At 68.5% G+C, this 57,076-nt stretch carries 45 protein-coding genes, 3 tRNA genes and 3 pseudogenes; 16 read left to right on the top strand and 35 right to left on the bottom strand.

Annotated features, from left to right (window positions below; all coding sequences use genetic code 11):
• The first annotated feature begins 217 nt into the window (after nucleotides 1–217).
• From ACJQWL_RS00255 to ACJQWL_RS00235, 5 genes are all read left to right on the top strand, one after another.
• A complete protein-coding gene (locus tag ACJQWL_RS00255) occupies nucleotides 218–778 on the top strand; it encodes a glycine cleavage system transcriptional repressor (protein WP_330968662.1) in 561 nt (186 codons plus the stop codon).
• An 11-nt stretch (nucleotides 779–789) separates the two neighbouring features.
• Nucleotides 790–1,263 (top strand): peroxiredoxin, encoded by a 474-nt coding sequence (locus ACJQWL_RS00250; protein ID WP_330968663.1) that lies wholly within the window; start codon nucleotides 790–792, stop codon nucleotides 1,261–1,263.
• Nucleotides 1,264–1,375: 112 nt separating this feature from the next.
• Complete coding sequence (locus tag ACJQWL_RS00245) at nucleotides 1,376–2,776, top strand: PhoH family protein (protein ID WP_330968664.1); 1,401 nt, start codon at nucleotides 1,376–1,378, stop codon at nucleotides 2,774–2,776.
• Between the two features lie 136 nt (nucleotides 2,777–2,912).
• Nucleotides 2,913–3,725, top strand: a complete 813-nt coding sequence (gene thiD, locus ACJQWL_RS00240) for a bifunctional hydroxymethylpyrimidine kinase/phosphomethylpyrimidine kinase (RefSeq protein ID WP_330968665.1) — start codon at nucleotides 2,913–2,915, stop codon at nucleotides 3,723–3,725.
• Complete coding sequence (locus ACJQWL_RS00235; protein ID WP_330968666.1) at nucleotides 3,722–4,603, top strand: alpha/beta hydrolase family protein; 882 nt, start codon at nucleotides 3,722–3,724, stop codon at nucleotides 4,601–4,603. Before thiD ends, ACJQWL_RS00235 begins: the two co-directional genes overlap by 4 nt.
• A 111-nt stretch (nucleotides 4,604–4,714) precedes the next feature.
• On the opposite strand, the gene ACJQWL_RS00230 is transcribed toward ACJQWL_RS00235, so the two are convergent.
• The 12 genes from ACJQWL_RS00230 to ACJQWL_RS00175 form a co-directional block, all read right to left on the bottom strand.
• A tRNA-Arg gene (locus ACJQWL_RS00230) sits at nucleotides 4,715–4,791 on the bottom strand.
• Nucleotides 4,792–4,921: 130 nt separating this feature from the next.
• Nucleotides 4,922–5,014: transfer RNA gene (locus ACJQWL_RS00225), tRNA-Ser, on the bottom strand.
• A gap of 66 nt (nucleotides 5,015–5,080) precedes the next feature.
• Nucleotides 5,081–5,296: a carbon storage regulator CsrA gene (csrA, locus tag ACJQWL_RS00220; protein ID WP_330968667.1), complete on the bottom strand. Its 216-nt coding sequence runs from the start codon at nucleotides 5,294–5,296 to the stop codon at nucleotides 5,081–5,083.
• Between the two features lie 139 nt (nucleotides 5,297–5,435).
• The gene (gene alaS / locus ACJQWL_RS00215) at nucleotides 5,436–8,069 is read right to left on the bottom strand and encodes an alanine--tRNA ligase (RefSeq protein WP_330968668.1); all 2,634 of its coding nucleotides are present in this window, start codon (nucleotides 8,067–8,069) and stop codon (nucleotides 5,436–5,438) included.
• A gap of 185 nt (nucleotides 8,070–8,254) precedes the next feature.
• Nucleotides 8,255–8,767 (bottom strand): regulatory protein RecX, encoded by a 513-nt coding sequence (locus ACJQWL_RS00210; protein ID WP_411300655.1) that lies wholly within the window; start codon nucleotides 8,765–8,767, stop codon nucleotides 8,255–8,257.
• 179 nt (nucleotides 8,768–8,946) lie between these two features.
• A complete protein-coding gene (gene recA / locus ACJQWL_RS00205; RefSeq protein ID WP_330968669.1) occupies nucleotides 8,947–9,984 on the bottom strand; it encodes a recombinase RecA in 1,038 nt (345 codons plus the stop codon).
• A gap of 180 nt (nucleotides 9,985–10,164) precedes the next feature.
• A complete protein-coding gene (gene lexA / locus ACJQWL_RS00200; RefSeq protein WP_330968670.1) occupies nucleotides 10,165–10,806 on the bottom strand; it encodes a transcriptional repressor LexA in 642 nt (213 codons plus the stop codon).
• 66 nt (nucleotides 10,807–10,872) lie between these two features.
• Nucleotides 10,873–11,373 (bottom strand): CinA family protein, encoded by a 501-nt coding sequence (locus tag ACJQWL_RS00195; RefSeq protein ID WP_411300654.1) that lies wholly within the window; start codon nucleotides 11,371–11,373, stop codon nucleotides 10,873–10,875.
• Between the two features lie 143 nt (nucleotides 11,374–11,516).
• Nucleotides 11,517–14,102 carry a TonB-dependent receptor gene (locus tag ACJQWL_RS00190; RefSeq protein ID WP_330968672.1) on the bottom strand — a complete coding sequence of 862 codons (2,586 nt, stop codon included), beginning with the start codon at nucleotides 14,100–14,102 and terminating at the stop codon, nucleotides 11,517–11,519.
• A 245-nt stretch (nucleotides 14,103–14,347) separates the two neighbouring features.
• Nucleotides 14,348–15,577 (bottom strand): organoarsenical effux MFS transporter ArsJ, encoded by a 1,230-nt coding sequence (gene arsJ, locus ACJQWL_RS00185; RefSeq protein ID WP_330968673.1) that lies wholly within the window; start codon nucleotides 15,575–15,577, stop codon nucleotides 14,348–14,350.
• 19 nt (nucleotides 15,578–15,596) lie between these two features.
• Entirely contained in the window at nucleotides 15,597–16,616 is a 1,020-nt protein-coding gene (locus tag ACJQWL_RS00180) for an ArsJ-associated glyceraldehyde-3-phosphate dehydrogenase (protein WP_330968674.1), read from the bottom strand.
• A 26-nt stretch (nucleotides 16,617–16,642) separates the two neighbouring features.
• Nucleotides 16,643–16,999, bottom strand: a complete 357-nt coding sequence (locus ACJQWL_RS00175; protein ID WP_330968675.1) for an ArsR/SmtB family transcription factor — start codon at nucleotides 16,997–16,999, stop codon at nucleotides 16,643–16,645.
• Between the two features lie 146 nt (nucleotides 17,000–17,145).
• Between ACJQWL_RS00175 and mutS the strand changes: the two genes are divergently transcribed.
• Together mutS and katG are read left to right on the top strand one after the other, a co-directional pair.
• Nucleotides 17,146–19,758, top strand: a complete 2,613-nt coding sequence (gene mutS, locus ACJQWL_RS00170; RefSeq protein WP_330968676.1) for a DNA mismatch repair protein MutS — start codon at nucleotides 17,146–17,148, stop codon at nucleotides 19,756–19,758.
• A gap of 319 nt (nucleotides 19,759–20,077) precedes the next feature.
• Nucleotides 20,078–22,258 carry a catalase/peroxidase HPI gene (katG, locus tag ACJQWL_RS00165; protein WP_330968677.1) on the top strand — a complete coding sequence of 727 codons (2,181 nt, stop codon included), beginning with the start codon at nucleotides 20,078–20,080 and terminating at the stop codon, nucleotides 22,256–22,258.
• A gap of 282 nt (nucleotides 22,259–22,540) precedes the next feature.
• Here katG and ACJQWL_RS00160 read toward each other — a convergent pair whose 3' ends face one another.
• The 7 genes from ACJQWL_RS00160 to ACJQWL_RS00130 form a co-directional block, all read right to left on the bottom strand.
• On the bottom strand, nucleotides 22,541–22,945 hold the full coding sequence (locus tag ACJQWL_RS00160; RefSeq protein WP_330968678.1) for an RNA-binding S4 domain-containing protein: 405 nt from the start codon (nucleotides 22,943–22,945) through the stop codon (nucleotides 22,541–22,543).
• A gap of 180 nt (nucleotides 22,946–23,125) precedes the next feature.
• A complete protein-coding gene (rplS, locus tag ACJQWL_RS00155; RefSeq protein WP_330968679.1) occupies nucleotides 23,126–23,527 on the bottom strand; it encodes a 50S ribosomal protein L19 in 402 nt (133 codons plus the stop codon).
• Nucleotides 23,528–23,743: 216 nt separating this feature from the next.
• Complete coding sequence (trmD, locus tag ACJQWL_RS00150; RefSeq protein WP_330968680.1) at nucleotides 23,744–24,532, bottom strand: tRNA (guanosine(37)-N1)-methyltransferase TrmD; 789 nt, start codon at nucleotides 24,530–24,532, stop codon at nucleotides 23,744–23,746.
• A gap of 8 nt (nucleotides 24,533–24,540) precedes the next feature.
• Nucleotides 24,541–25,056 carry a ribosome maturation factor RimM gene (gene rimM, locus ACJQWL_RS00145; protein WP_330968681.1) on the bottom strand — a complete coding sequence of 172 codons (516 nt, stop codon included), beginning with the start codon at nucleotides 25,054–25,056 and terminating at the stop codon, nucleotides 24,541–24,543.
• A 40-nt stretch (nucleotides 25,057–25,096) separates the two neighbouring features.
• Complete coding sequence (gene rpsP, locus ACJQWL_RS00140) at nucleotides 25,097–25,363, bottom strand: 30S ribosomal protein S16 (protein ID WP_330968682.1); 267 nt, start codon at nucleotides 25,361–25,363, stop codon at nucleotides 25,097–25,099.
• A 251-nt stretch (nucleotides 25,364–25,614) separates the two neighbouring features.
• Nucleotides 25,615–26,979: a signal recognition particle protein gene (ffh, locus tag ACJQWL_RS00135; protein WP_330968683.1), complete on the bottom strand. Its 1,365-nt coding sequence runs from the start codon at nucleotides 26,977–26,979 to the stop codon at nucleotides 25,615–25,617.
• A 425-nt stretch (nucleotides 26,980–27,404) separates the two neighbouring features.
• Complete coding sequence (locus tag ACJQWL_RS00130) at nucleotides 27,405–28,793, bottom strand: DUF4331 domain-containing protein (RefSeq protein ID WP_330968684.1); 1,389 nt, start codon at nucleotides 28,791–28,793, stop codon at nucleotides 27,405–27,407.
• Between the two features lie 159 nt (nucleotides 28,794–28,952).
• Between ACJQWL_RS00130 and ACJQWL_RS00125 the strand changes: the two genes are divergently transcribed.
• Nucleotides 28,953–29,741: a cytochrome C assembly family protein gene (locus tag ACJQWL_RS00125; RefSeq protein WP_330968685.1), complete on the top strand. Its 789-nt coding sequence runs from the start codon at nucleotides 28,953–28,955 to the stop codon at nucleotides 29,739–29,741.
• 30 nt (nucleotides 29,742–29,771) lie between these two features.
• Here ACJQWL_RS00125 and ACJQWL_RS00120 read toward each other — a convergent pair whose 3' ends face one another.
• The 3 genes from ACJQWL_RS00120 to ACJQWL_RS00110 all read right to left on the bottom strand — a co-directional run bounded on the left by ACJQWL_RS00120 (nucleotide 29,772) and on the right by ACJQWL_RS00110 (nucleotide 33,890).
• The gene (locus tag ACJQWL_RS00120) at nucleotides 29,772–31,970 is read right to left on the bottom strand and encodes a putative bifunctional diguanylate cyclase/phosphodiesterase (protein WP_411300653.1); all 2,199 of its coding nucleotides are present in this window, start codon (nucleotides 31,968–31,970) and stop codon (nucleotides 29,772–29,774) included.
• Nucleotides 31,971–32,266: 296 nt separating this feature from the next.
• On the bottom strand, nucleotides 32,267–33,676 hold the full coding sequence (gene radA, locus ACJQWL_RS00115) for a DNA repair protein RadA (RefSeq protein WP_330968687.1): 1,410 nt from the start codon (nucleotides 33,674–33,676) through the stop codon (nucleotides 32,267–32,269).
• A 138-nt stretch (nucleotides 33,677–33,814) separates the two neighbouring features.
• Nucleotides 33,815–33,890 (bottom strand) — tRNA-Thr (locus tag ACJQWL_RS00110).
• A 312-nt stretch (nucleotides 33,891–34,202) separates the two neighbouring features.
• On the opposite strand from ACJQWL_RS00110, the gene ACJQWL_RS00105 reads away from it, so the two are divergent.
• Nucleotides 34,203–35,957, top strand: coding sequence for a tetratricopeptide repeat protein (locus tag ACJQWL_RS00105; RefSeq protein WP_411300652.1), 1,755 nt, complete (start codon nucleotides 34,203–34,205; stop codon nucleotides 35,955–35,957).
• 117 nt (nucleotides 35,958–36,074) lie between these two features.
• On the opposite strand, the pseudogene ispH (ACJQWL_RS00100) reads toward ACJQWL_RS00105, so the two are convergent.
• From ispH (ACJQWL_RS00100) to murJ, 6 genes and pseudogenes are all read right to left on the bottom strand, one after another.
• A pseudogene (gene ispH / locus ACJQWL_RS00100) lies at nucleotides 36,075–36,329 on the bottom strand (4-hydroxy-3-methylbut-2-enyl diphosphate reductase); the annotation flags it as partial.
• A gap of 553 nt (nucleotides 36,330–36,882) precedes the next feature.
• The gene (ispH, locus tag ACJQWL_RS00095; protein ID WP_411300651.1) at nucleotides 36,883–37,833 is read right to left on the bottom strand and encodes a 4-hydroxy-3-methylbut-2-enyl diphosphate reductase; all 951 of its coding nucleotides are present in this window, start codon (nucleotides 37,831–37,833) and stop codon (nucleotides 36,883–36,885) included.
• A gap of 10 nt (nucleotides 37,834–37,843) precedes the next feature.
• Nucleotides 37,844–38,350 carry a signal peptidase II gene (gene lspA / locus ACJQWL_RS00090; protein ID WP_330968691.1) on the bottom strand — a complete coding sequence of 169 codons (507 nt, stop codon included), beginning with the start codon at nucleotides 38,348–38,350 and terminating at the stop codon, nucleotides 37,844–37,846.
• Between the two features lie 166 nt (nucleotides 38,351–38,516).
• Nucleotides 38,517–41,327: an isoleucine--tRNA ligase gene (gene ileS, locus ACJQWL_RS00085; RefSeq protein ID WP_330968705.1), complete on the bottom strand. Its 2,811-nt coding sequence runs from the start codon at nucleotides 41,325–41,327 to the stop codon at nucleotides 38,517–38,519.
• A 65-nt stretch (nucleotides 41,328–41,392) separates the two neighbouring features.
• On the bottom strand, nucleotides 41,393–42,340 hold the full coding sequence (locus ACJQWL_RS00080) for a bifunctional riboflavin kinase/FAD synthetase (protein ID WP_330968692.1): 948 nt from the start codon (nucleotides 42,338–42,340) through the stop codon (nucleotides 41,393–41,395).
• Nucleotides 42,341–42,419: 79 nt separating this feature from the next.
• Nucleotides 42,420–43,961 carry a murein biosynthesis integral membrane protein MurJ gene (gene murJ / locus ACJQWL_RS00075; RefSeq protein WP_330968693.1) on the bottom strand — a complete coding sequence of 514 codons (1,542 nt, stop codon included), beginning with the start codon at nucleotides 43,959–43,961 and terminating at the stop codon, nucleotides 42,420–42,422.
• Nucleotides 43,962–44,146: 185 nt separating this feature from the next.
• Between murJ and rpsT the strand changes: the two genes are divergently transcribed.
• Nucleotides 44,147–44,416 (top strand): 30S ribosomal protein S20, encoded by a 270-nt coding sequence (gene rpsT, locus ACJQWL_RS00070; protein WP_330968694.1) that lies wholly within the window; start codon nucleotides 44,147–44,149, stop codon nucleotides 44,414–44,416.
• Between the two features lie 128 nt (nucleotides 44,417–44,544).
• Here the strand turns inward: rpsT and cgtA are convergent, their stop codons facing one another.
• The 3 genes from cgtA to rplU all read right to left on the bottom strand — a co-directional run bounded on the left by cgtA (nucleotide 44,545) and on the right by rplU (nucleotide 46,382).
• Nucleotides 44,545–45,603, bottom strand: a complete 1,059-nt coding sequence (gene cgtA / locus ACJQWL_RS00065) for an Obg family GTPase CgtA (protein WP_330968695.1) — start codon at nucleotides 45,601–45,603, stop codon at nucleotides 44,545–44,547.
• Between the two features lie 188 nt (nucleotides 45,604–45,791).
• Nucleotides 45,792–46,049, bottom strand: coding sequence for a 50S ribosomal protein L27 (rpmA, locus tag ACJQWL_RS00060; protein ID WP_330968696.1), 258 nt, complete (start codon nucleotides 46,047–46,049; stop codon nucleotides 45,792–45,794).
• A 12-nt stretch (nucleotides 46,050–46,061) separates the two neighbouring features.
• Nucleotides 46,062–46,382, bottom strand: a complete 321-nt coding sequence (gene rplU, locus ACJQWL_RS00055; protein ID WP_330968697.1) for a 50S ribosomal protein L21 — start codon at nucleotides 46,380–46,382, stop codon at nucleotides 46,062–46,064.
• A gap of 326 nt (nucleotides 46,383–46,708) precedes the next feature.
• On the opposite strand from rplU, the pseudogene uvrA reads away from it, so the two are divergent.
• Both uvrA and ACJQWL_RS00045 read left to right on the top strand, forming a co-directional pair.
• A pseudogene (uvrA, locus tag ACJQWL_RS00050) lies at nucleotides 46,709–49,658 on the top strand (excinuclease ABC subunit UvrA).
• 169 nt (nucleotides 49,659–49,827) lie between these two features.
• Nucleotides 49,828–50,202, top strand: a complete 375-nt coding sequence (locus ACJQWL_RS00045) for an acyl-CoA thioesterase (RefSeq protein ID WP_330968706.1) — start codon at nucleotides 49,828–49,830, stop codon at nucleotides 50,200–50,202.
• 87 nt (nucleotides 50,203–50,289) lie between these two features.
• On the opposite strand, the gene ACJQWL_RS00040 is transcribed toward ACJQWL_RS00045, so the two are convergent.
• On the bottom strand, nucleotides 50,290–50,769 hold the full coding sequence (locus ACJQWL_RS00040) for a copper chaperone PCu(A)C (RefSeq protein ID WP_411300650.1): 480 nt from the start codon (nucleotides 50,767–50,769) through the stop codon (nucleotides 50,290–50,292).
• Between the two features lie 44 nt (nucleotides 50,770–50,813).
• On the opposite strand from ACJQWL_RS00040, the gene ACJQWL_RS00035 reads away from it, so the two are divergent.
• Together ACJQWL_RS00035 and ACJQWL_RS00030 are read left to right on the top strand one after the other, a co-directional pair.
• Nucleotides 50,814–52,382 (top strand): DUF4139 domain-containing protein, encoded by a 1,569-nt coding sequence (locus ACJQWL_RS00035; protein WP_330968700.1) that lies wholly within the window; start codon nucleotides 50,814–50,816, stop codon nucleotides 52,380–52,382.
• 14 nt (nucleotides 52,383–52,396) lie between these two features.
• The gene (locus ACJQWL_RS00030; protein WP_411300711.1) at nucleotides 52,397–53,149 is read left to right on the top strand and encodes an enoyl-CoA hydratase/isomerase family protein; all 753 of its coding nucleotides are present in this window, start codon (nucleotides 52,397–52,399) and stop codon (nucleotides 53,147–53,149) included.
• A gap of 128 nt (nucleotides 53,150–53,277) precedes the next feature.
• Here ACJQWL_RS00030 and ACJQWL_RS00025 read toward each other — a convergent pair whose 3' ends face one another.
• From ACJQWL_RS00025 to ACJQWL_RS00015, 3 genes and pseudogenes are all read right to left on the bottom strand, one after another.
• The gene (locus tag ACJQWL_RS00025) at nucleotides 53,278–54,144 is read right to left on the bottom strand and encodes a sulfurtransferase (RefSeq protein ID WP_330968701.1); all 867 of its coding nucleotides are present in this window, start codon (nucleotides 54,142–54,144) and stop codon (nucleotides 53,278–53,280) included.
• Nucleotides 54,141–54,986, bottom strand: a pseudogene (locus ACJQWL_RS00020) (NUDIX hydrolase). Before ACJQWL_RS00020 ends, ACJQWL_RS00025 begins: the two are co-directional and overlap by 4 nt.
• A gap of 137 nt (nucleotides 54,987–55,123) precedes the next feature.
• Complete coding sequence (locus tag ACJQWL_RS00015) at nucleotides 55,124–55,810, bottom strand: FKBP-type peptidyl-prolyl cis-trans isomerase (RefSeq protein WP_330968702.1); 687 nt, start codon at nucleotides 55,808–55,810, stop codon at nucleotides 55,124–55,126.
• Nucleotides 55,811–56,040: 230 nt separating this feature from the next.
• Between ACJQWL_RS00015 and ACJQWL_RS00010 the strand changes: the two genes are divergently transcribed.
• On the top strand, nucleotides 56,041–56,823 hold the full coding sequence (locus ACJQWL_RS00010) for an enoyl-CoA hydratase/isomerase family protein (protein ID WP_330968703.1): 783 nt from the start codon (nucleotides 56,041–56,043) through the stop codon (nucleotides 56,821–56,823).
• Nucleotides 56,824–56,837: 14 nt separating this feature from the next.
• Nucleotides 56,838–57,076, top strand: a 239-nt coding sequence (locus ACJQWL_RS00005; RefSeq protein WP_411300649.1) for a hypothetical protein, incomplete at its 3' end; no start/stop codon positions are given.

Here is a 57,076-nt window from a genome sequence, read left to right as displayed (position 1 = left end):
TCTGCGTGGAGCGTGGGAGGGGGGCGGGGGCGGAAACCGGCCCCGCGGGGACAGCGACGCGGACGTCGCGCAGGGCCAGGGTGCGGGGCCCGATGTTACTTGCGGCGTGAAAGCGGCGGCAAGTATGCTGGCCATGCACGGCAACCCCTTCACGGGGCCGTTCATTCCCGGAGCCGGTCCCGGCTTCGGTTGTTCCGCACCCACCGCAGGCGCCGCCTTGACCGATTCCGCTTCCCGGCCGTCGCCGAACGAAAACCACCTGCTGATCAATGCGTACACGACGCATCCGGAATCCCCGCTGCTGTCGGTGACCCGGCGCATCAGCGACAGCGGCTGCAACCTGGCCGACGCGCGCCTGTCCACGGTGGGCCGCGACGTGTCAGTAACGGCGCTGGCAGTGGGCTCGTGGGACGCGGTCGCCAAGCTCGAGGCCATGCTGACCCGGCTGGAGCGCGAGGAAGGCCTGAAGCTGATCTGGTACCGCACCGGCGCCAAGCAGGTGCAGTCCAACCTGCTCCCCTACATCGTCGAAGTGGTGGCCAGCGACAAGCCCGGCATCCTTTTCCAGCTGGCGGATTTCTTCGACCGCCAGGGCATCACCATCGAAAGCCTCCACTGCTCCCGATACCGCGCGATGCAGACGGGCGCGGACATGTTCTCCGCGCAGGTCACCATCGGAGTGCCGGCGAACATGCACATCGCCGCGCTTCGCGACGACTTCCTGGAGTTCTGCGACCACCTGAACCTCGATGCCATCATGGACCCGATGAAGTTCTGAGGACGCACTGCATGCCCGATACCGGCGACACCGTACCTGCCGATCTCGCGCTGGAGCTCTCCAGCGGCAACACCGCCACGCTGGGCGACTATGCCGGCCAGTGGCTGGTGCTCTACTTCTACCCCAAGGACAGCACGCCGGGTTGCACCACCGAGGGCAACGATTTCAATGCGTTGCTGCCGAAGTTCCGCAAGCTCGGCGCGGCAGTGCTTGGCGTTTCACGCGACTCGGTGAAGTCCCACCAGAACTTCCGTGAGAAGCAGGCCTTCGAGTTCGACCTGGTCAGCGACAGGAGCGAAGCGGTCTGCAACGCCTTCGGCGTGATCAAGGAAAAGAACATGTACGGCCGCAAGGTCATGGGCATCGAGCGCAGCACCTTCCTGATCAGCCCGGACGGTGTCATCACCCGGACATGGCGGCCGGTGAAGGTCCCCGGCCATGCCCAGGCCGTGCTGGACGAACTCAAGGCCGCCGCCACCCAGTGATACGCCCCTCGCACGCATGCGTCGCCACCCCGGCCTCCGGGACAGTGGCGACGCTTTGCCGTGCGCAACCGTTACTCCCCGCCGCCATACCCATTCCCGACCGGAGCTCTCGATGACCAAAGGCAAGCGCCTCTACGTGCTGGACACCAACGTCCTCATGCACGACCCGACCGCGCTGTTCAAGTTCGAGGAACATGATGTCTACCTGCCGATGCAGGTGATCGAAGAGCTGGACAACGGCAAGAAGGGCACGTCAGAGGCCAGTCGAAATGCACGCCAGGTCAGCCGCTTCCTCAACGAGCTGATCGAGGACCAGGGCACCGGCAGCATCCGCGATGGCATCACCCTTAGCCGGCCGCAGGGCCTGCAGCTGCGGGGCGTACAGAGCATCGGCAAGCTGCGGTTCCAGACCGGTGACTTCGACGCCGGGCGGCACTTCGGGGCGGCGGTACCCGACAACCACATCCTGGGCGCGGTGCTGGCATTGAAGGAGTCCGAGCCTGGCGCCCCGGTGGTGCTGGTGTCCAAGGACATCAACCTGAGGATCAAGGCGTCGATCGCCGGCATCGAGTCGGAGGACTACGAGAACGACCGGGCGCTGGACGATTTCAGCCTGCTCTACACCGGGGCCACGGCCCTGCCGGAGGACTTCTGGCAGCGACACGGCAAGGACCTCAAGTCGTGGACCGACAAGGGCCGCACCTTCTACGAGATCGGCCGTGGCGATGGCGAGGACGACTGGTACCCGAACCAGTTCCTGTACCTGCCGGGCGACGACGAGTCGCAATTGAAGGTCGCGCGGGTGGGTGACGACAAGGTCACCCTGCAGATCGTCGACGACTACCACCACAGCCAGCATGCGGTTTGGGGCATCAACGCCCGCAACCGCGAACAGAACTTCGCGCTCAATGCGCTGATGGATCCGGAGATCGACTTCGTCACCCTGCTGGGCACTGCGGGTACCGGCAAGACGCTGCTCGCCCTGGCCGCGGGCCTGGCCCAGACCATGGACCAGCAGCGCTACCGCGAAATCATCATGACCCGTGCCACGGTCAGCGTCGGCGAGGACATCGGCTTCCTGCCCGGCACCGAGGAGGAAAAGATGACGCCGTGGATGGGTGCGCTCACCGACAACCTGGAGGTGTTGACGCACAACCAGGAAGGCGGGAGCTGGGGGCGCGCGGCCACCAACGACCTGCTTGCCTCGCGCATCAAGATCCGCTCGATGAACTTCATGCGCGGGCGCACGTTCCTGAGCCGCTACCTGATCCTGGACGAAGCCCAGAACCTGTCGCCCAAGCAGATGAAGACATTGGTGACCCGCGCCGGGCCGGGCACCAAGATCATCTGCCTGGGCAACGTGGAGCAGATCGACACGCCCTACCTCACCGAGACCACGTCGGGACTGACCTACGCGGTGGACCGCTTCAAGCACTGGCCGCACAGCGCCCACGTCACCCTGCGCCGGGGCGAGCGCTCGCGCCTGGCCGATTACGCGTCCGAGGTGCTCTGACCTTCGGGCCGACAGGAGCGGCTTCAGCCGCAATCGGACGGACGGTAATCGTCTTGGTGCCGATTGCGACTGGAGCCACTCCGAGAGGCGTTGCACGCGCAGGGCGGGCAGTGTGGAAACGCGGGACAATGCCGCCATGACACCGCCCGATACCCGAACCCGCTGCGCCCTCACGATCGCCGGCTCGGACTCCGGCGGTGGCGCCGGCATCCAGGCCGACCTGAAGACTTTCGCCGCCCACGGCGTACACGGCCTGTCTGCGGTCGCCGCGCTGACAGCGCAGCACACGCGCGGCGTCACCGCTGTCCATGTCCCGCCCGTGGAGATGCTGCGCGCGCAGATCGAAGCGTGCTTCGAGGACTTCCGCATCGGCACGGTCAAGCTGGGCATGCTGGCCAACGCCGAAACGATCCATGCCGTGGCCGATGCACTGGACCGGCACCGCCCGGACCACGTCGTGCTGGATCCGGTGATGGTCGCTACCTCCGGTGCGCGCCTGCTGGAGCCCGACGCACTGGATGCCCTGCGCAGCCGGTTGCTGCCCATCGCGACAGTCCTCACCCCCAACATCCCCGAGGCCGAACTGCTCCTGGGCCACGGCATCGCGGACGGGGCCGCCGCCCGACGCGCGTTGCACGAGCTCCGCGACAACGGTGCACGCTCGGTGCTGCTGAAGGGCGGACACCTCGACGAAGGCGCGTCGGTCATCGATCGACTGCTCGACGAGACGGGCGAGGCCGACTTCATGCATGAGCGCCTGGCGCTGGACGGCCATGGCACCGGCTGCACACTGGCATCGGCAATCGCAGCCAACCTGTGCAGGGGAATCGGCTTGCGCGAGGCCTGCCAGGAGGCGACCGGCTTTGTCGCCCGCGCGCTCGCACTGGGCTACCGCCCCGGGCGTTCGCAGGTGGTCGTGCTGGATCACTTCGGAGCGGCGCGACCGTGAGCATCGACACCGAACAGATCGCCCTGGAAACCGGTAGCGGGCACCGCTTTTCACTACTGGCCACCCTGCCCCGCGCGCCGACTGCCGCGGTCCTGTGGCTGCCTGCACTGGGTGTCGCCGCGCGCCACTACCAGCCTTTTGCCGGTGCATTGGCGCGGCACGGGGTCGCGACGTTCCTGCACGAGTGGCGGGGCCACGGCACCAGCTCGATTCGTGCGGGCAAGGGTTGCGACTGGGGGTACCGGGAACTGCTGGCCGAAGACCTTCCCGCGAGCGAAGCCGCGCTCAGGCGGCGACTACCCGGCCTGCAACGCATCGTGGGCGGCCACAGCCTGGGTGGGCAACTGGCGTGCTGCCACCTGGGCCTCTCGCCCGACGCCGCCGACCGGCTCTGGCTCGTAGCCAGCGGGGCACCGTACTGGCGGGCATTCCCCGCGCCGATCCGGCATGGCCTGCCCCTCGCCTATCGCCTGTTGCCCTGGCTGGCCCGGCGTTTCGGCGCCCTGCCTGGACGCCGCATCGGGTTTGGCGGGCAGGAGGCTCCGGGGGTCATGGCCGACTGGGCGGCCACTGCGCTCAGTGGAACGTACGTGGCACCTGGTATCGACGCCGACCTGGAACAGGCCATGGCGGACGCCGCACCGAGCGTGCGCGCCGTGGTGCTGGAGGACGACTGGCTCGCGCCGCGATCATCGCTGGACTTCCTGCTCGCGAAGCTGCCCAAGGCACTGGTGCAGGCACGTTCGATGGACGCCGGGCACGTCGAGGCGCGGGCCGATCACTTCGCCTGGATGCGTTCGCCCGAGGCGGTGGCGAAGTGGCTGTGCGCCGAAACCGGCGAGGACGCCGCTACTCCCTCTACGACGCCGGGCCGCTGAGACGCAGCACAGCGGGAAAGATGGACCTCCCCGGCGCAGCGGCGTGCCGCAGCTCGCAACGCGGGCAAGAAAAAAGCCGGCGATATGCTCGCCGGCTTTCTTCTTTGCAAATGGCGCGCCCGGAAGGATTCGAACCTCCGACCCCCAAGTTCGTAGCCTGGTGCTCTATCCAGCTGAGCTACGGGCGCGTAGTCGGAGAATTATGGCGACGGGACGTGATGCCGTCAAACATTTTCCTCCAAGTTCCGACTCGTCCACCGTGCCTTGCAACGTGTTCCGAAAGGCCGGTTTCATGCCGCTGCAGCGCGGCGCTGTAACTGGCGGAGAGTGAGGGATTCGAACCCTCGATAGAGCTATAAACCCTATACTCCCTTAGCAGGGGAGCCCCTTCAGCCACTCGGGCAACTCTCCGCGGCACATCCAACTTCGTGCGGGCGGGAAGCATACCGGCTCACCCCACGCGCGGCAAACCTTTCCTCAGCCCGCGGCATCCTTGCTGTCTTCGGCCTGAGCGTCGCCGCCCTGCGCGTCGCCGCGCTGGATGCGCTGGTAGATTTCTTCACGGTGCACGGCCACGTCCTTGGGCGCGGTGATGCCGATACGGACCTGGTTGCCCTTGACGCCGAGCACGGTGACGGTCACCGAGTCGCCGATCATCAGGGTCTCACCGACGCGTCGCGTCAGGATAAGCATGGGTAGTTCTCCTCGGTCGGCCGCTCGTGGGCCGACGATTGCGCCCCGGCACGAAGGCGCTTCCAGTGATTGAGCAAACGGCTATTATTGTACGCCAGTGAACGGGCCACAAGCGGCGCGCCCCATGGAATGCAGCGTGTCAGGTCAGGCGATGTTCAACCCACGAAGCCACGCCCGCGAGGGCCTCGCGAAGGGCCGGGCCGTCCTCGCCGCCTCCCTGCGCCATGTCCGGGCGTCCGCCGCCCCTGCCGTTGATCTGGGCCGCAACGTGCCCCAGTAGGTCCCCGGCCTTGACCTTGCCGGAGGCCGCGCCACTGACCCCAGCCACCAGCGCGGCCTTCCCGCCCTCCACCCCGGCCAGGATGATCACCGTGTCGCCCAGCTGCTGCTTGAGGCGGTCCACCGCATCGCGCAGTGCCTTGGCGTCGAACCCTTCCAGTCGGCTCGCCAGCACCTTGATCCCCGCCACCTCCTTCGCCGCGGCCCCGAGGTCGGCGGTCGCGCCACTGGCGGCCCTGGCCTTCAGTGACTCCAGCTCGCGCTCCAGCTTCTTCTGGCGCTCCAGCACGGTACGCAGTTTGTCTACGACCTCGGCCGAAGGTGCGCCCAGGAGCTGGGCGGCTTCGCCCAGCTGTCGCTCCTGCTGGGCGATGTAGGCCAGCGCGCCCTGCCCGGTCAGCGCCTCGATCCGGCGGACCCCTGCCGAGACACCGCTTTCGGACACGATCTTGAAAACGCCGATGTCGCCCGTCCGGGTGACGTGTGTGCCGCCGCAGAGTTCTGTCGACGTGCCGCCCATGCGCAGCACCCGCACCTGGTCGCCGTACTTCTCGCCAAACAGGGCCAGGGCGCCGAAATCCAGCGCTTCCTGCATGCCCATGTTGTGGATTTCCGCGGCGTGGTTGCCGCGGATCTCGGCGTTGACGCGGTGTTCGATCTCGGCGAGCTCCGCGGCCGTGACGGGCTGGAAATGGGAGAAGTCGAAACGCAGCCGCTCGGGCGCCACCAACGAGCCCTTCTGCACCACGTGCTCACCCAGTACTTCACGCAGGGCGGAATGCAGCAGGTGGGTGCCCGAGTGGTTGAGTACCGTGCAGGCCCGGCGCGCCTCGTCGACGTCACCCAGCACCCGGTCGCCACGACGCAGCGTACCCGCCGATACCGTCCCCAGGTGGCCGTGGAACTGGCCGGCGACCTTGACCGTGTCGCTGACCTGGAAGCGCATGCCGGCCTGGTCGAGTTCGCCGGAATCGCCTACCTGGCCGCCACTCTCGGCATAGAACGGGGTGCGGTCGAGGATCACCAAGCCCACGTCGCCCGCCTCCAGCAGCTCGACCGGGCGGCCATCGCGCAGCAGTGCAACGACTTCAAGCCCACCCTCGCTGAGGCGTTCGTAGCCCAGGAACTGCGTGGGCGGCAGGTGTGCCGCCAGCTCGGCCGGGAGGGTGGCGGTGTTTCCGAACTTGCCGGCTGCACGCGCGGCTTCACGCTGCCGCGCCATCGCCGCGTCGAAGCCGGCCATGTCGACCGTCAGCCCCCGCTCCCGCGCGATGTCTGCCGTCAGGTCGACCGGGAATCCGTAGGTGTCGTAGAGCCGGAACGCCTCGTCGCCGGGGATGGTCCCCTGGATCCGCGCCGCGACCTCGTCGAAGATCCGCATGCCCGAGTCGAGCGTCTCGGCGAAACGTTCTTCTTCGGCCCGGAGGGCGCGTTCCACGAACTCCTGCTTGGCAGCCAGCTCCGGATACGCCTGGCCCATCACCTCTACCAGCACCGGCACCAGCCGGTGGAAGAACGGCTCCTTTTGGCCCAGCATCCAGCCGTGCCGGAGGGCGCGTCGGATGATCCGCCGCAGGACGTAGCCACGACCCTCGTTGGAGGGCAGCACGCCGTCCACGATCAGGAATGCGCAGGCGCGGATGTGGTCGGCGATGACCCGCAGGGACTTGTTGCCCCGGTCCGCGGTACCGGTGGCATCGGCCGCCGCAGCGATCAGGCGTTGGAACAGGTCGATCTCGTAGTTGCCGTGCACGCCCTGCAGGACGGCGGCGATCCGCTCCAGGCCCATGCCGGTGTCCACGCACGGCGCCGGCAACGGCGCGAGCGTGCCGTCGGGCTGGCGGTCGAACTGCATGAACACCAGGTTCCATATCTCGATGAACCGGTCACCATCCTCGTCCGGCGAGCCCGGGGGCCCCCCAGCGATGTGCTCGCCGTGGTCGTAGAAAATTTCCGTGCAGGGGCCGCAAGGGCCGGTGTCGGCCATCTGCCAGAAGTTGTCCGACGCGTAAGGGGCGCCCTTGTTGTCGCCGATCCGGATGATGCGCGACTCCGGCACCCCCACCTGGTCGCGCCAGATGCGATGGGCCTCGTCGTCGGTCTGGTAGACGGTCACCGTCAGGCGCTCCGGCGGCAGCTTCCAGACTTCGGTCAGCAGCTGCCACGCCCACTTGATGGCGTCTTCCTTGAAGTAGTCCCCGAAGGACCAGTTGCCCAGCATCTCGAAAAACGTGTGGTGGCGCGCGGTGTAGCCAACCTGGTCGAGGTCGTTGTGCTTGCCTCCCGCGCGCAGGCAGCGCTGTACGTCCGCTGCGCGCACGTATCCGGGCTTCTCGCTGCCCAGGAACACGTTCTTGAACTGCACCATCCCCGAGTTGGTGAACAGCAGGGTCGGGTCGTTGGCCGGCACGAGGGGTGCCGAGGGCACGATGGTGTGGGACTTGTCGCGGAAGAACTCGATGAAGTCGCGACGGACGTCGTTGGTCGTTTTCATGCCGGGTACGCAGATCGGGGGACGGGGCAGATCGACGCCCGCCGGGACTCCCAACGTGGGGCCCCCGGGCGGCAGCGTCAACCGGGAAGCCGGCAAGCCTAACAGGCCGTACGCCCGGCCGTGACTGACCTGAACCCCGAGCGTCGCGGCTTTCCGGAGCCCGTTCGTTCCAGAGGCGGGGACAGCTAGGCGACGTCGTCCGGATCGAACCTGCTGACGCTACGGATGATGTCGCCAGGGAACCCGCGACGGGCCAGCAGGTCGGCCACCTTGCGGCGCCATGCCAGGTCGTCACGGGGAGGTCCGCAGCGACGGCGGGCCAGGTCACGGGCCTGCTCGGCCCAGTTGCCGTCGAACGTCGCCATCGCCGTCTCGACGGCCTCACCGCCCAGTCCGTGGGTGCCGAGTTCGGCGCGCACGTGGATCGGCCCGTATCCATTCGCCGCCCGGCTTCGCACCACGCTCTCGGCGAATCGGGCGTCATCCTGCCAGCCGGCCTCTGCAAGTCGATCGACCGCATCGCGGACCTCGACGGGGTCCAATCCACGCGCCAGCAGTTTGCGAGTCAGCTCGCGGGCCGAGTGTTCGCGCCTCACCAGCAGGGCCAACGCACGCTGGGTCGTGGTGGCCGCTGGGCGGTGGCCGCGCCGCGGGCGCCCAGCGGGCCCGGGAGCAGCCGTGCCACCGTCCGGGAACAACCCGGCAGATTCCCCATCGGCATCGGCGACGCCTTGGGGGACTCCAGTGGGGCCGTTCGCGTGACCGGCATCCACATCGATCGACGGCGACTCGCTCGTCCCGCGGTCACCACCCGGGGCGCATTGCGCCCCGGGGATTGACGAATGGCTTCGTGTCATCGGTCACCGGGCCCGGAAGCTCACTCCTCCGCGTCGTCGCCGTCGGCTTCCTCGCGGCTGGCTTCTGCGGGAACGAACTGCTCGCGCAGCGCAGCCTCCAGCCGCTGGGTCACCTGGGGATTCTCGCGGAGGTACTGGCGGGCGTTCTCCTTGCCCTGTCCGATGCGCTCCTCGCCGATGCTGTACCAGGCGCCAGCCTTCTGCACCAGCTTGGCCTCCACGCCCATTTCGATCAGTTCACCCTCGCGCGAGATGCCCTGGCCGTAAAGGATCTCGGTGATGACCTGCTTGAAGGGGGGGGCCATCTTGTTCTTGACGACCTTGATCTTGGTCTGGTTGCCAATGATCTCCTCGCCCTTCTTGATCGCACCGATGCGGCGGATGTCCAGGCGAACCGAGGCATAGAACTTCAGCGCATTGCCACCCGTGGTGGTCTCGGGACTCTGGCCCGGCATCATGATGCCGATCTTGTGGCGCAACTGGTTGATGAAGATCACCAGGCAGTTGGATCGCTTGATGTTGCCCGTCAGCTTGCGCAGCGCCTGGCTCATCAGGCGCGCCTGCAGGCCCGGCAACTGGTCGCCCATCTCGCCCTCGATTTCGGCGCGGGGGGTCAGCGCGGCGACCGAGTCGATCACCACCATGTCGACCGCGTTGGATCGCACCAGCATGTCGGCGATCTCCAGCGCCTGCTCGCCGGTGTCGGGCTGCGACAGCAGCAGGTCATCGACGTTGACCCCCAGCTTGCCCGCGTAGATGGGATCCAGCGCATGCTCGGCATCGATGAAGGCCGCGGTGCCGCCCGTCTTCTGGCACTCGGCGATGGCCTGCAGCGTAAGGGTGGTCTTGCCCGAGGACTCCGGGCCGTAGATCTCGACCACGCGGCCCTTTGGCAGGCCGCCGATCCCCAACGCGATGTCCAGCATCAGGGAACCGGTACCGATCACCTCGGCTGCCTCCACCACGCGGTCGCCCATGCGCATCACCGAGCCCTTGCCGAACTGCTTCTCGATCTGGCCCAGTGCGGCGGAAAGTGCGCGCTTCTTGTTCTCGTCCATCTTGGATTCCTTGGGTGGCATGGGGATTGGGGGCACTCTAGGTGGATGTGGTCGCACGGGCTGCGACCCGCGACGGCACCGTAGCTCGCGATCGCAGGGCCCGGCAGTGGAAAGATTCGGGGACTGGCGTCGGAAAACCCCGCACCGGGATGACGGTGGGTGCGGGCAAGCGCGCCCGGCTCAACGGTTGGGCCTCACCAGTCCGCAGTACAGCCCTTCGATGGCGAAGTCCTGGTCCGGCAGCACGTCGATGGGCGCGTAGTCGGGATTGCGCGGCAGCAGGCGGATTCGCTCGGCGCCAATCTTGAGCAGCTTGACGGTGATCTCGTCATCGATCCGGGCCACCACGATCTGGCCCGAGCGCGCATCGCGTGTACGGTGCACGCCGATCAGGTCGCCATCGAAAATGCCCTCGTCACGCATCGAATCGCCCTGCACCTTCAACAGGTAGTCCGGTGCAGGCGAAAAGAACACCCGGTCCAGCAGCACGTAATCGTCAGAGCCGATATCCGCCCCGATCGGGGCGCCCGCGGCCACGCGACCGAGCACCGGCAGCCGCAGGGCATCGCCGTCGACGGGCGCCTGGGCGGGCAGCCCGGCGGAAGAGGACGCGTCCACCAGCAACCGGATGCCGCGGGCACGACCGGGCCGGCGTTCAATCGCCCCGGCCCGCTCAAGGGCTTCAAGGTGGTACTGCGCCGCGCGGACGCTGTTGAAACCCATCGCGCGGGCGATCTCGGTCTGCGAAGGCGGCACGCCCTCGGACTCGATGCGCTCGGCGATCAGCCCTAGGATGTTGCGCTGGGTGTCTGTCAGGTCCATTGGTAGCAATACTACTAACAGCCCGCCACGGATTGCAACCCCGATACCGCGCCTTCCCAGGGCGTGTCAGCCCATCAGCTCGACGAGCCCGTGCAGCGCGGCAGCGACGGTCTGGCGTCGGATCGCCTCGCGGTCCCCGTCGAAATGGAACACGAGGGCCGTGGGATATCCGCCGCGGCGCTTCCACGCGATCCAGACAGTCCCGACCGGCTTGTCGTCGGTCCCGCCGCCCGGCCCCGCGATGCCGGTGACGGCCACGGCGATCGTCGCGCCCGAGTGCACCAGCGCCCCGGACACCATCTCGATCGCGGTTTCACGGCTGACCGCACCATGCTCCTCGAGGGTGTGCGGACTGACCCCCAGCATGGCCTGCTTGGCCTCGTAGCTGTAGGCCGCCATGCCGCAATCGAACCAGCCCGAGGAGCCGGCCACGTCGGTCAGGGTCTTGGCGATCCAGCCGGCCGTGCAGCTCTCGGCGGTGACCAGCCGCTGGTGGTGCTGGAGGGCCGCCGTGGCGACACGCTCGGCCTGCGCCTGCAGCGCGCTGTCGGATACGTCGTTGCTCATGCACCGCACTATAGCGAAGCGCCCGGCCGTTTCCGGTCGGGCGCTTGCCATGGTCCAGCCCTGGAGCGAGCCCACCTCGGTTCGGGAGCCTTCCCGGCGGAGGTCGGACCCGGGCCGGGCTTACCCGGCCTGCCCCGGCCTGCTCAGTACGCCACGCGCAACGTCACGCCGTAGGTGGCGGGCGCCCCCGGGAAGGCGTTGTAGGAGTTGAACGGGTGGCCGGGGACGGGCGAGACGTTCTGCAGCGGGGCGTCGAAACCGACCTGGAAGTATTCCTCGTCGGTGATGTTCTGCCCCCACAGCTCGACCATCCAGCTGCGGTCGCGGGCACCAAAGCCGAGCCGCGCGTTGACCACCGTGTACGCCTCCTGGACCTTCTCCACGTCCAGGTCCGAACCGGTGTTGAACTCGGACATGTACTTGGCGCCAAGGTTGAAGCGCCCGACAAGGTCATTGCCGAAGCGCCACTCGTAGGTCAGCGCACCTGAGGTCGACCAGAGCGGCGCGAAGCTCACCCGGCTACCCGGCAGCTTGTAGAGCGCACCGGCGGGGGCGACGAAGTCCGCGCCCGGTATCTCGTCGCCGTAGCGGGTGTCGGCATAGGTCACGCCACCCTGGAACGAGAGGCCGTCGAAACCGGTGCTCCACATCACCTCGGCATCGACGCCCTGCGAGACCACTTCCGGGATGGACCGCACCACGAAGCTGGTGCCCAGGAAGCTGTTGAGCTGGAAGTCCTCGTAGGTCTGGTGGAAAAGGGTGGCGTTGACGAGCAGGTTACCGCCGGCCCACGTGGTCTTGGCACCCAGTTCGAAGCTGTTGACGAACTCGCCCGGGAAGGAGGTGTCGGCGACCGGCACGATGCCGGCGGTACCGCTGGACAGGCCGGTGTTTGACTGCACGCGGTCCAGGTTGAAACCGCCGGCCTTGTAGCCGCGGGCGGCGGAGGCATAGGTCATCCAGGTGTCGTTCCAGCGGTAGGCCGCCTTGACCGTGCCGGACCACTCCTTCTCATCGCGCTCCTGGCGGGTGGCGCGGCCGTTGTGCAGCGGGTTGGCCCAGGGCAGGCAGCCGAAGCCGATGACCTGCGGGATCACGCTCGGCAGCGCCTGCACCGGAACCCCGCGGGAGATCAGCGCCTGCGCGATGCGGGCCTGGCCGGCGGGCGACAGCATCGCCGCGCAGCCCGGGCTCCCATTGGGGTTGGTGTAGGCCGAGTCGAGCGACTTGTCCTCGCTGGTGTAGCGCAGGCCGAGGGTCAGGTCGAGCGCGTCGGTGGCATGCCAGGTGTTGTTGGTGAAGAACGCCAGGCTCTTGGCGTTCTGCCGGTAGGTGTCGTCTGCGGCAAAGCCGGCGAACACGGTGCCGGGCGCCCGTCCGGTCGCGTCGGCGAGGAACAGCGGCGCGTCGGGTCGCTGCCCCAGCGCGGGGTTGACCAGCGACAGCAGCGCGATCGAGAGATATGGTTCGTACGCCCCGCCGATGCGGTAGGTCTCGTTGCGGTTGAGGTCCTCGTCGGAATAGAACGCGCCCACCATCCAGTCGATGGTGTCGGTCGCGCCCGTCAGGCGGAACTCCTGGGTGGTGGTTTCGAACGCGGTCAATGACTCGTCGCGCTCGCCGTTGCGGAACAACAGGTCGGCGCTGCTGAAGTCGAAGTCCAGGCCGTTGATCGACTCCCACTCGCGATAGGCGGAAACCGAGGTCAGGACCGCATCGCCGAACCACGGCGAGATCCAGTTGGTCTCCATCGAGATGCCCTTGTCCTTGATGTCCTGGGCGGTGCTCCGGTTGCTCCAGGCCACCCGGGCAAAGGGATCGGCGACCGGGGCGACGCCCTCGTCCGGCGACAGCGCATCGATGATCGCCGCCGTGCCACCGCGCACCACGGTGACGCCAGTGCAGCAGTTCTCCTCGCGGCTGGTGTAATCGGCGATGAAGTTGATGTCCAGGGTGTCGGTGGGCTCCAGCAGCAACTGGCCGCGCAGAGAATGGAAGTTCTGGTCGTAGTCCTCGTCCTCGCGGCGAGGGCCGCCACCGGTGCGCACGTCCATGAACCCGTCACGCTTGCGCTTGGCGGCGTAGAGGCGGAACGCCGCGTTGTCACCGATGGGAGCGTTGAGCGAGCCGGCCACGCCCAGGGCGTTGTAGTTGCCGACGGTGAGCTCACCCTCCACTCGGGTGGTGTAGTCGGGCCGCTTGGTGATCACGTTGATCACGCCGGCCGAGGTGTTCTTGCCGAACACGGTGCCCTGCGGACCCTTGAGCACCTCGATCCGCTCGATCTCGCCCAGGTCGCCGAAGCCCACGCCGTTGCGGGGCCGGTACACGCCGTCAATCACCACGCCCACCGAGGACTCCAGGCCCGCGTTGTCACCCACGGTGCCGACGCCACGGATGCGTGCCGTGGTCTGGGCCTCGCTCTGGGTGCTGGTCACGGTGAGGCCCGGCACCAGCACCTGCAGGTCCTTGACGTCGCGGACACCGGTATCGAGCAGCAGCTGCTCGGGCAGCGCGGTGATCGAGATCGGCACGTCCTGCAACGCTTCCTCGCGCTTCTGCGCGGTGACGGTGATGCGATCCAGGGTGGTGGCTTCCTCGTCCTCCGGGCTGGCCGGGGCCGCGGCGTTGGCCGCCTCCTGTGCGTACAACGGTGCCGCGATCATCGTGCCCAACGCGGCGGCGACGGCTACGACCAGCATGCGGCGGTGCGGCTTGCCCAGACCCATCTTGACTCTCCCCTGGCTGATGCGGCTCCCATTGCGGGTGGCCGCTAGATTTCCGGCGAATCCGACGCCGACGTACCCCAAGCCCGTTCCCGATCACGCCAAGCCGCCAGCCACGGAAGGCTGTCGTCGGCGCACGTCCATCAGGGACGGGCGCGCTGACGCTAGCACGTTGCCGCACGCAGTCATGACGCATCGCAGCAGGGCCACGCGCGTGTCCCTGCAGGGGCTCGAAACGCGGCAGCGCTTCAGCGTGGGGGCGCGTCGGGGGCGGGGCCCTCGTGGGCGGCGGGGAGCCACAGGGCGAGCAGGGCTGCAACCGCCACGAACGCTCCGGACACCCACAGGCACGCCACCAGGCCACTGCGCTGGTACACCCAGCCCGACAGCAGGGTGCCCACCAACCGCCCCATTGCGTTGGCCATGTAGTAGAACCCGACATCGAGCGATACCCCGTCCTCGCGGGCATGGCTGACGATCAGGTAACTGTGCAGGGCCGAGTTCGCCGCAAACAGCACGCCGAACACCCCCAGGCCGAGTAGCAGCACGGCCTGCGCCTGCATTCCGGCCGACAGGCCCAGGGCAATGAGCGCCGGCACCACCGACAGCGCTGCCGCCCACGCGAACGCGACTCCACGCCCAGGTTGCCGGCCCCGCGCTCCGCGTACGAAGCCCGGGGCCAGCGCCTGCACCACGCCATAGCCGATCACCCACGCGGCGAGGAATCCGCCGACGCGCCAGTGGTCCCAGCCCAGCACGCTGGACAGGAACACCGGCAACGCGACCACGAACCACACGTCGCGCGCGCCGAACAGGAACAGCCGGGCGGCCGACAGCACGTTGATGGCGCGACTGCTCGACAAAACCTCGCGGAACCGGGGCTTGCCACTGGCGCGCCCGAGGCCCCGGTGCAACCAGGCCAGGCTGCCCAGCCACACCAGCGCCAGCGCCCCGGCCAGGACCACTACCGACCCACGGAAGCCGAGCAGCGCCAGCAGCGCGCCGCCCAGGAAGAAGCCCACGCCCTTGAGTGCGTTCTTCGAGCCGGTCAATGCCGCAATCCAGCGGTAGAGCCTGCCCTGCCCCCCGTCGGACACCAGCAGCTTGATGGTGCTCTTGGCACTCATCTTGTTGAGGTCCTTGGCGATGCCCGACAACGCCTGCGCCGCCATCACCCATGGCACCACCAGCCACGCGGCGGGCACGGCCAGCATGGCCAGCGCCACCACCTGCAAGGCGAGCCCGATGTTCATGGTGCGATTCAGGCCGATGCGCGCGCCCAGCCAGCCGCCGACCAGGTTGGTGACAACGCCGAACACCTCGTAGAACAGGAACAGCAGCGCGATCTGCAGCGCGCCGTAGCCCAACTGGTGGAAATGCAGCACCACCAGCATCCGCAGCGCCCCGTCGGTCAGGGTGAACGCCCAGTAGTTGCCGGTGACGATGGCGTACTGGCGCCACGCGGCGTGATTGCTCATGCGGGCCGGTCCCAGGCCATCAGTGCCGCGGAGCGGAGCCGACCTTCAAGGCCAGCTCTACGGTGCGGTTCACGTAGCCCCACTCGTTGTCGTACCAGGCGAAGACCTTGACCTGGGTGCCGTTGATGACGCGCGTGCAGCCGGCATCGACGACCGCCGAGCGCGGGTCGGTGCGGTAGTCGACCGACACCAGCGGCCGCTCCTCGTAGCCGAGAATGCCGGCAAGTGCACCCGCCGATGCGGCCTTGAACAGCGCGTTGACCTCTTCGACGGTGGTGGCACGCTCGACCTCGAACACCGCATCGGTCAGCGATGCATTCGCAAGCGGCACGCGCACCGCGATGCCGTCCAGCCGCCCGCGCAGGCCGGGGAAGATCTCGGCGATGGCCGTGGCCGAGCCCGTGGACGTCGGGATCAGGCTCTCAGCGCAGGCGCGCGCGCGTCGCAGGTCTTTGTGAGCCGCATCGATGATGGTCTGGGTATTGGTCAGCGAGTGGATCGTGGTCAGGCTGCCGTGGCGGATGCCCAGGCCCTCATGCAGCACCTTGACCAGCGGCGCCAGGCAATTGGTGGTGCACGAGGCGGCGGTGACGATCCGGTGCACGGCCGGGTCGAAGCGGTCGTCGTTGACGCCCACCACCACGTCAAGAACGCCGGCCTGCTTGACCGGCGCGGTGACCACCACGCGGCCGACGCCCTGGTCCAGATACGACTGCAGTGCGTCCTTGGTGCGATAGAGGCCGGATGCTTCGATCACCACGTCGCAGCCCGACCAGTCGGTGTCGGCAATCGCAGTGTTGCGGGTCATCGCAATGCGGCGCGGCCCGACCACCAGCGCGTCGCCGTCGGCGCGCGCACCCAGGCCGGAACGGCCGTGCACCGAATCGAAGTTCAGCAGGTGGGCGAACGTCGCCGCATCGCCGGCGGGGTCGTTGACCTGGAGGAACTCGAGCGCGGACAGGTCGTCGCGCTGCAACGCCGCCCGCAGCGCCAGCCGGCCCATGCGTCCGAAACCGTTGATACCGATCTTGAGGGTCATGCGGGGCTCCGTAACTGGATAGCGGATCAGGCGCGCTTGCGGACTGCCGGGCGGACTGGGGTGCTTGCGGGCGCGCGCACCGGCGCGCACTGGCTGGCATCACCGGCGCAGCAGTTGTCGGTCAGGTACTCGACCAGGCCCTGCATGGCCTTGAAGTCGGCGCGATAGGTGATGCTGCGGCCCTGCTGCTCGGCATGGACCAGACCGGCCTGCAGCAGCGTCTTCAGGTGGAACGAAAGCGTGGTGGGTGCGATTCCCACGGTCTCGGCAAGCTCGCCCGGCGTGGCGCCGGCGGGGCCCCGCTGGACCAGTTCGCGAAACAGCGCCAGGCGGCTCTTCTGGGCCAGGCCGGTGAGTGCATCGAGCGCGTGTCGGGTCTCCATGATTCGATCATACTGGAACCATTGTTTCAAATTGAAGTCGGCGCCCCCGGTGCGTGCGGGCCCCGGACGTCGGGGAGGTCGGGCGCGGCCGCTACAATCGTCGGCCGCCCGGCGCCGCCGCGACGACCGCAACCGACAGCCAGTCCATGCCCGACAAGAGCGCCGAGAAGACGCCCGAACACACCCCGCTCATGAAGCAGTTCTTCGCCGCCAAGGCGGAGCACCCGGACGTGCTGCTGTTCTTCCGGATGGGTGACTTCTACGAGCTCTTCTTCGACGACGCGCGCAAGGCCGCGCGGCTGCTGGACATCACCCTGACCCAGCGCGGGAGTTCGGCGGGCGCGCCGATCCCGATGGCCGGGGTCCCGCACCACGCCGCGGAGGGCTATCTGGCGCGGCTGGTCGCGCTGGGCGAGTCGGTGGCGATCTGCGAGCAGATCGGCGACCCGGCCGCGAGCAAGGGCCTGGTCGAGCGCAAGGTGGTGCGCATCGTCACGCCGGGCACCGTCACCGATGAAGCCCTGCTCCACGAGCGGCGCGACACCCTGCTGCTGGCGGTCGCGCGCGGAAAGGCGGGCTACGGCATCGCGTGGGCCGACCTCGCCGGGGGTCGCTTCCTGGTCAACGAGGTCGCGAGCGAGGACGCGCTGGAAGCCGAGCTGGCCCGGCTGGAACCGGCCGAAACGCTTGTGCCGGACGAGGACGGCTGGCCGGCCTTTCTCACCGCACGCACCGGCATGCGTCGCCGTGCGCCCTGGCTGTTCGACGCCGACGGCGGCCGCCGCCAGCTGCTCAGGTTCTTCAACCTCCATGACCTCTCCGGCTTCGGGATCGACGACCGGCCGCAGGCCGTTGCCGCCGCCGCCGCCCTGCTGGGCTATGTCGAGGAGACCCAGAAGCAGCGCCTGCCACACCTGACCTCGATTGCGGTGGAATCGGGCGACGGCGCCATCGCCATGAATGCCGCCACCCGTCGCCACCTTGAACTGGACAGCCGTGTCGACGGCGACGCCCGCCACACGCTGCTGGGGGTACTGGATGCCAGCATCACGCCCATGGGCGGGCGCCTGCTGCGCCGCTGGCTGCACCGACCGCTGCGCGACCACCCCACCCTGCGCCGCCGGCACCAGGCCGTGGCTACGCTGATCGACTCCGGGACCGACGCCGATCTGCGCGAGCACTTCCGCGCCGTCGGCGACCTGGAGCGCATCCTCTCGCGCATCGCCCTGCGCAGCGCGCGGCCACGCGACCTGTCCACCCTGCGCGACGGGCTCGGCCTGTTACCCGCGGTCCGGGACGTACTCGCGCGACTGGACGCGCCGCGCCTGCACGCGTTGTCCGCCGAACTGGGCGAACACGATGCGCAGGCGAACTTGCTGCGGTCCGCGCTGGTCGAACAGCCGCCGGTGCTGGCACGCGACGGCGGCGTCTTCGCCGACGGGTACGACGCCGAACTCGACGAGTTGCGCACGCTCTCGACCACCGCCGACCGGTTCCTGGTCGACCTGGAAGCACGCGAGCGCGAGGCCAGCGGCATCCCCACGCTCAAGGTCGGCTACAACCGCGTGCACGGCTACTACCTGGAGGTCAGCAAGGCCCAGGCGGGCAAGGCACCCACGCACTACACCCGCCGCCAGACCCTGGCCAACGCCGAGCGATACATCACCGAGGAGCTGAAGGCGTTCGAGGACAAGGTGCTGTCCGCGCGCGAGCGCAGCCTGGCCCGCGAGCGGTTGCTGTACGAGCAGCTGCTGGATGAACTCAACGTGCAGCTGGAACCGCTAAAGCGCTGCGCCGGGGCGCTGGCCGAACTGGACGTGCTCGCCGCTTTCGCCGACCGCGCGCAGGCACTGGACTGGTCGCGTCCCGAGCTGTCCGACCACGCGGGCCTGTGCATCGAGCGCGGCCGCCACCCGGTCGTGGAGGCGGTGCGTGACGAGCCGTTCGAGCCCAACGACCTGCGCCTGGGCGACACCGAGGAGCTGGGCGACCGCAGGATGCTGGTGATCACCGGCCCGAACATGGGCGGCAAGAGCACCTACATGCGCCAGAACGCGCTGATCGTGCTGCTGGCGCACATCGGCAGTTTCGTTCCCGCCGCGCGTGCGGTGATCGGCCCGATCGACCGCATCCTGACCCGGATCGGCGCCGGCGACGACCTGGCCCGCGGGCAGTCGACCTTCATGGTCGAGATGAGCGAGACCAGCTACATCCTCCACCACGCCACCGACGCCTCGCTGGTGCTGATGGACGAGATCGGGCGTGGGACCTCCACCTACGACGGCCTGGCGCTGGCCGAGGCCTGCGCGCGGCACCTTGCGGGATCCAACCGCAGCTACACGCTGTTCGCCACCCATTACTTCGAACTCACCACGCTCGCGCAGCCCGGCAGCGGCATCGCCAACGTGCACCTGGACGCGGTCGAACACCGCGACCAGGCCGGCAACGAGCGGTTGGTGTTCATGCACGCGGTCAAGGACGGGCCGGCCGACCGCAGCTTCGGCCTGCAGGTCGCCGCCCTGGCCGGCCTGCCGCGCAGCGTCGTGGCGCAGGCACGGGGGCGTTTGGCCGAACTGGAGCAGCAGGGCCGGGCCACCCCGTCACCGTCGTTCGCCGCCACCGCCCTGGATGCCCCGCAGCAGATCGGGCTGTTCGCCCCGTCGTCGGCCGCCCTGGACGCTTTGGCGGCCATCGACCCGGACGAACTGACGCCCAAGCAGGCACTGGAAGCGCTGTACCGGTTGAAGACGCTGGGCTGATCGTGGGCGACCCGGATTCGGCTTGAGTTGTATTCCGCGGCTACCGGGCTTTGTCGGTACCGGTCGCCCCGGGCTGGCTGGCCCGATAGTCGATAACTATCAATACAGTCAAAAAAATCGATTTTCATTGATGCACCCGCCCGCGTACGTTTGCCACGTGGGAGGTACCCGGGACGGCGCGCAGTGGATCGGCCGCGGACACTGAAAGCTTCCTGGGCAACGACCTGGCGCCTGTGCCCGCTGGAATCACCTCCCCATCGGTACCCGACGACGCCCTGGCGCCGCCCCCGGGTGCCATCACCCACCACAGGACCGGACCATGAATGCTGAATCCCAATGCCCCGTCGCAGGCCACACGCGTCCCCGTCCCCGCCGCAGCGGTGACTGGTGGCCGGAGCAGCTCGATGTCGCGGTGCTGCACCAGAAGTCGGACCTGGCAGACCCGAGGATGGAGGACTACGACTACGCCGCCGAGTTCAAGACCCTCGACCTGGACGCCGTCATCCGGGACCTGCACGGGCTGATGACCGACTCGCAGTCGTGGTGGCCCGCCGACTACGGCCACTACGGCCCGTTCTTCATCCGCATGGCATGGCACGCCGCCGGGACCTACCGCATCTTCGACGGCCGAGGCGGCGCACGCTCGGGCGAGCAGCGCTTCGCACCGCTCAACAGCTGGCCCGACAACGGCAACCTGGACAAGGCCCGGCGGCTGCTGTGGCCGATCAAGAAGAAGTACGGCCGCAAGCTGTCGTGGGCCGACCTGTTCGTGCTGGCCGGCAACGTGTCGCTGGAGTCGATGGGCTTCAGGACCTTCGGTTTTGGCGGCGGCCGCGAGGACGTATGGGAACCGATGCCGATCGACTGGGGTCCGGAGTCCACCTGGCTCGGCGACGAGCGCTACAGCGGCGAACGCGAACTGGCCAACCCGCTGGCCGCGGTGCAGATGGGCCTGATCTACGTGAACCCCGAAGGCCCCAACGGCAACCCCGATCCACTCGGGTCGGGGCGCGATATCCGTGACACGTTCGCGCGCATGGCGATGGACGACGAGGAGACGGTGGCGCTGGTCGCCGGCGGCCATACGTTCGGCAAATGCCACGGCGCGGGCCCGGTCGACACCGTCGGCCGCGAGCCCGAGGCGGCCAACATCGAGGAGCTGGGTCTGGGCTGGACCAATACGCTCGACAGCGGCTGCGGCGCGCACACCATTACCAGCGGCCTGGAAGGCGCGTGGACGCCGACGCCCACCACGTGGGACATGTCCTACTTCGAGACCCTGTTCGGGCACGAGTGGGAACTGACCAGGAGCCCGGCCGGCGCCCAGCAGTGGAAGCCCAGGGGCGACGCCGGCAGGAACGTCCCCGATGCGCACATCCCCGGCAAGCTCCACCAGCCGATGATGACGACCGCCGACCTGGCGATGCGCTTCGACCCCGTCTACGAAAAGATCTCGCGCGGCTTCATGGCCAACCCGGCCCGGTTCGCCGACGCCTTCGCGCGTGCCTGGTTCAAGCTGACCCACCGCGACATGGGCCCCAAGGTGCGCTACCTGGGCAAGCTGGTCCCCGCCGAGGACCTCGTGTGGCAGGACCCGGTACCGCCGGTCGACCACCCGCTGGTGGACGAGGGCGACATCGCCGCGCTCAAGAAGGCGCTGCTGGACTCGGGCCTGTCGGTGCAGGACCTGGTCAAGACCGCATGGGCGTCGGCCTCCACGTTCCGCGGCAGCGACCTGCGCGGCGGTGCCAACGGGGCGCGCATCCGGCTGGCTCCCCAGAAGGACTGGGAGGTCAACGAACCGGCCGAACTGCAGCGCGTGCTCGGCGTGCTGGACAAGGTGCGCTCGGACTTCAACGGCGGCGCCAGCGGCGGTAAGCAAGTGTCACTCGCCGACCTGATCGTGCTCGGCGGCAGTGCCGGCATCGAGGCCGCCGCGCGGAAGGGCGGGCATGAGGCCACCGTGCCGTTCACCCCCGGCCGCACCGACGCTACCGACGAGCAGACGGACGCCAACTCCTTCGAGGTGCTGGAACCGGCGATCGATGCGTTCCGCAACTACGTCCGCAAGGGTGATGAGGAGCAGACCGCCGAGGCGCTGGTGGATCGCGCCGCGTTGTTGCAGCTCACCGCACCGCAGATGACCGCGCTGATCGGTGGCCTGCGTGCGATCGGCGCCACCTACGAGGGCGCGCGGCACGGCGTGTTCACTTCGCGCCCGGGCACCCTCAGCACCGACTTCTTCGACAACCTGCTCGACATGTGCACCAAGTGGCGCAAGTCAGAGGCCGACCCGCACGTATTCGAAGGTGTGGACCGGGCCAGCGGGACCATCAAATGGACGGCCACGGTCGCCGACCTCGTGTTCGGATCAAACTCCCAGTTGCGCGCGCTGGCCGAGGTGTACGCGTCCGACGACGGCGAGACCGACTTCGTCAACGACTTCATCAGGGCATGGGTCAAGGTGATGGAGGCCGACCGCTTCGACCTGAAGGCCTGAGTACCGCCGACGGCCACGCATGCAAGGCCCCGCGCGAGCGGGCCCTTGACTGTGAACCTGCTGGCGCTTGAGTTGGCGGGATCCGCCCGGGGTGGTGGCCTGTCGCGACAGCGCCCGCGCCCCCGGCTTCAACTGCGGGTTCTTCCGCGATTTCGCATCGCCGACCCGAGCGCGCCCCCGGCGATACCGGGTTATGGCGGCCCGGCTGCGGCCGGTGTCCGCGGACCTTGTGCACGACCGCCTGCCCGTCCGGCGCCACGCCCTCGCCTGATCGCTGCCCGGCTACAGCGCGTCGATATCCCCCAGCGCACGGATCAGGCGCCGCGCGCGCTTGTCCGGTTTTCCCTCCGGGGCGCGGTAGCCCGTCCTTTCGGCGGCGCGCAGCGCTCGCACCTCGGCCCGTGCAGCGCGCGATGCCTCGTCTTCCAGGTAGAGCGCCTGCGCGACCGGCGCCGGGCCACGGGTGTCGGACAGGCCCCGCACCTCGAAGTGGAAGACCTCGCCCGCCCGCTCGACCTGCATGCGCTCGCCCACGCGAACGGTGCGCGAGGCCTTGGCACGCTGGCCGGCGACCTCGACCTTGCCGGTCTCGATCGCCTGGCGTGCCAGGCTCCGGGTCTTGAAGAACCGGGCGGCCCAGAGCCAGAGGTCCAGGCGAACGGGATTGACGGCGGGCAGGTCGGGCATGCGGGCTAGATGGGGACGGCGTCGCCGGGTCCAATCCCTGGCCCCGCGTGGTGTTCAGAGATGGCGATGCAGGGGGCGTCGCCATCGGACACGCGGGTTCCGCCAAGCGCGGACCCCACAACGCAGAACGGCCGCCTTTCGGCGACCGTTCCGGTCTCTCGTGCAATCGACGGCAGCGATTTACTTGGTGGCGGCAGCGGCGGCCTTGGCCTTCGCATAGGCGGCCAGGTCTTCCTTGATGCGGGCCTTCTTGCCTTCCAGGCCACGCAGGTAGTACAGCTTGCCGGCGCGGACCTTGCCGCGGCGCTTCACGTCGACCGAGTCGATGGTGGCGCTGTGGTTCTGGAACACGCGCTCCACGCCGAAACCGTGGGAGATCTTGCGGACGGTGAACGACGAATTCAGGCCCGCGTTCTTCATCGCGATGACCACGCCTTCGTAGGCCTGGAGGCGCTCGCGGTTGCCTTCCTTCACCTTGACGTTGACGACAACGGTGTCGCCCGGGCTGAAGTTGGGCAGTTCGCGCTGGATCTGCTGGGACTCGAATTCCTGGAGGAGCGTGCTGAGCGAAGGCTTGTTCATGACTTTGACCTGGTGGGTGGCCACTGGGTGGCCTGCCTGTTGGAATCGTTGTAGCGCGAGTGCACGTGGACCCGCGTCTGGCTTTCTATGGGTGCCGCTGGTAAAGCAGACAGACCACCAACTGGCGGTCAAGCCGCGCATTATAGCGGGCCTTTTCCTTGCGTGGCTAGGGGTTACGTCCTCACGGCGCCCCGGGCGGGGTGCCTGCCGCGGCAGTCAGCCGTCGCTGTCGTCGCCTACCGTACCCAGCGACGCGCGGTACGACGACAGCAGGGCCCGGTCCGGTTTGGACAGGCCGGCCTCGTCCAGCAGGTCGGGGCGCCGCTGCCAGGTCCGGCCCAGCGCCTGCTGGCGGCGCCAGCGCGCGATCTCGGCGTGGTTGCCGGACATCAGCACCGGCGGCACATCGCCCAGTTCGTGTGAGACCGGGCGGGTGTAGTGGGGGCAGTCCAGCAGCAGCTGGCCCGGATCGCCCGCCGGGTCGACCGGTTCGAAACTGTCCTGCTCGGCGGAGTCGGCATCGTTCAGTACCCCTGCCTGCAGGCGCGCCACCGCATCGACCACCACGGCCGCGGCCAGTTCACCGCCGGACAGTACGTAGTCGCCGATCGAGATTTCCTCGTCGACCTGCGTGGCCAGCAGCCGCTCGTCGACGCCTTCGTAGCGCCCGCACAGCAGCACCATCCGCTCCCGCGCCGCCAGCTCACGCACCTTGGCCTGGGTCAGCGGCACGCCCTGCGGGGTGAGGTAGACGACGCACACCGGCCGCGGATCGGCCGCGCGGGCCGCGTCCAGGCTGGCCCGCAGCGGATCGACCAGCATCACCATGCCCGGGCCGCCACCGAAAGGCCGGTCGTCGACGCGGCGGTAGTTGCCCTCGGCGTAATCGCGTGGGTTCCAGCCGTGCAGCGACAGCAGCCCGCGCTCCGCCGCGCGGCCGACCACGCCGAACGCGGCGCACTGGGCGACGAACTCGGGGAACAGGCTGACGATGTCGATGCGCATGGCGGCCCTCAGAACTCCGGGTCCCAGTCCACCGTCACCACGCCGGAGTCGAAATCGATGTCGGTCACGTACTGCGGCCGCACGAACGGGATCATCCGCTCGCGGCCGCCTTCGCGGGCCACCAGGACGTCGTTGGCGCCGGTGGCGAACAGGTGGGAAACAGTGCCGAACGACACGCCGTCCACGTTCACCACGCGCAGCCCTTCCAGGTCGACCCAGTAGAACTCGCCCGGCGCGGGAGGCGGGAAGGCGGAGCGCGGCACGAGGATCTCCAGTCCGCGCATCGCCTCGGCGGCGTCACGGTCGGCGACCTCCGGGAACCAGGCCGTGACCCGCTTTCCGTCGTCGCGGCCGCGCACGCCTTGCACCTGCCGCTCCACGCCACGCGCGTCCCGCAGGATCCACGGCTGGTAGCGGAAGATCGCCTCGCGCGGCTCGGTCCATGACTCGAGCTTCACTTCGCCACGCAAGCCGAAGGCGCCGGTCACCCTGCCTACGAGGATGCGGCGCCCTTCGGTGTCCATCGTGTCCAATGCCGGCCGCGCGCGTTACGCGGCCGAAGGATCAGGCTGCAGCGGCCGTGTCGGCCGACTTGAGCGCTTCCTTGTAGAGCACGGCGACCTTGTCGGTCAGCTGCGCGCCGTTGCCCAGCCAGTGCTGCACGCGGCCGGTGTCCAGCTCGACGCGCTTCTCGCCGCCGGTCGCAACCGGGTTGTAGTAACCGACGCGCTCGATGTTGCGGCCGTCGCGGGCGCTGCGGCTGTCGGTGACGATGATGTGGTAGAACGGACGCTTCTTGGCGCCGCCGCGGGTCAGTCGGATCTTGACCATGGTGGGATGGTTCCTGTGTTGCCCAGCCGTCGGGATGACGGGGTAAGCCGGCAATTATAGGGGATTTTCCGCAGGTGTTGTAGGAGCCGCTTCAGCCGCGATGCGAGCCGCCGAGGCCCTCGTACAGGCCTGATCTCGGTCGAGATCCACCCCCCCCCTTGGCGATTCGCGGTCGCGACTCACGTCGCTCCTACAAGAGCATCGCGGCTGAAGCCGCTCCTACAGGGCCCGTCCGAGGCCTGAAGGGGTCCTCAGAACGGCATGCCGCCGCGGCCACCCATCATCCCGCGCATACCGCGCATCATGCCCTTCATGCCGCCGCGGCCCAGCTTGCCCATCATCTTTTCCATCTGCTGGTACTGCTTCATCAGCTTGTTCACATCGGCCGGCGTCACGCCCGCGCCGGAAGCGATGCGCTTGCGGCGCGATCCGTTCAGCAACGCCGGGTTGCGGCGCTCCTTGCGGGTCATGGAATTGATGATGGCCACCAGGCGCGGCACCTCCTTGCCGGTGACCTGGGCCTTGACCGAGTCGGGGATCTGGCCGATGCCGGGCAGCTTGTCCATCAGCCCGCCCAGGCCACCCATGTTCTGCATCTGCTCGAGCTGGTCCTTCATGTCGTTGAGGTCGAACTTCTTGCCCTTGGCGACCTTCTCGGCCAGCTTGGCGGCCTTGTCCTTGTCGACCTGGTGCTCGACCTGCTCGACCAGGCTGAGCACGTCGCCCATGTCCAGGATGCGGCTGGCGACGCGGTCGGGGTGGAACACGTCCAGCCCGTCGGGCTTTTCACCCACGCCGATGAACTTGATCGGCTTGCCGGTGATGTAGCGCACGCTGAGCGCCGCGCCACCGCGCGCATCGCCGTCGGTCTTGGTCAACACCACGCCGGTGAGCGGCAGCGCCTCGCCGAAGGCCTTGGCGGTGACCGCCGCGTCCTGGCCGGTCATGGCGTCGACCACGAACAGGGTCTCGGTCGGATTGACCGCGCTGTGCAGCGCCTTGATCTCGGCCATCATCGCTTCGTCGATGGCAAGGCGACCGGCGGTATCGACGATCAGCACGTCGGCAAAGGACTTCCGGGCATCGTCGATGGCGGCGCGCACGATGGCTTCGGGCTGCTGGTCGGCGCTGGAGGGGAAGAACAGCACGTCCACCTGCTGCGCCAGCGTCCTGAGCTGCTCGATGGCTGCGGGCCGGTAGACGTCGGCCGACACCACCATGACCTTCTTCTTGCGCTTTTCCTTCAGGTGCTTGGCGAGCTTGCCTACCGTGGTGGTCTTGCCCGCGCCCTGAAGGCCGGCCATCAGGATGACCGCCGGCGCCGGCACGTTGAGGTTGAGGTCGCTGGCCTGCGAGCCCATCACCGCGGTCAGCTCGTCGCGCACGACCTTGATCAGCGCCTGCCCCGGGGTCAGCGACTTGAGTACTTCCTGGCCGACCGCACGCACCTTGATGCGCTCGATCAGCGCCTGCACCACCGGCAGCGCGACGTCGGCCTCCAGCAGCGCGATACGGACCTCGCGGGTGGCCTCGCGGATGTTCTCCTCGGTCAGCCGGCCGCGCCCCTTCAGGCGTTCAATGGTTCCGGACAGGCGCTGGGTGAGGGATTCGAACATCGTCGGACGACCTGCGGGGGAGCTGAAACGGGGTGCGAAGTATAGCCCGGGTGCCTTTGCGCTTCCGGCCGGTGCAGCACGCCTACCTGCATTGACAGCCGGCGACGACAGGGGGCGCAGTGGCAAATCACTCGCGTGCAAACTGGACCGGAGAAAGCGCCGTTACGAAACACAGATCATCGGCTGCCGGCGTGAGTGCAGGCCGGCAAACCGGCAGCGCGTCAACGGCTGCAACAGCAATACGGAATCCGGAGCACCGCTGCCAGGGAGCGCCCGCCGGATCAACAGACACCGTGAGAATTTCCTGGCGAGCCGGTCACCGTCCGAGGCCAGGGGATCGGGCGCAGCAATTCGCCCGCCGAATACAAGAACGCGGCCGGTTCAGCCGGCCGCGTTCTCAGTTACTGCTGTTCTACACCAGGGGTCTAGTTGGCAGGCGAACCCTGCAGTGGCGTATTCAAGTAGGGGAATGACGACCTGAACTGCGTTGCATCCAGCCTTACGCCATCGGTGTATGGCAGCTGGCCATCTGGCGCTTGCGCGGCGTTCAACAAGGCGCCCATTGCGACGCGCAACTCGATGTCAACAACATCGTCACCCGGCCGCCGCCCGTTGGGGAAGCCTGCCGTGTCGCCCGCCAGGGCACCCAGATCCTGCTGGCTGCCCGCCGGCTTGGGATTGATCGACGTGTTCAGGCGCAGCATCTCCGCCGGTCGCACGTAAGGGGTGGGTTTGTTCAACCCCTCCAGGCCCGTGAGGAAGGCCGCCACCAGATCGGAACGGGGATATACGGATGGCGCCTCCACCCCGAAGAGGACTTGCAGCAGGATGGGCAGTGTCGGCCGGGTGACGTAGTCGACGAACTGACTGTCGAAGTAGGGCTGCGAGGCGTTGAACTTGTCCTTGTCCGGCAGTCCGATCACCAGCTCGTTCACGAGCGGCATTCCCAGTCGCGATACAGGCCGCTGACGTCCGCTGGCATCGGGAAGGTATGCATTGGTCCACGCACCGATGACGGGGTCACCGCGTGTCAGGCATGAAATGGGGAATTCCAGGGCAATGCTCGTCACGTTCTTGTCGGCCAGCACATTGGTCTCGGCATCGCGCTCGCCCACCGGGTTGGTGTTCACCAGGTCGAACACTTCACCCAGGTTCACCGCAAACCCCTCGCGGCGTTGTCCCACGAACACCCGGCCCTCGAAGGCGCAGCCGTCGATGGCGATTCTCGATACGTGCCGATCCGCATACGAGCCGTAGTTGGGGATCGACTTCGCACCGATATTGTCGAACGGCTTCAGGAACATGGGGCCCGGGGTACGCAGGCTCATGTTGGTCGCGACGCGCGGTTCACCCTGATCCATGCGTGAAACCACGACATAGCTCTGGTCGACATTCAGAACGGCATCCTGAGCGCCGCTGTCACCGAAAGACCCGATGTTGCTGAGCGGGACCGCCACGTCGCGCCCATCCACCGGCACGGTCAGGTTCTTGAATTTGTTGTAGAAGCGGAAATAGAACGAATGGTTGGGAAGCGCGTCACCATCGCTGTCGACATGGATGGCATACACAGCACGTGGATCCATCAGGAAGTAGTTCGGCCCTCCATAAGGGTCCTGCAGGGGCTGATAATTTGCCAGGAAAGTGACGAATCCTTGTCGGTTGGATTCGTAGCTCCGGAACATGTAGAAGTCAGTCGCGTCGACCTTTGGACTCCCCGTCAACAATGGAGCCTCCCGGTGACTGGATGCCTGGGCCGCGCTTCCGGCCAGGACAGCCACGGCGGCTGCGCACAACCATTTCCTCTTGGTTCTCATCGTTGGACTCCTTACTCGCTGCAATGGGTGCCTGGGGTCAGGCGCGTGAAGAGGAATCAGCTCTTCAGGCACAGTTACGGCACTCGGTGATCCGCGGATGCACCCGTTCATCAATGCGGGCGGCAACAAGTGGGCCCCGGCCTGTGCGAGACTCCCGCGATGACAATCGTTCTCATTGCCACGGCGCTCTACCTCACAGCTGCCGGTCTTCTGGCTACCAGCGTGTCCAAGGGCGAGGACGCCGTCGGTCGGCACTGGCTTGGGCCGGCTGCGGGGGCCATTGCCCTGCACGCGCTGGAGCATGCTCTCGGGTGGCGGGGGCCTGGCGGCGCGGACCTGCACTTCTTTGCGGCCCTGTCGCTGGTGGGCCTGGGCATGGCGGCGCTGACCGGCCTCTATGGCGCCAACGGACGCATGGCGGCGTTGGGGGTCGTGGTGTTCCCGCTGGCGGCCGCAGTGCTGCTGGGCTACGGGTTGCAAGGGGCCGAGTCGAGTGAACAGCTCGACTGGCGACTGCAGCTGCACGCGTGGCTCGCACTGCTTGCGTACGCGACGCTGGCGGTCGCCGCGCTGCTGGCGGTGATGCTATGGCTGCAGGAACGCGCGCTGCGGCGGCGCGATTTCCATCGCTGGCTGCGCGCCCTGCCCCCCCTCGTCGAACTGGAAGCGCTGCTGTTCCGCACCGTCGCGGTGGGGTTCGTGCTGCTGTCGGCCACGCTGCTCACCGGGGTGCTGTTCGTGCAGGACCTGCTGGCCCAGCACCTGGTGCACAAGACCGCGTTGAGCGTGGTGTCGTGGCTGGTCTTCGGCGGTTTGTTGGTGGGCCGCTGGCGCCGTGGCTGGCGCGGCACCACCGCCGTCGGCTGGACGCTGGTCGCGATGGCGCTACTGGTGCTGGGCTACTTCGGCAGCAAGTTCGTGCTCGAACTGGTGTTGCGCACCCAATAGGCCGCGCCTCCCACGCCGGAGCGGCCCGGGTCACCGCCGGCGGTTGCGCTCGAGCATGGCGGTGGCCGCTGCGGAGTCGACCGCGGCCGAATACAGGAAGCCCTGCGCCTCCTGGCACCCCAACTCGATCAGGATGTCCGCCTGCTGCCTCGTTTCGACCCCCTCTGCGACGACATGCAACCCAAGCTCCCCGCCCAGCTGGATGATCGACCGCATGATCGCGCGCGCACCCCGGGGATCGGCCCCGAGCAGGCCGGCGGTGAATCCGCGATCGATCTTCAGCGTGGTGACCGGCAGCTGGCCCAGGTAGGCCAATGACGAATACCCCGACCCGAAGTCGTCGATCGCAAGGCGCAGGTGGGGAATGGCGCGACGCAGGCGGCCGAGCGCCCCGGCCGCCCGCTCGATGTCCTGCATCAGGCTGCTTTCCGTGACCTCCAGCTCCACCATGCCGGCGATTTCCCCCGCCGCCTCCAGTTGCTCCTGCAGCCCGCGCAGCAACGCATCGTCGTGAAGGTCGGCCGCGTCGAGGTTGACCGACATGCGGCAGGTGGGATCCAGCGTGCGCCAGCCGGCCAGGTCGTCAAGCGCGTGGGCCAGCATGTCACGGTCGATCCGGCCCAGCAGGCCGGCCTGGCGCGCCAGGCCCAGGAAGGAGCCGGGCATGAGCACGCCGTCATCGGGATGGTGCCAGCGGGCCAGGGCCTCGAAGCCGAGCACCTTCCCCGATGGCAGGGCCACCCGCGGCTGGTAATGCGGACGGATCTCGCCGCGCGCCACCGCCAGACCCAGGTCATGGCGCAGGCGCAGGGCGTTGCGGCTGTCCTGGGTCATCCGTGGCGTAAAGAAGGCGAACCGGTGCTTGCCCTCGCCCTTTGCCGCGTACATCGCTGCGTCGGCCTGCCGCAGCAGGGCCTCCGCGTCGCGACCGTCATCGGGAAACAGTGCGATCCCCACCGACATCCGCGGCGAGAACGAAACGCCGCGCAACACCACCGGGTCGCGCATGGCATCGAACAACCGGTCCACCAGCTGAGCCAATGACTCCACGCCGGAGGTCGACGCCACCACCACGAACTCGTCGCCACCCAGCCGCGCCACCACGTCCGAGGCGCGCACGGCAGTCGCCAGCCGTGTGCCCACGCTCCGCAACACCTCGTCCCCCAGCGAGTGGCCATAGCTGTCGTTGACCAGCTTGAAGTCGTCCAGGTCGATCAGCACCACTGCAAGCGTGTCGCCGTCCCGATCGGCGCGGTCGATCGCGCGAACCAGCCGGTCGTTGAGGTAGCGGCGGTTGCCCATCCCGGTCAGCGGGTCGTGGAACGCCATCGCGCTCAGGCGCTCCCGCATCTGCTTCGCGCGGAAGGCGTTGAGGAACATCTGGCTGACCAGGCGCAGGCCGACCAGGATGTCCACTGGCCAGTTGCGTTCGCTGTGGACCGAGTCGAACCCGATGAAGCCCTCCGGGTCCCCGGTCTCGCCAAAGGGAACCAGGACCAGGGAGCGGATGCCCTCGCGCTCGAACTCCTCGCGCTCCGTGCGGGCTTCGTCGCCAAGCTCGGCGACCACGGGCACGTGGACCTCACTGCCCGCGCGCAACTGCGCCAGCAGCCAGGGGAAGTGGTCGATCGGCACGTCCTGCAGGTGCGCGGCCTCGCGCGACACGTCCGAGGCGACCCACTCGTGCGTATTGCTCTGCGCGGTACGTGCGCCGTTGAAACGGAACACGTACGCGCGATCCACGTCGAACAACTGCCCGATCTGACCCAGCGCCTGTTCAATGAGCGCATCCAGTTGTTCGTCGGGTGAGTGGATCAGTTCGGTGGAAAGCGCGGCGATGAGTCGCTCGAACGCCAGCCGCTGCTCCAGTCGCTGGCGGTAATGGTCCTGTTCACCGGCGCCCCGCCATTCCAGCCGGTAGTCGCCGCCCGCGCCGTCGGACTTCAGGAGTCGCAGCGAGAGGCCATCAGCGCCCTCGCCGGCCAACTCGAATCGCAGTTCGCGCGCAGGCAAGGACTGAAGGGCCGCGCGCAGGCGGGCGAGAACGGGCGGCGCCAGTTCCTGCAGCACTGGCGGGAGGTCGCTGACGGAACCGGTCGGCTGGGCCGCTTGCAGGTGGCCGTCGGCGTCGACCGCCCGCACCGGCGTGGCGTCGGGTTGACCCAGCCGCTCGCGCGTCACCCCGGCATGTACTTCATCCCGCATCCTCACCTGCCCTCGTCGATGCATGGCCGCGTCCCTACCCAGCATGGCACGAGGCCCGTCAATGGTGGAGGAAGGCTCCCGCGCGGACCCAAGCCAAAGTGCAACTTCGTCGCCGCCCGCGCCCACGCCTCGCCGCATTGGGACCCGGCTCACAAGCCGAGGTCAGGACCCAAGGGCACCCCTTCACGGACCCGGCCGCCGCACCGAGCAGGGATCCGCCGATCACCTCGCGCAACGCATGCCAGCGCGGCTGCCGCGACCATCGCGCCGCGCGGGCGAGCGGCGGCGGTCAGCCGGTTCCCGCTGCGGCGGACACAGCATCATCCTGCTTCCGACAACGCGTCCGACAATCGCTCTACGCCCACCACCTGCATGTCGCCGATCCGACCGGACCGGGGCGCATTGCCCTTGGCCACGATCGCGCGCTTGAAGCCGTGGGTGGCGGCTTCCTTCAGGCGGTCTTCGCCATTGGGCACGGGGCGGATCTCGCCGGACAGGCCAACCTCGCCAAACGCGATCGTTCCTTCCGCCAGCGGTGCATCGCGCAGCGAGGACAGCACCGCCAGCAGCACCGGCAGGTCCGCCGCGGTCTCCTGCACGCGGATACCGCCCACGACGTTCACGAACACGTCCTGGTCGCCGACCCCGACGCCGCCGTGCCGATGCAACACGGCCAACAGCATGGCCATGCGATTGCCGTCCATGCCGACCGCCACCCGCCGTGGATTTGACAGCGGGGATGCGTCCACCAGCGCCTGCACCTCCACCAGCAGGGGCCGGGTGCCTTCACGCGTCACCATCACGCAGCTGCCGGGCTGGCGCGTGCTGCCCCCGGAAAGGAAGATCGCCGACGGGTTGGGCACTTCCTTCAGGCCCTTGTCGCCCATCGCGAACACGCCCAGTTCGTTGACCGCGCCGAAGCGGTTCTTGAACGCGCGCAACACCCGGAACCGGCTGCCGCTCTCGCCTTCGAAATACAGCACTGCGTCGACCATGTGTTCCAGCACGCGGGGGCCGGCAATGCCGCCCTCCTTGGTCACGTGGCCGACCAGGAATACCGACGTGCCGGTTTCCTTGGCGAAGCGCACCAGTCGCGCCGCGCTCTCGCGCACCTGGCTGACCGAACCGGGCGCCGCGCCCAGCTCTTCGGTCCACAGGGTCTGCACCGAATCGGCGACGATCAGCCCCGGTCGCATCCGGGCGGCGTGCTCGAGGATGCGCTCTATCCCGGTCTCCGCCAGCGCATGCACGCCATCAAGCGGGAGCCCCAGCCGCGCGCCGCGTCCGGCCACCTGCGAGAGTGACTCCTCGCCGGTCACGTACAGGCCCGGGAGCATCGCGGCCATGTGCGACACCGCTTGCAGCAGCAGCGTTGACTTGCCGATGCCGGGGTCACCGCCCACCAGCACCACCGCTCCGGGCACCAGGCCTCCGCCCAGCACGCGGTCGAACTCGCCGATCCCCGTGCTCACGCGGGATTCCTCGGAGTGGCGGACGTCCTTGAGCGGCGTCACCGCGGGGGCGTCGACCTTGCCCGCCCAACTCGCCCGACGGGAAGATGCCACGCCCTTGGCCGCGGATGCCGGCGCCACGACGAATTCGCTGAGCGAATTCCACGCCGCGCATTCGGCGCACTGGCCCTGCCATTTGTTGTGGTCGGCCCCGCATTCGGAGCAGACGTACGCGGTACGCGCCTTGGCGGCGCCGGGCTTGGTGGCGGGCTTGGACATGGAGGGCTGGCGAACGGCGGGAAGGCGCACTTTAGCGGCACGCATTCGCGCAGCGCGAGACAAAGCGGCCGGGAAAACGCAGAAGACCCGCCTGGGCGGGTCCTCTGGAACCCCCGCGCAGCGCACGGGGCAATTGGATGGTGCCGGAAATAGGAATCGAACCTACGACCTACGCATTACGAATGCGCCGCTCTACCAACTGAGCTATTCCGGCGTGGGGAGCGATTCTAGCGGTTGCCGGGTCAATCCACCAGCGCAGCCGCGGCTCCTAGGGCAGGGCGAACACGATGTCCTTCGGCGCCCCGAGCAGCTCCCGGAGGTGGTTGTGCCGAGCTTTCCGGAGGCGTGGCAGACCGGAATGGACCTGCCCATTCAAGGAGCATCCCAGTTGTCTCACCAATGCCACGCCAACCACAGAAAGCCACCAGCGACTCTCCGACCCGAACATGCCGCCGCCATGGTGCTCCGACAGCACTACTGTGACGCGGTCGTTCCGTGGCCTGGCTGAGGGGCCATTGCCGTTTCAATGGAGGAGTCCGCTTCGGATGCCTCCATGCTTGTGATCCCACGCCAGCCCAAAACTGCCGCTCGCTGCTGCATCGCCGTCGTCGTCGTCACCGCCGCGTGGATCTTCCCCGCTCAGGCGCAGGAACCGAACCAGGCACACGCCGGGCATGCACTCGGCTCCGTGCATTTCCCGGTTTCGTGCAGCGCACCGGCGCAGCGTGAATTCGACCGTGCGTTGGCGCTGCTGCACCACATGACCTATCCGCAGGCACGTTCGGCCTTCGTGGCGCTTACCCGGCGAGAACCCGATTGCGCAATGGCCCACTGGGGCGTGGCGATGACGCTGTTCCAGCCACTGTGGCCGACACGACCGACGCCCGCCGATCTGGAGCGCGGCGGGGACGCCATCGAAGCCGCACGCGCAGCGCCGCCGCCACGCGACCGCGAGAAACACCTCATCAACGCCGCTGCTGCGTTCTTCGACAACCAGGGCTCGCCCCCCTACTGGGACCGCATCGGCCGCTGGGAGGCCGCCATGTATCGCGCGCACGAGGCCTTCCCCGAGGATGACGAAACCACCGCCTTCTACGCCCTGTCCCACCTGGCCGTGGCGCCCGCGAACCAACAGTCGCGTGCCAATGCCGATCGTGCCGCCACGCTGCTCCTGCCCGTTCTTGAGCGCAACCCCCTGCACCCGGGCGCCATGCATTACCTGGTGCACGCCAACGACACGCCGGGACGCGAGCGCGAGTTGCTGCACCTCGTGCGCAAGTACGAGTCCGTTGCACCCGACAACCCCCATGCCCTGCACATGCCCACCCACATCTACACCCGGCTTGGCGAGTGGCCTTCGGTGATTCGGGGCAACCTGCGCGCGGCCCAGGCGGCCCTCGCGCACCCCGCCGGTGAGAGCGGCGAGTACACGTGGGACGAGTTCGCCCATGCCATCGAATACCTGGTTTACGCGGAATTGCAGCAAGGAGGCGACGCAGCGGCGCTCGCACACCTGCGCCGCCTACAGATGCAGCCGAACCTGGAGCCGAGTTTCAAGACTGCGTTCCACCTCTCATCCACGGCAGCGCGCTACGCGCTGGAGCGAGGCGACTGGAAGGCGGCTGCGGCCCTGCCCGTCCGGATGCCGGCGTCGCTGGCGTGGGACAAGTTTCCATGGCCAGAAGCCGTCACCTGGTTTGCCCGTGGGATCGGCATGGCCAGGGGCGGCGATGCCGAGGGATCGGCGAGTGCGATCTCCCGGATGTTGCAGCTTGAAGCAGCCGCGACCGACGCAGGCGAAGACCTGTTCGCGCGAAGCATCCGCGTGCTGCGGCTTGCGGTGGAAGGCTGGCATGCACAGGGACAAGGCCACGCCGATCGCGCGCGCGACCTGCTTTCCCGGGCAGCGGCGTTGGAAGCCTCCACGCCCAAGCACGCAGTCACGCCTGGGCCCACGTTACCCGCCGAGGAGCAGCTGGGCGATCTGCTGATGCAACAGGGTCAACACGCCGACGCGCTTGCCGCCTACAGCCGCGCCCTGCAGCGTTACCCCGAGCGCTTCAACAGTTTGTTCGGCGCTGCCCGCGCCGCACTTGCCAGCGGAGACCCCGAACAAGCGCGTAGCACTTTCGAACACCTGGTGTCGATGGCAACGAAGGGGCCGCGCCGGCAAGCGGTCGAAGCGTGGGGACGGACGGCATTTGAGAGCGCTGTACCTGAGGGTGTGCCCCCGTCTGCCTCGCCTCCGACCCCGAGCGCCGGGCAGGTTCGTACTCACTAGGGACCCTCGCCAACAACATCGCGAGTGCCGCCAAAGACCGGGATGGAGGCTGACTCCCCTCGAGCAGGTCCTGATGCAACCGCTCCGGACCGTGATTTCCCAAGCGCGTACGTTACCTCAGCCCACCAGCCGCAGTCGCAGCTCCATGGGCAGGGCGAACACCATGTGCTCCGGCTCACCGTGCAACTCGCTGACGCTGGCAGCGCCGAGTTCCTGCAGGCGCTCCAGCATGCTGCGGACCAGGACGTCAGGGGCGGATGCGCCGGCAGTGACACCCACGCGGCGGCGGCCGGCGATCCAGGCGGGGTCGATCTCGTCTGCGCAGTCGATCAGCCAGGCGGCCGCGCCCTCGCGCTCGCGTGCCTCGTCCAAGGTTAAGTGCCCGGCGGCCGAGCGTACGACGCTTCCCACGGGCCCACTCGACGATCCACGCTTTGTAGCCGGAGAGCTGGGGCGGAGGATCAATCCTTTCATGGCTAGGTCCCGGAGCTCGTAGGGGCGATCCTGCGAAACAGCGGTGGCGACGAGGCCTTTGGTGAGAGCGGTCGGCATTGCCTGTCTGCTTCGGAAAGTGGCCGCAAGTGCAGACTAAGACGGGCTAGAAATGCCTGTCCACGCGGATCATCCGTGTCCTGGGGCGTGTAGCGAGGCAGCGTCAAACCGCCCAATGCAAAGCCAGGTGCGGCTGGTTAGCCGAAGTAGTGCTGGGAGAAGATATCGAACCGGTGCGCTGCACAAGGTTCTGCGGGCCGCTCAAGCCGACGCTGGGGACATTACGAATGCGCCGCTCTACCAACTGAGCTATTCCGGCGGATGTTGCGAGCCGGCGCGCGGCCGGCGGCGGGGCCGCAAGGGGGCGGATTGTAGGCGCCGCCGCGCGGCAGGGTCAATCGAGCGCTCCGGCGCGGCGCCGGCACGGGGCCCGCTAGTCGACCAGCTGCAGGCGCAACTCCCTGGGCAGCGCGAAAACCATGTTCTCGGGCTCACCCTCCAGCTCGGCCATTCCGCCCGCCCCAAGGGCGCGGAGGCGGTCGATCACGCCCTGCACCAGCACCTCCGGCGCGGAAGCACCCGCAGTGATGCCGATGCGGCGGCGTCCGGCGACCCATGCAGGGTCGATTTCGTCGGCCCCGTCTATCAGGTGGGCCTCAACGCCCTGGCGCTCGGCCAGTTCCCGCAGGCGGTTGGAATTGGAGCTGTTGACCGAGCCGACCACCAGTACGAGGTCGCACTCCTCCGAGAGGTTGCGCACGGCGTCCTGGCGGTTCTGGGTGGCGTAGCAGATGTCGTCGTTCTTGGGTCCCTGGATCGCCGGGAACCGCGCACGCAGTGCGGCGATGATGCCCAGCGTGTCGTCCACCGAGAGGGTTGTCTGGGTGGTGTACGCGCAGTTGTCCGGCTGGTCGAGCTGGAGCGTCGCAGCGCCTGCAAGGTCTTCGACCAGGTGGATCCGGCCGGCACCGGCCTGCACGCTCCATTGGCCCATGGTGCCCTCCACTTCCGGATGGCCGGCATGGCCGATCAGCACCATGTCCCGGCCGGCGCGGCACTGGCGCGCTACTTCCAGGTGCACCTTGGTCACCAACGGACAGGTGGCATCGAACACCTTCAACCCGCGGCGGTCCGCCTCCTGCCGCACGGCCCTGGACACACCGTGCGCGCTGAAGATCACCGTGGCACCGTCGGGTACCTCGTGCAGTTCCTCAACGAACACCGCGCCGCGCTTCTTGAGGTCGTCCACCACGAAGCGGTTGTGGACCACCTCATGGCGCACGTAGATCGGCGCGCCCAGCGACTCCAGCGCGCGGTTGACGATCTCGATCGCACGGTCGACGCCGGCGCAGAAGCCGCGGGGGTTGGCGAGCAGGATGTCCATCCCGGCGATTTTACGCCTTGCCCGGGCGCTCGGCGGGCGCGCTGCTGAACAGCCCGGCCACCGCGATGCCGATCGCGCCACCCACGATCGCCATGTCGGCGATATTGAAGGCCGGCCAGTACCAGTCCTGCCAGTGCCACTGGATGAAGTCGACGACGTGGCCATGCACCATCCGGTCGATGACGTTGCCGATCGCCCCGCCGATGACCAGCGCGTACGGCAGCGCCGTCTTCCACTCGCCGCGCGGGGTGCGCGAAAGCCAGAACGCCAGCAGGCCGGAGATCGCCACCGCCAGGACAAGGAAGAAGTACTTCTGCCAACCCCCGGCATCGGCCAGGAAACTGAAGGCCGCGCCGGTGTTGTAGGTGCGGTACCAGTTCCATATGCCCTCGATCACCGGCACGGCGGTGTACTCGGGCAGCGAGGTAAGCACCCAGTACTTGGTCAGCTGGTCCAGGGCAAGGACAAGGGCTGAAACGGCGAGCCAGGGCAGTGCGTTGCGGCGGGTCGGTTGCATGGAGGTCCGAAGAGGTGCGTTGGAGTAGTGACTGCGGTCAGGCTACCGGGCGGGCCGGGATCAGCCGGGTCGGCATCTCGTGGGCCAGCCCATCACACGCCCGGAGCAATGAGAATCCGCTGAGGCCGTGGGCACCGGTACCGCAGGAAGAATGCGGGGAAGAGGCTCAGAACCAGCGGCGGTCTTCGCCCTGGCCGTCGACATTGTCCACGCACCGGCCACACAGGGTGGGATGCGCCGCATGCTGTCCGACGTCGGCCTGGTAGTGCCAACAGCGGCCGCACTTGGACTTCTCACTGGCCGAGGCCGAGACGACGATTTCCTTCGCGCCATCGTCCGCGGCCAGCGAAACATCGCCGGTAATGAACAGGAAACGCAGCTCCTCCACGAACGGGGAGAGCCAGTTCTGCTCCGACACCCCGCACGCGAGCGAGATTTCCGCTTCCAGCGCCGCGCCGATCTCGCCCGCGGCGCGCATCGGCTCCAGTGTCCGGCTCACCGATTCGCGCAGCGCCAGCAGCCGCTTGAAGTCCGCCGCGGTCAGCGCCGCCTCGGCCGGCATCGGCGCCACTCCGTCGTACCAGGTGGTGAACAGGACGTGGCCGTCGCGTTCCCCGGCCGCCGGAGCCGGCAGGTGGCCCCACATCTCCTCGGCGGTGAAGCTCAGGATCGGCGCGATCCAACGCACGAACGCTTCGGCGACGTGGTACATCGCGCTCTGCGCCGAGCGCCGGCCCCGCGAGTCCTCCGGCATGGTGTACAGCCGGTCCTTGGTGACATCCAGGTACAGCGAGCCGAGGTCGACACTGCAGAAGTTGGACAGGATCTGCACGACCTCGGCGAAGTCGTAGCGCTCGTACGCATCGGTGATGCGGCCCTGCAGCTCGTGGGCCCGGTGCACGATCCACGCGTCCAGCGCGACCATGTCGTCCATGGCGCGCAGGTGCCGGGCCGGCTCGAAGCCGTGCAGGTTGCCCAGCAGGAAGCGCGCGGTGTTGCGGATACGGCGGTACGCGTCGGCGCTGCGCTTGAGGATGTCATCGGAGACCGACATCTCGTTGCGGTAATCCGCCGATGCGATCCACAGCCGCAGCACGTCCGCGCCCATCGCGTCGATGACCTTCTGCGGCTCGACCACGTTGCCCAGCGACTTGGACATCTTCTTGCCCTGCGCATCGACGGTGAAGCCGTGCGTGAGCACCTGCCGGTACGGCGCCACGCCATCGATGGCCACGCCGGTCAGCAGCGAACTCTGGAACCAGCCGCGATGCTGGTCCGACCCCTCCAGGTACAGGTCGGCGGGCTTGCGCAGCCCGTCACCGGCACGCTGCGCGAGTACGCACTCATGGGTGACGCCCGAATCGAACCAGACGTCCAGGATGTCGGTGACCTTCTCGTAGCCCTCCGCCTCGTCACCCAGCAGGTCGGCAGGGTCCAGCGCATGCCACGCGTCCACCCCGCCTTGCTCCACCCGGTCCGCCGCCTGCCGCATCAGCTCGGCTGCGCGCGGGTGCGGCTCCTTGGTCAGTCGGTCGATGAACAGCGCGATCGGCACGCCCCAGTAGCGCTGGCGGGAAATGGTCCAGTCCGGACGGCCCTCGACCATGCCGGCGATGCGCGCCTCGCCCCACTCGGGCACCCACTTGACCTGCCCGATCTGCGCCAGCGCGTCGCGCCGCAGGCCCGCCTGCTCCATGGAAATGAACCACTGCGGGGTGGCACGGAACGCCACCGGCGTCTTGTGGCGCCAGCAATGCGGATAACTGTGGTTGAGGCGCTCGAACGCGAGCAACGTGCCGTTTCCGCGCAACACTTCGACGATGGCGTCGTTGGCCTTCCAGATGTGCTGGCCGGCCAGCGCCACGCCGTCGGCAGGCGGGGTCGAGGGCAGGTACACACCACGCGCGTCGACCGGATTGAGCGTCGCCGCGTCCAGCCCTTCGACCAGGCCGTACTGCTGGGACACCGCGAAGTCCTCCTGGCCATGGCCGGGCGCGGTATGGACCGCGCCGGTGCCGTCCTCGTCGGAGACGTGCTCGCCCAGCAGTACCTGGATCTCGCGGTCGGCATAGAACGGGTGCTGCAGGCGCAGGCCTTCCAACTCGGCGCCGGTCGTGCGGCCGAGCTCGACCACCGCATCCACGCCATAGCGTGCAAGCGCGCGTTCGACCAGCGCCGCAGCCAGCACCAGCAGGCGACGTCCGCCAGAGGGCGCGGCAGGGCCCTGGACCAGAACGTATTCCAGCCGGGCACCGACCGACACCGCCAGGCTGGCCGGCAACGTCCACGGGGTGGTGGTCCAGATCGGCATGGCGACGTCGTCGCCGGCATCCACCGCCACGCCGAAGGCCGCGGCGAGCTTGGCCGGCTGGCGCGCGGAATAGGCCACGTCGACCGCGGGGGACTGCTTGTCCGCGTATTCGATCTCCGCCTCGGCCAGCGCCGAGCCGCAATCGAAGCACCAGTGCACCGGCTTGGCGCCGCGCTGCAGGTGGCCGCGTTCCACGATCCGGGCCAGCGCACGCAGCATGTCCGCCTCGTAGCGGAAGTCCATCGTGCGGTACGGGTTGTCCCAGTCGCCGAGCACGCCCAGGCGCTTGAAATCGCGGCGCTGGATGTCGATCTGCTCGGCCGCGTACTCGCGGCACTTCTGGCGGAAAGCGGCGGCATCGAGCTTGTCGCCGACCTTGCCGTGCTTTTTCTCCACCGCCAGCTCGATCGGCAAGCCGTGGCAATCCCAGCCCGGCACATAGGGCGCGTCGAACCCCGACAGCAGGCGCGACTTCACCACCACGTCCTTGAGCACCTTGTTGACCGCATGTCCGATGTGGATCGCGCCGTTGGCATACGGCGGGCCGTCGTGCAGCACGAAGCTGCGCTCGCGGCCGCCCACGCGCTCGCGGATGCGCTGGTAAAGGCCCTGCTCCTCCCAGTTGGCGAGCATCTTCGGCTCGCGCCTGGGCAGGTCGCCACGCATCGGGAAATCGGTCGCGGGCAGGTGCAGGGTCGCCTTGTAGGGATTGGCGTCGTCGTTCTTTGCGCTCACGCAGTCGCTCTTCGGTCGTGGTGCAGGAGGGCGCGCGCCTGCTCGGCGTCACGGTGCATCTGGGCGGTCAAGTCGGCCAGGTTGTCGAACTTTTCCTCGTCGCGCAGGCGGGCGACGAACTCGACCTCGATCCGGCTGCCGTAGAGGTCGCCTTCGAAGTCGAACAGGTGGGCTTCCAGCACCGGCTCGCCGCCATCAACCGTCGGCCGGGTGCCCAGGCTGGACACCGAAGGCCACGCGTCCAGGCCCGGTCCGTGGACACGCGTGGCGTGGATGCCCGACAGCGCGGGAGTGTCCCCATCGAAATGCAGGTTGGCGGTCGGATAGCCGAGTTTGCGGCCCAGCTGGCGGCCGCGCCGGACGCGGCCACTGATGGCGTAGGGACGCCCCAGCAGACGCTCGGCCAGCGCGAAGTCGCCCTCGGCCAACGCCGCGCGGATCCGGGTGCTGGACACGCGTTCGCCGTCCAGCAGCACCGGCGCGATCTCCCCCGCGTCGAAACCCAGCTCCCGGCCCTGGGCCCGGAGCGTTGCGAGGTCACCCTGGCGTCCCTTGCCGAAATGGAAGCCCGGGCCCACCCAGACCTCGCGCGCACCCAGTCGCCGGGCCAGCACGTCGCGGCAGAAAGCCTCGGCGGACATCCCGGCCATGCGCGCATCGAACCTGAGCAGCCCGACCTGGTCCACGCCCAGGTCCACCAGGCCCTGCGCCTTGGCGCGGGCGGACAGCAGGCGCGGCGGCGGGGCGTCGGCGGCGAAGAACTCACGGGGCAATGGCTCGAACGTCAGTGCCACCGCGGGGACGCCCAGCGCCCGCGCGCGGTCCACCGCGTGGCGCACCAGTGCCCGATGCCCCAGGTGCAGGCCGTCGAAGGCGCCGATGCAGACCACACTGCCGTGCGGGCATCGGGGCCCGCCGTCGACGTCTCGGAACAGCCTGCTCATCGGCCGAAGTATAGCCGGGGTGGGGGTTTGGCCGGTGTCGCGCGGGCGCGGGCGATCCGTGCAACTGCAGGAGCGACTCTCAATGCCTCATGTGGCGAGGTCGCAGGCCCAGAGCGACCAGCACCACGGCATACGCCGCAGCGCCGGCGGCAATCGCCGCCAGCAACCAGAGCCACCGCCAGGCCATGGCCAGGTCGGTCCAGTCGCCGACGTGCGTACGCACCGCAAGCACCGCTGCGGTCATCGCCGCGAGGCCCGCCAGGATCCGCAGCAGCCAGCTCGCCCAGCCCGGCGCGGCACGGTATATCCCGTCGCGGCGAAGGTAGCGCCACAACAGTGCCGCGTTCAGCACTCCGGCCAGCGCGGTGGCACCGGCGATGCCCACGTGCGCGGCCTCGAACCCGGCCATCCACAGGGGCGTGACGAATGCGACGGTCAGGACCACGTTCGCCACCACCGTGATGACCGCCGCCCGCATCGGGGTGCGGGTGTCCTGCCGCGCATAGAACGCCGGCAGCAACACCTTGCTGAGCATGAACGTGGGGATTCCCACGCTCATCGCCATCAGCGCGTATCCCACCATCCGCGTGTCCTGGTCGGTGAAGGCACCGCGGCGGAACAGCGAAGCGGTCAATGGCTCGGCCAGCAGCGCCAGCCCCAACGCGGCCGGCATGCCCACCAGCAACACGGTGCGCAGGCCCCAGTCCAAAGACCGCGAGTACCCGTCGGCATCGTCGTCGGCGTGGTGGCGCGACAACTGCGGAAGGATCACCGTGCCGATCGCCACGCCGAACAGGCCGAGCGGCAACTCGGTGAGGCGGTCGGAGTAGTAAAGCCACGACTGCGCGGCCGGCACCAGCAGGGAGGCGAATACCGTGCCCACCAGCAGGTTCACCTGCGCGACCGAGGAGGAGAAGATCGTCGGCAACATCAACCGCCAGACCCGGCGCACGCCTTCGTGGCGCAGGTTGAAACGGAAGCGCGGGCGGATGCCCAGCCGGCCCATCGCCGGCCACAGCACCAGCATCTGCGCGATGCCGGCTGCCAGCACGCCCCAGGCGAGCGCCTTCTCGGGCACGTCCATGTAACCGGCCAGCAGCAGCATTGCGCCGATCAGCATCAGGTTGTGCAGCACGGGGGTCAGCGCCGGAAGGCCGAACTGCTTGAAACTGTTGAGTACCGCGCCGGCCAGGGCCGTCATCGAGATGAAGGTCAGGTACGGGAAGGTGACCCGCAGCATTTCGGCGGCCAGGGGCACCGTCTGCGCGTCGGGGGCGGCGAAAAGCAGGAACAGCTCGGCGATCCACGGGGCCGCCAGCATGCCCAGGCCGCTGACCAGGATTACGATCGCCAGCAGCGCGCCGGCGACGTGGTCGAGGAAGTCCTGCATGGCCTCGGGGTCCCCACGCTGCTTGAGCTCCGACAGCACGGGTACGAACGCCGAGGCGAACGATCCCTCGGCGAAGATCCGCCGCAGGTAGTTGGGAATGCGGTAGGCCACCACGAAGGCACTGACCGCGGGACCGGCCCCGAACAGGTGGGCCTGCACCGCGTCGCGCACGTAGCCGGCGATGCGCGAGATGAAGGTCATCGCGCTGAACACGGCACTGGAGCGAAGCATCCCGCCCCCGCTGCGGGGACCGGGCTCCGGGGTAGCCGCAGCCGGGTCCGGGGCCGGAGCGGTCAAGCGGGGCCCCGGGAGGGGGTCAAGTTGACGCAAGCCACTGAATCGCCCATAATTTCCTGTCTGCCTTCGCGCACACCCAACCCCTCTTTACCGTACCACCCATTTTTCAGGAATTCGCCGTGGCAAACATCAAGTCCGCCAAGAAGCGCGCCAAGCAGGCCGTCGTTCGCAACGCCCGTAATGGCAGCCAGCGTTCGATGCTGCGCACCGCCGTCAAGAAGGTGCTCAAGGCGCTGGGCGAGAACGACGCCGCTGGCGCCGAGACCGCTTTCGCCACCGCGCAGCCGATCCTCGATCGATTCAGCGCCCGTGGCCTGATCCACAAGAACAAGGCAGCGCGCCACAAGGCCCGCCTGAACGCCCGCATCAAGGCGCTCAAGGCTGCCTGATCCGGCGTCGCCGAGTCACCGAAAAACCCGGCCCCGGCCGGGTTTTTTCGTTTGTTCCGGTTGTGTCGGGCGCCCGCACTGCAGGGCCCATCCTTTAACGCCTGGCTTGGCCGCGAAGGTGGACGGCGTCAGGCATCCCCGCCGTTGGCCGCGGCCTCCAGCGCGTCTTCGCGCTGGCGGTCGAAGAACGCCATGACCTCCAGCATCACCGGCCACGTGCCATCCCGGCCGATGGCCGACACCAGGAACCATCGGTCGCTCCAGCCGAGTTCGTCGACGACGGCCCGTGCGGCCGCCTGGCGCTCGTCCTCGGGCAGCAGGTCGGCCTTGTTGAGCACGAGCCACCGCGGCTTGGCCAGCAGCTCCGGATCGTGTCGCTCCAGTTCGCGCTCGATTGCACGCACCTGCTCGGCCGGGCTGATCTCCACCCCGCCCTCCATCGGCGCGATGTCCACCAGGTGCAGCAGCAGGCGCGTGCGCTGCAGGTGGCGCAGGAACTGCGCGCCCAGCCCGGCACCATCGGCAGCACCTTCGATCAGTCCGGGGATGTCGGCGATCACGAAGCTGCGGTAGGCCTCGACGCTGACCACCCCCAGGTTGGGATACAGCGTGGTGAAGGGGTAGTCGGCCACCTTGGGCGTCGCCGCCGACACCGCACGGATGAGCGTGCTCTTGCCTGCATTGGGAAAGCCGAGCAGGCCGACGTCGGCCAGCAACTTGAGCTCCATCCTGAGCTCACGCTCCTCGCCCGGCAGGCCGGGCAGCGCCTTGCGCGGCGTGCGGTTGGTCGAGCTCTTGAAGTGCATGTTGCCCAGCCCGCCCTTGCCGCCGTGCGCCACCAGCAGGCGCTCGCCGTGGGTGGTCAGGTCGCCGATCACCTCGTCGGTCGCGATGTTGGTCACGGTGGTGCCCACCGGCACCCGGATCACCAGGTCCTCGCCGGCCTTGCCATACATCTGCCGGCCCATGCCGTTCTCGCCACGCTGCGCCTTGAACTGCTTCTGGTGGCGGAAATCCACCAGGGTGTTGAAGTTCTCGTCGGCCACCAGCCACACGCTGCCGCCATCGCCGCCATCGCCGCCGTCGGGCCCGCCCAGCGGGATGTACTTCTCGCGGCGGAAGCCCACGCAACCATTGCCGCCATTGCCGGCGACCACCTGGATTTCGGCTTCGTCTACTAGTTTCACGGTCTGGATCCAGAGGCAGTGGGGATGGAACGGGGAACGGGGACATTAGCAACAGCAGCAGCGGCGCCAGGCGATATCTCGTGGTCCGCCTTTGAGCCCGACCCAGCGGCCCTCGACCGCGCCCGGCCGACCGCCGCAGAAACGAAAAACCCCGCCGAAGCGGGGTCTTCGACTGCCGCGCCGGGCGACTACTCGCTGACGACGCTGACCGTGCGGCGCTTCTTGGCGCCCTTCACCGCGAACTGCACCTTGCCGTCAACCAGCGCGAACAGGGTGTGGTCGCGGCCGAGGCCGACGCCGCTGCCCGGATGGAACTGGGTGCCGCGCTGGCGCACGATGATGTTGCCGGCCTCGATGGCCTGGCCGCCGTAGATCTTTACGCCCAGGTACTTCGGGTTGGAGTCGCGGCCGTTGCGGGTGGAACCTACGCCTTTTTTCTGTGCCATGGCGGCTTCTCCTTACTTCTGGTCGCCACCGGCGATGCCGGTGATCTCGATTTCGGTGTAGTACTGCCGGTGGCCCATCTGCTTGCGATGGTGCTTGCGGCGGCGGAACTTGACGATGCGGATCTTGTCGGCGCGGCCGTGGCCGACGACCTTGGCGCTGACGCTGGCGCCCTTGAGCGCGTCGCCGAGCTTCACGCCTTCGCCGTCACCCAGCATCAGGACGTTGTCGAACTTGATCTCGTTGCCTTCTTCCGCTTCGAGCTTTTCGACGCGGAGCGTCTCGCCCTTCATCACGCGGTATTGCTTACCGCCGGTGACCAGAACTGCGTACATGACCGGATTCCTCTGTAGTTATTTTTTGGTCCTGGCCACCCTTGGCGGGCAGACAGAAGCGGAATTGTAGGGGATTCAGATAGTTGGAGCAACCGGGGCAATCCCCCGCCCGTCGAAGCGCCTGCAGCGGCGAGCGGGCCCTGGCGGCCCGACGTGACGGCGTTCAAGGCGTGGCCCCGTCCCGGCCAAGCCGCCGCCTTCCTGAACTGCGTCACCGGCCCGCGTCTTCCCTTTCCCGCATTTGCCCCAATTCAGGCCAGTCGCTACGCTCCCCTGTTCGCCGGCGTGTTGCCCGCCGGCCTCCCATCGAAGGCCCCCACCGACGCATGGATACCATCCGCATCCGCGGCGCGCGCACGCACAACCTCAAGAACATCGACCTCGACCTGCCGCGGGACAAGCTGATCGTCATCACCGGGTTGTCGGGCTCGGGCAAGTCCTCGCTGGCGTTCGACACCATCTATGCTGAAGGCCAGCGCCGCTACGTCGAGTCGCTGTCGGCCTATGCGCGCCAGTTCCTGAGCGTGATGGAGAAGCCAGACGTCGACCACATCGAAGGCCTGAGCCCGGCCATCTCGATCGAGCAGAAGTCGACCTCGCACAACCCGCGCTCCACCGTCGGCACCATCACCGAGATCTACGACTACCTGCGCCTGCTCTACGCGCGCGTGGGCACGCCGCGCTGTCCGGACCACCACTACCCGCTGGAAGCCCAGACGGTCAGCCAGATGGTCGACCAGGTCATCGCGCTGGCCGACAAACCCGGCACCGCCGAGCAGCGCTACATGCTGCTGGCGCCGGTGGTCAGGGAGCGGAAGGGCGAGCATGCCCAGGTGTTCGAGCAGTTGCGCGCCCAGGGCTTCGTCCGCGTCCGCGTGGACGGCGTGCTGCACGAGATCGACGCGGTGCCGCCGCTGGCCCTGCGGGTCAAGCACACCATCGAGGCGGTGGTCGACCGGTTCCGCCCGCGCGCGGACATGAAGCAGCGGCTGGCCGAATCCTTCGAGACCGCATTGAAGCTGGGCGATGGCATGGCCTCGGTGGTATCGCTGGACGAGGGTCCCGCGGAACCCCTGCTGTTCTCCTCCAAGTACAGCTGCCCGGTATGCGACTACGCGCTGCCGGAGCTGGAGCCGCGGCTGTTCTCGTTCAATTCCCCGGTCGGCGCCTGCCCCACCTGCGACGGCCTGGGCGTAGCGCAGTTCTTCGACCCGGCCCGCGTCGTCGTGCACCCGGAGCTGGCCCTGTCAGCCGGCGCCGTGCGCGGCTGGGACCGCCGCAATGCCTACTACTTCCAGCTGATCCAGTCGCTGGCCCGGCACTACCAGTTCGACGTCGACGCACCCTGGCAGTCGTTGCCCGAATCGATCCGCAATGCGGTCCTGTTCGGCAGCGGAACCGAGCTGGTCACCTTCACCTACCTCACCGACGGGGGCGGCCGCAGCCCGCGCCGGCACCGCTTCGAGGGCATCGTGCCCAACCTCGAGCGACGCTACCGCGAAACCGAGTCGGCGGCGGTGCGCGAGGAGCTCACCAAGTACATCAGCGAGCGCGCCTGCACCGAGTGCGGCGGCGCCCGCCTCAACCGCGCCGCGCGCAACGTGTTCGTGGACGACCGGCCGCTGCCGGACATCGTGGTCCTGCCGATCGACGAGGCGCTGACCTTCTTCAAGGGGCTGCAGCTCCCGGGCTGGCGCGGCGAGGTCGCGGCCAAGATCGTCAAGGAGATCGGCGACCGCCTGCGCTTCCTGGTCGATGTCGGGCTGGACTACCTGTCGCTGGAGCGCAAGGCCGACTCGCTGTCGGGCGGCGAAGCGCAACGCATCCGCCTGGCAAGCCAGATCGGCGCCGGGCTGGTGGGCGTGCTGTACGTGCTCGACGAGCCGTCCATCGGCCTGCACCAGCGCGACAACGAGCGCCTGCTAGGCACCCTCACCCGCCTGCGCGACATCGGCAACACGGTGATCGTGGTCGAACACGACGAGGACGCCATCCGCCTGGCCGACCATATCGTCGACATCGGCCCGGGTGCGGGCGTGCACGGTGGCGAGGTGGTGGCGCAGGGCTCGTTCAAGGACGTACTCAAGGCGCCGCGCTCGCTGACCGGCCAGTACCTCAGCGGCAAGCGGCGGATCGAGGTGCCCAGCAAGCGCCGCGCGCCGGACCCGAAGGCGACCCTGCACCTGCGCGGCGCCACCGGCAACAACCTCAAGAACGTCGACCTGGACATCCCCGCCGGGCTGTTCACCTGCGTCACCGGCGTGTCCGGCTCGGGCAAGTCGACGCTGATCAACGACACGCTGTACCCGATCACCGCCAACGAGCTCAACGGCGCGTCGCAGACGGTGGCGCCGTACGTGTCGGTCGAGAACGTCGACCTGTTCGACAAGGTCGTGGACATCGACCAGTCGCCAATCGGGCGTACGCCGCGTTCCAATCCCGCGACCTACACCGGCCTGTTCACGCCGCTGCGCGAGCTGTTCGCGCAGGTGCCCGAATCGCGTGCCCGCGGCTACGCACCGGGTCGCTTCAGCTTCAACGTGCGCGGCGGCCGCTGCGAGGCCTGCCAGGGCGATGGCCTGATCAAGGTCGAGATGCACTTCCTGCCCGACGTCTACGTGCCCTGCGATGTCTGCGGCGGCAAGCGCTACAACCGCGAGACGCTGGAGATCCTCTACAAGGGCTACAACATCAACGACGTGCTGGAGATGACCGTCGAGGATGCACTGAACCTGTTCGAAGCCATCCCGTCGATCTCGCGCAAGCTGGAAACCCTGATCGATGTCGGCCTGAGCTACATCAAGCTGGGCCAGAGCGCGACCACGCTCTCGGGCGGCGAGGCGCAGCGGGTGAAGCTGTCGAAGGAACTTTCGCGCCGCGACACCGGGCGCACGCTGTACATCCTCGACGAGCCCACCACCGGCCTGCATTTCCACGACATCGAGCACCTGCTCGCGGTGTTGCACCGCCTGCGCGATGACGGCAACACGGTGGTGGTGATCGAGCACAACCTGGACGTGATCAAGACCGCCGACTGGATCGTCGACCTCGGCCCGGAGGGCGGCCACCGCGGCGGCACCATCCTGGCCACCGGCTCGCCCGAGCAGATCGCGGGGCTGCCGCATTCGCACACCGGCCGGTTCCTCGCGCCGCTGCTGCCCGCCGGCAAGTCCAGCGCGAAGCCAAAGTCCAACCCCCGCACCGGTGGCACGCCGGCCCGCAAGAAGACCACCAAGAAGAAGTCCGCCGCATGAGCGACGACCAGACACCCACTGACCCCTCCCCGGCCAAGGCCAAGGCCCGCAAGGCCGCGCCCCGCAAGCGCAAGCCGTCCACGCGCAAACCCACCGCGCGCACCAAGCCACCGGCTGCGCCGCAGGCCGATGCGCCTGCGTCCAGTGCTCCCGTCGCCGATGCCGTGCAGCGCCGGCTGATCGAGGTGCCGATGCCGGTGCGCTGGCGTGACCTGGACGCGTTCAACCACGTCAACAACTCCAAGTACCTCAGCTACCTGGAGGAAGCGCGGCTGCACTGGATGCTGGGGGTGCCCGGCCAGGGCCTGGACGAGGACGTCGCGCCGGTCGTCGCGGCGGCCCACCTCAACTACCGCCGCCCGATCGAATGGCCCCGGCAGCTCCGCATCGAGCTGCTGGTCGAGCGTCTGGGCAACACCAGCCTGACCGTTGCGCACCGGATCACCGATTCGGAAGACGCATCCACGCTCTACTGCGACGGCTACGTCGTACTGGTGTGGATCGACCGCCAGACCGGCCAGGCGGCGCCGCTTCCCGCCGGGGTCCGGGACGCCTGCCAGGGGTGACCCGCGCCCGATCGCGGTCGGGCGGGATGGTCGTCACCCTGCCTGCGGCAACAGGCGACGCCAGCACGGCCTGGGCACCGTGCGTGCTCAGCGACTCCCGGCCGCGCGCACCTCGAACAGCACCGCGCGCGTGCCGCCACCCTCCAGCTCCAGGACCACGTCCACGCTGCCATCCGGCTCCAGCTTCCCGCGCGGGTGCCTCAGCATGAGGTGCAGTCCGCCGGGCTGCAGCTCGACCTGGGCACCTGGCGGCACCGGCAGCCGTGCGACCGGCCGCATTCGACTGATGCCGTCGACGCGGGTGGACTCATGGAGCGAGACGTCCCCGAACGCATCACTGCGCGCGCCCAAGACGGTGATGGTCGAGGCGCATGGATTGTGGAGGCGCACGAAGCCGGCGAGCATCGGCATCGCGACCGGTGGCAGGCGCACCCATGCCCCCGCCGCCTGCAGTGCGCAGGACCCACGGGCGGCCTTGACTGGCGCCGCCGGTGCCGCCGGTGCCGCCGTGGAGACGAGCGGCATGGCAGCGAGCAGCGCCCCCACCAGCGTCAAAACACGCGTCATCTTCATCGGCCTATGATACCGGGAGGCCATGAATGGAGCGCGCGATGCACCGTCCCCTTACCCTTCTTGCAGCGGCACTTGCCCTCGCGGCGTGTACCCCGGACGGCCAGCGCGGTGACGATACGGCCGTGGTGCAACCGGCGGTCACCCCGACCACCGACCCGGCCGATGCCGGCAGCGCACCTGCGGGCGCGATCCCCGAAACCCGCCTGACCATTTACAGCGGCGACTACGAGGCGCTGGGCCAGAGCGCCACGCCCGGCATCGGCATGCCCGGCTATGCGCTGGTCGAACGCCCGCTCAGCTACGCGCTCAAGCGCGGCACCAACTCCGTCTCGGCAGCCAGCGTACCGCCGGCGATGGACGTGGAAGCCGCGGTACTGCGCCCGGCGGGAGACGGCACCAGCGTGCTTTCGCAGCGCTACCTCGCAGGCCTGTCGGTCGGGGGCGACGTACTGGGCCAGGCGGTGGGGCAACGGGTCGCGGTGGAGCACACCTCCGGTGGCGCCAAGCAGACCGACAACGGGACCCTGGTGTCGTCATCGGGCACCAGCCTGGCGCTGGCGCTCAACGACGGGCGCATCAAGGTGATCCGCGACTACGACAGCTTCAGCGTGATCGACGGCACCACCACCTTCCCGGGCCAGCCTTCGCTGCAGTGGACCGTCGACGCCGCCGCGGCGGGAGACGCGGCGTTCACCCTGCACTACCCGATGGGGGGGATGGCGTGGCGTGCCGAATACACCGCGACACTTGCGCCGGGCGACGGCTGCGCACTCTCGCTTGACGGTGCGGCGCTGGTCGCCAACCGTTCGGGCGTCACCTTTACCGACGCGCGCGTCACCCTGGTGGCCGGGGAACCCGAGCGCGTCCGGCAGGACCGTCCGGAGATGCGTGAGCGTGCCGCCGTGGAACAGATGGCCATGGACGCCGCCGCGGGCAACATGCCCACGCAACGCCGCTCGGCCGAATACCACGCCTACGACCTGCCCCGCGCGGTCCGCATCACCCAGGGCGCCACCGAGCGCATCGCGCTGTTCCCCACTCGCACCAAGGTCGCCTGCGAGCGTGCCTACGTCGTCGAAGCCGACAGCCAGGAATGGCAGCCGCCGCAACCGATGCTGGACCCGGGCTATCGCGGCAGCACCGGCAAGCTGCCGGTGGTGGTTGCGGTGTCGCTGCAGAACAGCAAGGAGTCGGGCCTGGGCCAGCCGTTGCCGGCCGGGCGCGTGCGCGTGTTCGACGGTGCGGACTTCCTGGGCGAGTCCCGGCTTGACCACATCGCAGCGGGCGGCGAGGTGCGGGTGGAAGTGGGCGAGGCCTTCGACCTCTCGGCGGAACGCGAGAACACCGCCTTCAACGTCGACCGGAGCGGACGCACCATCACCGAATCGTTCGCGGTGACCCTGCGCAACGCCAAGCCCGGCGATGCCACCGTCCGCGTGGTCGAGCCCCTGCCGCGCTGGAGCGACTGGGAGATCGTCGAGAGCAGCGTGCCGTCCGAACGCCAGGATGCCCGGCATGCGGTGTTTGAAGTCCCGGTACCGGCGGGCGGCGAGACGCGGCTGACCTACACGGTGCGCTACCGCTGGGCGCGGGACGTCATCCAGTGAGTGCCATTGCGGGCATCGAGACGGTTGCGCACGCCCACGACATCGTCGAACTGCGCCTGGCGCGCCCCCCCGTCAATGCGCTGGAGGCCTCGCTCTGCGACGGCCTGCGCGATGCGGTGAAGGCGGCCGTCGCCGGGGGCGCCCGCGGCCTGGTGCTGTCCAGCAGCGCCAAGGTGTTTTCCGCTGGCCTGGACGTGCCCCACCTGATGTCCCTGGGCGGCGACCGGTCCGCGATCACCGCGATCTGGGAGTCGTTCTTCGGCGCCGCCCGCGCGCTCGCGGCATGTCCGGTGCCCGTGGTGGCGGCCATCACCGGCCATGCGCCCGCCGGCGGTTGCGTGCTCGCGCTGTGCTGCGATTACCGGGTGATGGCGTCGGGCCCCTGCTCCATCGGGCTCAACGAGACCCAGGTGGGGTTGGCAGCGCCAGAGGGCGTCCAGCGCCTGCTTCGGCGTGTGGTGGGCCCGTACCGGGCCGAGCGCATGCTGGTGGCAGGCGAAATGATGGATGCCGCCAACGCGCTTCGCATTGGCCTGGTCGACGAGGTGGTGGACATCGACAGCGTCGTGCAGCGCTCGGTAGTCTGGCTGGAGCACCTGCTGGCACTCCCGGGCGAAGCGATGCTCGCGACCCGGGAGATGGCCCGCGCGGACCTGGTCGAGGCATTGCAGCCACGACACATCCAGCTGGATCGCTTCATGGACGCCTGGTACCGGCCGGACTGCCAGAACGCCCTGCACGCGCTGATGGCGCGGCTGGGTAAATAGCGATGGATCCGCGATCCTGTTGGCCGTCGAACCTAGATCGATGATGGGGCGGCGCGTCGCGCGTTGGCTCGACCCCTGCCCTCTCGGATCGAACAGGCAACCTGCGATGGATCACGGCTGAACCGTTCCTACGCCGGACCCCGGGCGACCGGGCGCGCCGGATCCTCGATCCAGCCGCTCCACGAACCCGTCGCCAACCCGGCGCCCGGCAGCCCCGCATGCGCCATCGCCAGCAGGTGGTGGCAGGCGGTGACGCCCGAACCGCACATGGCCACCCAGTCGCTGGCGGGTCGGCCCGCCAACAGCGTTCCGAACTCATCCGCGAGGCGTGCTGGAGGCTTGAAGCGACCGTCGTCCAGGTTGTCGGAAAAGGGCCGGTTGACCGCGCCCGGGACATGCCCCGCCACGCGGTCGATGGGTTCCACGTCGCCGCTGAAGCGCTCCGGCGCCCGTGCGTCGACCACGCCACGGCCCGCGGCCAGGTGCCGCTGCAATCGGGCGCTGTCGAGCAGGGCCGCATCATCGAATTGCACCCGATAGCCGGACCGACCGGGCGGAGGCACGTGCGAATCCACCGGCAGGCCCCGTTGCTGCCACCCTGCCCAGCCCCCGTCCAGAACCGCGACGCGTTGATGACCGGCCATGCGCATCAGGCACCACAGGCGAGCCGCGGCAAGCGCACCACCGGCGTCGTCGTAGGCGACCACTTGCGTACCAGGGGTCACGCCCCATGCCGAAAGCACCTGGCCAAACGCTTCGGCGGCGGGCCAGGGGTGCCGGCCCTCGCCGCTGCCCGGCGGACCGGAAAGATCGCGATCCAGATGCGCATACCGCGCCCCGGCCACATGGGACATGCGATACGCATCCTCGCCGGCACCGGGATCGGCCAGCGAAAACCGCGCATCGACCACCACGACCTCGCCGTCGACCAGCGCCGCCGCCAGGGCATCGGGATCCACCAGGGTGGTCCAGCCGGTCCGGTCGCTCGATGTCATCGGATCGCCTCCAGTCGCGCACGAAGGTTGAGCAGCATCGAGGCGGTCGCACCCCAGATGCGCTGGGCGGGATAGCGGAACTCGTGCACCTCGCGCTGTTGCCCGCGGTAGTCCAACCGCTGCGAGGCAAGGTTGCACGGGTCCAGCAGGAACCCCAGCGGCACCTCGAATACATCGGCCACTTCCGACGGATCGGGTACCGGCTGGTAGCCCACGTCGATAAGCGCCACGACCGGCGTGATCCGGAACCCGGTGATCGTGGCCAGGGGATCCAGGAACCCCAGCGGAGCTACCTGAGTGGGATGCAGGCCAATTTCCTCTCCCGCCTCGCGCACGGCCCCGGCCACCGCATCGGCATCCTCCGGTTCGAGCCGACCGCCCGGGAAGCTCACCTGTCCGCCATGGTGGCGTAGGGCATCGGTGCGGCGGGTCAGGATCACCTGCGTGCCTTCATCGCGTGGCACCAGGCCGACCAGGACGGCGGCCTGTACCAGGACTGCCGGGTCGGGGATCAGGTCATCGAGATCCGGGAGGTTCCAGCCGGCGCCTCCGGGTGGCGCATCGAGCGGATGGAGTGCCTCGCCCAGGCGCGGGCAGTCCCGGGGCGGCAGGTACGGGTTCCGGGTGCACGGGCGGGCCATGCCCCGAGGCTACCCCAGTCGCCCGGCCTCGCGCGCGGGCAGCACGGTGTCCATCCACCGAAGACGTTCGTCGTCGCCCATCTGCGACCACTGCGCGATTTCCGCGAGGGTGCGGTGGCAGCCTTCGCACAGGCCATCGGCGTCGAGGGTGCAGATGCCGATGCACGGACTGAGCACGGCGCGGAAGGTGGCCTCGTTCATCCTGGTCCTGAAATGCATTGCGCCGGCGTGGGCCGGCGCAATGGTTGAACGTTGAAGCTGGATCGGCGACGCCGCACCAGCGGGACGCTGCAGCGGCAAGCCCGACAGCGCTGCGCGCGGACGGACGGACCGGTGCGTTACTTGACGCTGACGAGCTTGATCTCGAACTGCACCGCCACGTTCGGCGGGAACGGCGTGTTCGGGTTGGCACCGTACGCGCGCTCCGGCGGCAGGGTGACCTCCCACTTGGCGCCGGCCGGCATCTGCAACAGCACCTCACGCATCGCCGGCATTTCGATCTCGCTGATCTTCATGGCCGGTACCGACTGCGCGGGCCGCGCCTGCGGTGGGCGTTCGCCCCACGCGAACGGTCCGGCGATCTGCAGTTCGACCGTGCTGGCCTGCGTCGGCTTGGCGCCGTTGCCGGCTTCGATCACGCGGTACTGCACGCCACTGGCAAGCGACTTGACCCCGGACTTGCCCTTGTTCTGCGCGAGGAAACCGTCGCTCTTGGTCTTGTTGGTGGCGGCGGCCTTCTCCCACTCGGCCTTGGCCCTGGCCTGCTGGCGCTGCTGCATGTTCTGCACCGCGCTGCGAAGCTGGTCGACCGGCACTGCCGGCTCCTTCTTCGCATAGCCCTCCTGCAGGCCCTTGATGATGCTGCTGACGTCGACCTGTTCACCGCTCTCGGCGGCATTGCGACCCAGGTCGTACCCGAGCGCATAGCTCAACTTGCCCTTCTCCGAGGAGATGTCCTGTGCGGCGGCGCTACCGGCGGCCATGGCAACTGCGGCGACGGCGGCCGCGATCAAACGCAACTTCATTCGGTAAAACCTCCGATAATGGCGCGGGACAGCGCTGGGCCATCCCGTTTCGTCCAGGACATGCATGCCCGGATTGGATGCGCAAACCGGGTCATGGGACCCCGACTTGACGGGCTAGGATAGCGGCGGCATGGCTTAACTGCCACTGACGCCGACCTTCTGACACCGCATCGGCGCTCGAGTTCCACGCCCGGCCGGTCTCCACCCCCTCCACAATGAACGGGTCATCCATGTCCGAATCGCCCCTGCTGATCGAAGACACCGGCGCCGTGCGCCGCATCACCGTCAACCGCCCCGACAAGCTGAACGCCCTGAACCTGGCCACCCTGGATGCGCTCGCCGAGGCATTCGAAGCGGCCGGGCGGGACGACGCGGTCCGGGCCGTGGTGCTGACCGGCGCCGGGGCCAAGGCCTTTGTGGCCGGCGCCGACATCGCCGAGATGAATACCCTCACCCCGGTCCAGGGGCGCGATTTCTCGCAGCGCGGCCAGCGGATGATGCGTGCGGTGGAGACCCTGTCCAAGCCGGTGGTTGCAATGGTCAACGGCTTCGCGCTCGGCGGCGGGCTGGAGCTGGCGATGTGCTGCCACCTGCGCGTGGCCGCCGACACCGCGAAGGTCGGCCAGCCGGAGGTCAACCTGGGACTGATCCCGGGGTTCGGTGGCACCCAGCGCCTGCTGCGCCTGGCGGGCCGCGCCGCGACCCTGGAGCTGTGCCTGGTCGGCGCGCCGATCGATGCGAACCGCGCGCGCGAGCTGGGCATCGTCAATCGCGTGGTGCCCGCCGCGGAACTGGAAACGGAAACGATGAAACTCGCCCAGCAGTTGGCGGCATCGGCACCCCTGGCGATGCGTGGCGTACTGGATTGCGTGAACTTCGGTGGCGAGTGCTCGATCGAGGAAGGACTGGCCTACGAAACGGCGCAGTTCGGGTTGATGTTCTCCACGACCGACATGCGCGAAGGGACTGGCGCTTTCCTCGAGCGGCGCAAGCCCGCGTTCACCGGCAGCTGAGCACGGCCAATCGCATGGCCACTGTCGGATCGCCCTGCAACCACTGCGGTTGCCAGCTGGACGGCGGCGCCGTGCAGCACGTGATTGTCGCGGCACTGCGTATCGATGACCTCGACAGGGCGATCCGGGCCGGGCTGCTGGCCGACCTTCCGCCGTGCACGGGTTGCAGTGCCGCCTGCAGCACACTGGTCGCGACGGCGCGGGCCGACCGCCTGTCGGCGCTGGCCGCGCGCGACCGCCACCGCGCGCGCCA

The sequence above is a fragment of the Novilysobacter viscosus genome (assembly GCF_046600715.1).
Classification (GTDB): domain Bacteria; phylum Pseudomonadota; class Gammaproteobacteria; order Xanthomonadales; family Xanthomonadaceae; genus Lysobacter_C; species Lysobacter_C viscosus.
Note: the sequence above shows the minus strand (reverse complement) of the source record. Positions and strands in the feature narration are given on the sequence as shown.

Coding starts and splice junctions, on each gene's coding strand:
- ACJQWL_RS00040 (WP_411300650.1), bottom strand. CDS start 50,769: ATGACGCGTGTTTTGACGCTGGTGGGGGCGCTGCTCGCTGCCATGCCG.
- ACJQWL_RS00190 (WP_330968672.1), bottom strand. CDS start 14,102: ATGGGTCTGGGCAAGCCGCACCGCCGCATGCTGGTCGTAGCCGTCGCC.
- katG (WP_330968677.1), top strand. CDS start 20,078: ATGAATGCTGAATCCCAATGCCCCGTCGCAGGCCACACGCGTCCCCGT.
- ACJQWL_RS00105 (WP_411300652.1), top strand. CDS start 34,203: ATGGAGGAGTCCGCTTCGGATGCCTCCATGCTTGTGATCCCACGCCAG.
- rimM (WP_330968681.1), bottom strand. CDS start 25,056: ATGGACACCGAAGGGCGCCGCATCCTCGTAGGCAGGGTGACCGGCGCC.
- recA (WP_330968669.1), bottom strand. CDS start 9,984: ATGGACGAGAACAAGAAGCGCGCACTTTCCGCCGCACTGGGCCAGATC.
- thiD (WP_330968665.1), top strand. CDS start 2,913: ATGACACCGCCCGATACCCGAACCCGCTGCGCCCTCACGATCGCCGGC.
- ACJQWL_RS00010 (WP_330968703.1), top strand. CDS start 56,041: ATGTCCGAATCGCCCCTGCTGATCGAAGACACCGGCGCCGTGCGCCGC.
- trmD (WP_330968680.1), bottom strand. CDS start 24,532: ATGCGCATCGACATCGTCAGCCTGTTCCCCGAGTTCGTCGCCCAGTGC.
- ACJQWL_RS00180 (WP_330968674.1), bottom strand. CDS start 16,616: ATGACCCTCAAGATCGGTATCAACGGTTTCGGACGCATGGGCCGGCTG.
- ACJQWL_RS00160 (WP_330968678.1), bottom strand. CDS start 22,945: ATGCCCGACCTGCCCGCCGTCAATCCCGTTCGCCTGGACCTCTGGCTC.
- murJ (WP_330968693.1), bottom strand. CDS start 43,961: ATGCTTCGCTCCAGTGCCGTGTTCAGCGCGATGACCTTCATCTCGCGC.
- ACJQWL_RS00175 (WP_330968675.1), bottom strand. CDS start 16,999: ATGGAGACCCGACACGCGCTCGATGCACTCACCGGCCTGGCCCAGAAG.
- mutS (WP_330968676.1), top strand. CDS start 17,146: ATGCCCGACAAGAGCGCCGAGAAGACGCCCGAACACACCCCGCTCATG.
- ACJQWL_RS00130 (WP_330968684.1), bottom strand. CDS start 28,793: ATGAGAACCAAGAGGAAATGGTTGTGCGCAGCCGCCGTGGCTGTCCTG.
- ACJQWL_RS00015 (WP_330968702.1), bottom strand. CDS start 55,810: ATGAAGTTGCGTTTGATCGCGGCCGCCGTCGCCGCAGTTGCCATGGCC.
- radA (WP_330968687.1), bottom strand. CDS start 33,676: ATGTCCAAGCCCGCCACCAAGCCCGGCGCCGCCAAGGCGCGTACCGCG.
- ACJQWL_RS00025 (WP_330968701.1), bottom strand. CDS start 54,144: ATGACATCGAGCGACCGGACCGGCTGGACCACCCTGGTGGATCCCGAT.
- rplS (WP_330968679.1), bottom strand. CDS start 23,527: ATGAACAAGCCTTCGCTCAGCACGCTCCTCCAGGAATTCGAGTCCCAG.
- ACJQWL_RS00195 (WP_411300654.1), bottom strand. CDS start 11,373: ATGAGCAACGACGTATCCGACAGCGCGCTGCAGGCGCAGGCCGAGCGT.
- ACJQWL_RS00120 (WP_411300653.1), bottom strand. CDS start 31,970: ATGCATCGACGAGGGCAGGTGAGGATGCGGGATGAAGTACATGCCGGG.
- rpmA (WP_330968696.1), bottom strand. CDS start 46,049: ATGGCACAGAAAAAAGGCGTAGGTTCCACCCGCAACGGCCGCGACTCC.
- rpsP (WP_330968682.1), bottom strand. CDS start 25,363: ATGGTCAAGATCCGACTGACCCGCGGCGGCGCCAAGAAGCGTCCGTTC.
- ileS (WP_330968705.1), bottom strand. CDS start 41,327: ATGCGTGGCGACCTGCCCAGGCGCGAGCCGAAGATGCTCGCCAACTGG.
- ACJQWL_RS00045 (WP_330968706.1), top strand. CDS start 49,828: ATGCCGGTGCGCTGGCGTGACCTGGACGCGTTCAACCACGTCAACAAC.
- ffh (WP_330968683.1), bottom strand. CDS start 26,979: ATGTTCGAATCCCTCACCCAGCGCCTGTCCGGAACCATTGAACGCCTG.
- alaS (WP_330968668.1), bottom strand. CDS start 8,069: ATGAAAACGACCAACGACGTCCGTCGCGACTTCATCGAGTTCTTCCGC.
- lexA (WP_330968670.1), bottom strand. CDS start 10,806: ATGGACCTGACAGACACCCAGCGCAACATCCTAGGGCTGATCGCCGAG.
- ACJQWL_RS00080 (WP_330968692.1), bottom strand. CDS start 42,340: ATGAGCAGGCTGTTCCGAGACGTCGACGGCGGGCCCCGATGCCCGCAC.
- ACJQWL_RS00125 (WP_330968685.1), top strand. CDS start 28,953: ATGACAATCGTTCTCATTGCCACGGCGCTCTACCTCACAGCTGCCGGT.
- csrA (WP_330968667.1), bottom strand. CDS start 5,296: ATGCTTATCCTGACGCGACGCGTCGGTGAGACCCTGATGATCGGCGAC.
- lspA (WP_330968691.1), bottom strand. CDS start 38,350: ATGCAACCGACCCGCCGCAACGCACTGCCCTGGCTCGCCGTTTCAGCC.
- ACJQWL_RS00035 (WP_330968700.1), top strand. CDS start 50,814: ATGCACCGTCCCCTTACCCTTCTTGCAGCGGCACTTGCCCTCGCGGCG.
- ACJQWL_RS00250 (WP_330968663.1), top strand. CDS start 790: ATGCCCGATACCGGCGACACCGTACCTGCCGATCTCGCGCTGGAGCTC.
- arsJ (WP_330968673.1), bottom strand. CDS start 15,577: ATGAGCAATCACGCCGCGTGGCGCCAGTACGCCATCGTCACCGGCAAC.
- ispH (WP_411300651.1), bottom strand. CDS start 37,833: ATGGACATCCTGCTCGCCAACCCCCGCGGCTTCTGCGCCGGCGTCGAC.
- rplU (WP_330968697.1), bottom strand. CDS start 46,382: ATGTACGCAGTTCTGGTCACCGGCGGTAAGCAATACCGCGTGATGAAG.
- ACJQWL_RS00245 (WP_330968664.1), top strand. CDS start 1,376: ATGACCAAAGGCAAGCGCCTCTACGTGCTGGACACCAACGTCCTCATG.